The sequence below is a fragment of the Shewanella decolorationis genome, assembly GCF_004354305.1.
In the GTDB taxonomy this organism is placed as follows: Bacteria; Pseudomonadota; Gammaproteobacteria; order Enterobacterales; family Shewanellaceae; genus Shewanella; species Shewanella decolorationis.
On sequence record NZ_CP037898.1, the window covers coordinates 115,343 to 173,013 of the forward strand.

Annotated in this window: 49 protein-coding genes (2 of these 49 running past the window's edge); 29 read left to right on the forward strand and 20 right to left on the reverse strand. The window is 47.1% G+C overall.

Going from position 1 to position 57,671, the window contains the following annotated elements; translation table 11 throughout:
- Window positions 1–170 carry the start of a hypothetical protein gene (locus EYR25_RS00535; RefSeq protein WP_023265486.1) on the reverse strand. The gene continues 178 nt to the left of window position 1, outside the view, so 170 of the gene's 348 nt are visible here — the first part of the coding sequence; the start codon lies at window positions 168–170; its stop codon lies beyond the left edge, outside the window.
- A gap of 193 nt (window positions 171–363) precedes the next feature.
- Window positions 364–1,398: a Glu/Leu/Phe/Val dehydrogenase dimerization domain-containing protein gene (locus EYR25_RS00540; protein ID WP_133178162.1), complete on the reverse strand. Its 1,035-nt coding sequence runs from the start codon at window positions 1,396–1,398 to the stop codon at window positions 364–366.
- A gap of 279 nt (window positions 1,399–1,677) precedes the next feature.
- Between EYR25_RS00540 and EYR25_RS00545 the strand changes: the two genes are divergently transcribed.
- Complete coding sequence (locus tag EYR25_RS00545) at window positions 1,678–2,136, forward strand: DUF4826 family protein (protein WP_133178163.1); 459 nt, start codon at window positions 1,678–1,680, stop codon at window positions 2,134–2,136.
- A 97-nt stretch (window positions 2,137–2,233) separates the two neighbouring features.
- Here EYR25_RS00545 and EYR25_RS00550 read toward each other — a convergent pair whose 3' ends face one another.
- The 6 genes from EYR25_RS00550 to EYR25_RS00575 all read right to left on the reverse strand — a co-directional run bounded on the left by EYR25_RS00550 (window position 2,234) and on the right by EYR25_RS00575 (window position 8,218).
- Window positions 2,234–3,373 (reverse strand): ribosomal protein uL16 3-hydroxylase, encoded by a 1,140-nt coding sequence (locus EYR25_RS00550; protein ID WP_133178164.1) that lies wholly within the window; start codon window positions 3,371–3,373, stop codon window positions 2,234–2,236.
- Window positions 3,374–3,499: 126 nt separating this feature from the next.
- A complete protein-coding gene (gene purB / locus EYR25_RS00555) occupies window positions 3,500–4,870 on the reverse strand; it encodes an adenylosuccinate lyase (RefSeq protein ID WP_133178165.1) in 1,371 nt (456 codons plus the stop codon).
- A 29-nt stretch (window positions 4,871–4,899) separates the two neighbouring features.
- Window positions 4,900–5,517 (reverse strand): high frequency lysogenization protein HflD, encoded by a 618-nt coding sequence (hflD, locus tag EYR25_RS00560; protein ID WP_039977067.1) that lies wholly within the window; start codon window positions 5,515–5,517, stop codon window positions 4,900–4,902.
- Between the two features lie 3 nt (window positions 5,518–5,520).
- Window positions 5,521–6,639 (reverse strand): tRNA 2-thiouridine(34) synthase MnmA, encoded by a 1,119-nt coding sequence (mnmA, locus tag EYR25_RS00565; RefSeq protein WP_133178166.1) that lies wholly within the window; start codon window positions 6,637–6,639, stop codon window positions 5,521–5,523.
- A 220-nt stretch (window positions 6,640–6,859) separates the two neighbouring features.
- The gene (locus tag EYR25_RS00570) at window positions 6,860–7,351 is read right to left on the reverse strand and encodes an NUDIX hydrolase (protein WP_039977063.1); all 492 of its coding nucleotides are present in this window, start codon (window positions 7,349–7,351) and stop codon (window positions 6,860–6,862) included.
- A 69-nt stretch (window positions 7,352–7,420) separates the two neighbouring features.
- Entirely contained in the window at window positions 7,421–8,218 is a 798-nt protein-coding gene (locus EYR25_RS00575) for an rRNA large subunit pseudouridine synthase E (RefSeq protein WP_165953444.1), read from the reverse strand.
- A 350-nt stretch (window positions 8,219–8,568) separates the two neighbouring features.
- Between EYR25_RS00575 and EYR25_RS00580 the strand changes: the two genes are divergently transcribed.
- Window positions 8,569–10,794, forward strand: coding sequence for an NADP-dependent isocitrate dehydrogenase (locus EYR25_RS00580; protein ID WP_133178167.1), 2,226 nt, complete (start codon window positions 8,569–8,571; stop codon window positions 10,792–10,794).
- A 148-nt stretch (window positions 10,795–10,942) separates the two neighbouring features.
- Here EYR25_RS00580 and cspD read toward each other — a convergent pair whose 3' ends face one another.
- Window positions 10,943–11,149 (reverse strand): cold shock domain-containing protein CspD, encoded by a 207-nt coding sequence (gene cspD / locus EYR25_RS00585; protein ID WP_011072576.1) that lies wholly within the window; start codon window positions 11,147–11,149, stop codon window positions 10,943–10,945.
- Window positions 11,150–11,342: 193 nt separating this feature from the next.
- Between cspD and clpS the strand changes: the two genes are divergently transcribed.
- Both clpS and clpA read left to right on the forward strand, forming a co-directional pair.
- Window positions 11,343–11,651 carry an ATP-dependent Clp protease adapter ClpS gene (gene clpS / locus EYR25_RS00590; RefSeq protein WP_133178168.1) on the forward strand — a complete coding sequence of 103 codons (309 nt, stop codon included), beginning with the start codon at window positions 11,343–11,345 and terminating at the stop codon, window positions 11,649–11,651.
- 42 nt (window positions 11,652–11,693) lie between these two features.
- The gene (clpA, locus tag EYR25_RS00595; protein ID WP_133178169.1) at window positions 11,694–13,961 is read left to right on the forward strand and encodes an ATP-dependent Clp protease ATP-binding subunit ClpA; all 2,268 of its coding nucleotides are present in this window, start codon (window positions 11,694–11,696) and stop codon (window positions 13,959–13,961) included.
- A 100-nt stretch (window positions 13,962–14,061) separates the two neighbouring features.
- Here clpA and infA read toward each other — a convergent pair whose 3' ends face one another.
- The 3 genes from infA to aat all read right to left on the reverse strand — a co-directional run bounded on the left by infA (window position 14,062) and on the right by aat (window position 15,779).
- Entirely contained in the window at window positions 14,062–14,280 is a 219-nt protein-coding gene (gene infA / locus EYR25_RS00600; RefSeq protein ID WP_006081934.1) for a translation initiation factor IF-1, read from the reverse strand.
- A gap of 82 nt (window positions 14,281–14,362) precedes the next feature.
- Window positions 14,363–15,079 carry an arginyltransferase gene (locus EYR25_RS00605; RefSeq protein WP_023267350.1) on the reverse strand — a complete coding sequence of 239 codons (717 nt, stop codon included), beginning with the start codon at window positions 15,077–15,079 and terminating at the stop codon, window positions 14,363–14,365.
- A complete protein-coding gene (gene aat / locus EYR25_RS00610) occupies window positions 15,069–15,779 on the reverse strand; it encodes a leucyl/phenylalanyl-tRNA--protein transferase (RefSeq protein WP_023267349.1) in 711 nt (236 codons plus the stop codon). Before aat ends, EYR25_RS00605 begins: the two co-directional genes overlap by 11 nt.
- A gap of 54 nt (window positions 15,780–15,833) precedes the next feature.
- Between aat and EYR25_RS00615 the strand changes: the two genes are divergently transcribed.
- Complete coding sequence (locus EYR25_RS00615) at window positions 15,834–16,304, forward strand: outer membrane lipoprotein (RefSeq protein ID WP_069455124.1); 471 nt, start codon at window positions 15,834–15,836, stop codon at window positions 16,302–16,304.
- Between the two features lie 75 nt (window positions 16,305–16,379).
- The gene (locus tag EYR25_RS00620; RefSeq protein ID WP_133178170.1) at window positions 16,380–17,132 is read left to right on the forward strand and encodes a Nif3-like dinuclear metal center hexameric protein; all 753 of its coding nucleotides are present in this window, start codon (window positions 16,380–16,382) and stop codon (window positions 17,130–17,132) included.
- Between the two features lie 109 nt (window positions 17,133–17,241).
- On the opposite strand, the gene EYR25_RS00625 is transcribed toward EYR25_RS00620, so the two are convergent.
- Both EYR25_RS00625 and metG read right to left on the reverse strand, forming a co-directional pair.
- Window positions 17,242–18,198 (reverse strand): AEC family transporter, encoded by a 957-nt coding sequence (locus tag EYR25_RS00625; RefSeq protein WP_133178171.1) that lies wholly within the window; start codon window positions 18,196–18,198, stop codon window positions 17,242–17,244.
- A gap of 384 nt (window positions 18,199–18,582) precedes the next feature.
- Window positions 18,583–20,613, reverse strand: coding sequence for a methionine--tRNA ligase (gene metG, locus EYR25_RS00630; protein WP_133178172.1), 2,031 nt, complete (start codon window positions 20,611–20,613; stop codon window positions 18,583–18,585).
- Between the two features lie 160 nt (window positions 20,614–20,773).
- Here metG and apbC point away from each other — a divergent pair, with 160 nt between their 5' ends.
- The 9 genes from apbC to EYR25_RS00675 all read left to right on the forward strand — a co-directional run bounded on the left by apbC (window position 20,774) and on the right by EYR25_RS00675 (window position 28,035).
- On the forward strand, window positions 20,774–21,889 hold the full coding sequence (gene apbC, locus EYR25_RS00635; RefSeq protein ID WP_133178173.1) for an iron-sulfur cluster carrier protein ApbC: 1,116 nt from the start codon (window positions 20,774–20,776) through the stop codon (window positions 21,887–21,889).
- A gap of 11 nt (window positions 21,890–21,900) precedes the next feature.
- A complete protein-coding gene (gene udk, locus EYR25_RS00640; protein WP_011072566.1) occupies window positions 21,901–22,539 on the forward strand; it encodes a uridine kinase in 639 nt (212 codons plus the stop codon).
- Between the two features lie 29 nt (window positions 22,540–22,568).
- Complete coding sequence (gene dcd, locus EYR25_RS00645; RefSeq protein WP_011622434.1) at window positions 22,569–23,150, forward strand: dCTP deaminase; 582 nt, start codon at window positions 22,569–22,571, stop codon at window positions 23,148–23,150.
- Between the two features lie 5 nt (window positions 23,151–23,155).
- Window positions 23,156–23,965 (forward strand): aminodeoxychorismate lyase, encoded by an 810-nt coding sequence (gene pabC / locus EYR25_RS00650; RefSeq protein WP_133178174.1) that lies wholly within the window; start codon window positions 23,156–23,158, stop codon window positions 23,963–23,965.
- Complete coding sequence (gene mltG / locus EYR25_RS00655) at window positions 23,962–24,972, forward strand: endolytic transglycosylase MltG (RefSeq protein WP_133178175.1); 1,011 nt, start codon at window positions 23,962–23,964, stop codon at window positions 24,970–24,972. The genes pabC and mltG overlap by 4 nt, the downstream gene beginning before the upstream one ends.
- On the forward strand, window positions 24,969–25,598 hold the full coding sequence (tmk, locus tag EYR25_RS00660; RefSeq protein WP_011716779.1) for a dTMP kinase: 630 nt from the start codon (window positions 24,969–24,971) through the stop codon (window positions 25,596–25,598). The genes mltG and tmk overlap by 4 nt, the downstream gene beginning before the upstream one ends.
- Window positions 25,592–26,548, forward strand: coding sequence for a DNA polymerase III subunit delta' (holB, locus tag EYR25_RS00665; protein ID WP_133178176.1), 957 nt, complete (start codon window positions 25,592–25,594; stop codon window positions 26,546–26,548). Before tmk ends, holB begins: the two co-directional genes overlap by 7 nt.
- 6 nt (window positions 26,549–26,554) lie before the next feature.
- Entirely contained in the window at window positions 26,555–26,881 is a 327-nt protein-coding gene (locus EYR25_RS00670; protein WP_011622439.1) for a PilZ domain-containing protein, read from the forward strand.
- 365 nt (window positions 26,882–27,246) lie between these two features.
- Window positions 27,247–28,035 (forward strand): TatD family hydrolase, encoded by a 789-nt coding sequence (locus EYR25_RS00675; RefSeq protein ID WP_133178177.1) that lies wholly within the window; start codon window positions 27,247–27,249, stop codon window positions 28,033–28,035.
- Window positions 28,036–28,360: 325 nt separating this feature from the next.
- Here the strand turns inward: EYR25_RS00675 and rsmF are convergent, their stop codons facing one another.
- Window positions 28,361–29,809, reverse strand: coding sequence for a 16S rRNA (cytosine(1407)-C(5))-methyltransferase RsmF (gene rsmF, locus EYR25_RS00680; protein WP_133182691.1), 1,449 nt, complete (start codon window positions 29,807–29,809; stop codon window positions 28,361–28,363).
- A 146-nt stretch (window positions 29,810–29,955) separates the two neighbouring features.
- Here rsmF and EYR25_RS00685 point away from each other — a divergent pair, with 146 nt between their 5' ends.
- Window positions 29,956–31,182, forward strand: a complete 1,227-nt coding sequence (locus EYR25_RS00685; RefSeq protein ID WP_133178178.1) for a nucleoside recognition domain-containing protein — start codon at window positions 29,956–29,958, stop codon at window positions 31,180–31,182.
- 161 nt (window positions 31,183–31,343) lie between these two features.
- Here EYR25_RS00685 and EYR25_RS00690 read toward each other — a convergent pair whose 3' ends face one another.
- Genes EYR25_RS00690 through EYR25_RS00700 form a run of 3 tightly spaced genes read right to left on the reverse strand, consistent with a single transcriptional unit; the run spans window position 31,344 to window position 35,221 of the window.
- Window positions 31,344–33,980, reverse strand: coding sequence for a PqiB family protein (locus tag EYR25_RS00690; protein ID WP_133178179.1), 2,637 nt, complete (start codon window positions 33,978–33,980; stop codon window positions 31,344–31,346).
- Window positions 33,967–34,584: a paraquat-inducible protein A gene (locus EYR25_RS00695; RefSeq protein WP_023267335.1), complete on the reverse strand. Its 618-nt coding sequence runs from the start codon at window positions 34,582–34,584 to the stop codon at window positions 33,967–33,969. The genes EYR25_RS00690 and EYR25_RS00695 overlap by 14 nt, the downstream gene beginning before the upstream one ends.
- A 1-nt stretch (window position 34,585) precedes the next feature.
- Window positions 34,586–35,221: a paraquat-inducible protein A gene (locus EYR25_RS00700; protein ID WP_133178180.1), complete on the reverse strand. Its 636-nt coding sequence runs from the start codon at window positions 35,219–35,221 to the stop codon at window positions 34,586–34,588.
- Window positions 35,222–35,426: 205 nt separating this feature from the next.
- Here EYR25_RS00700 and EYR25_RS00705 point away from each other — a divergent pair, with 205 nt between their 5' ends.
- The 13 genes from EYR25_RS00705 (at window position 35,427) to EYR25_RS00765 (ending at window position 56,652) form a co-directional block, all read left to right on the forward strand.
- Window positions 35,427–35,726, forward strand: coding sequence for a YebG family protein (locus tag EYR25_RS00705; protein ID WP_023267333.1), 300 nt, complete (start codon window positions 35,427–35,429; stop codon window positions 35,724–35,726).
- Between the two features lie 15 nt (window positions 35,727–35,741).
- Window positions 35,742–36,200 carry a GAF domain-containing protein gene (locus tag EYR25_RS00710; RefSeq protein ID WP_133178181.1) on the forward strand — a complete coding sequence of 153 codons (459 nt, stop codon included), beginning with the start codon at window positions 35,742–35,744 and terminating at the stop codon, window positions 36,198–36,200.
- A gap of 278 nt (window positions 36,201–36,478) precedes the next feature.
- Window positions 36,479–37,126, forward strand: coding sequence for an RNA chaperone ProQ (gene proQ / locus EYR25_RS00715; RefSeq protein WP_133178182.1), 648 nt, complete (start codon window positions 36,479–36,481; stop codon window positions 37,124–37,126).
- A 28-nt stretch (window positions 37,127–37,154) separates the two neighbouring features.
- On the forward strand, window positions 37,155–39,206 hold the full coding sequence (gene prc / locus EYR25_RS00720) for a carboxy terminal-processing peptidase (protein ID WP_165953446.1): 2,052 nt from the start codon (window positions 37,155–37,157) through the stop codon (window positions 39,204–39,206).
- 83 nt (window positions 39,207–39,289) lie between these two features.
- Window positions 39,290–41,839 (forward strand): aminopeptidase N, encoded by a 2,550-nt coding sequence (pepN, locus tag EYR25_RS00725; RefSeq protein WP_133178184.1) that lies wholly within the window; start codon window positions 39,290–39,292, stop codon window positions 41,837–41,839.
- A gap of 513 nt (window positions 41,840–42,352) precedes the next feature.
- On the forward strand, window positions 42,353–42,568 hold the full coding sequence (locus EYR25_RS00730; protein ID WP_133178185.1) for a DUF2835 domain-containing protein: 216 nt from the start codon (window positions 42,353–42,355) through the stop codon (window positions 42,566–42,568).
- 338 nt (window positions 42,569–42,906) lie between these two features.
- The gene (locus tag EYR25_RS00735) at window positions 42,907–44,949 is read left to right on the forward strand and encodes a DUF1302 domain-containing protein (protein WP_133178186.1); all 2,043 of its coding nucleotides are present in this window, start codon (window positions 42,907–42,909) and stop codon (window positions 44,947–44,949) included.
- A gap of 12 nt (window positions 44,950–44,961) precedes the next feature.
- Window positions 44,962–46,326 carry a DUF1329 domain-containing protein gene (locus EYR25_RS00740; RefSeq protein WP_133178187.1) on the forward strand — a complete coding sequence of 455 codons (1,365 nt, stop codon included), beginning with the start codon at window positions 44,962–44,964 and terminating at the stop codon, window positions 46,324–46,326.
- A gap of 54 nt (window positions 46,327–46,380) precedes the next feature.
- Window positions 46,381–47,391 (forward strand): YCF48-related protein, encoded by a 1,011-nt coding sequence (locus EYR25_RS00745; protein WP_133178188.1) that lies wholly within the window; start codon window positions 46,381–46,383, stop codon window positions 47,389–47,391.
- A 31-nt stretch (window positions 47,392–47,422) separates the two neighbouring features.
- Window positions 47,423–49,738 (forward strand): efflux RND transporter permease subunit, encoded by a 2,316-nt coding sequence (locus EYR25_RS00750; RefSeq protein ID WP_133178189.1) that lies wholly within the window; start codon window positions 47,423–47,425, stop codon window positions 49,736–49,738.
- 264 nt (window positions 49,739–50,002) lie between these two features.
- On the forward strand, window positions 50,003–54,847 hold the full coding sequence (locus EYR25_RS00755; RefSeq protein ID WP_023267323.1) for an NAD-glutamate dehydrogenase: 4,845 nt from the start codon (window positions 50,003–50,005) through the stop codon (window positions 54,845–54,847).
- Window positions 54,848–54,909: 62 nt separating this feature from the next.
- Window positions 54,910–55,929 carry a quinone-dependent dihydroorotate dehydrogenase gene (pyrD, locus tag EYR25_RS00760; RefSeq protein WP_023267322.1) on the forward strand — a complete coding sequence of 340 codons (1,020 nt, stop codon included), beginning with the start codon at window positions 54,910–54,912 and terminating at the stop codon, window positions 55,927–55,929.
- A 189-nt stretch (window positions 55,930–56,118) separates the two neighbouring features.
- Window positions 56,119–56,652, forward strand: a complete 534-nt coding sequence (locus EYR25_RS00765; RefSeq protein ID WP_133178190.1) for a cell division protein ZapC — start codon at window positions 56,119–56,121, stop codon at window positions 56,650–56,652.
- 543 nt (window positions 56,653–57,195) lie between these two features.
- Here EYR25_RS00765 and EYR25_RS00770 read toward each other — a convergent pair.
- Both EYR25_RS00770 and EYR25_RS00775 read right to left on the reverse strand, forming a co-directional pair.
- Window positions 57,196–57,546, reverse strand: a complete 351-nt coding sequence (locus EYR25_RS00770; protein ID WP_011626323.1) for a YdbL family probable chaperone protein — start codon at window positions 57,544–57,546, stop codon at window positions 57,196–57,198.
- Between the two features lie 24 nt (window positions 57,547–57,570).
- Window positions 57,571–57,671: the 3' portion of a YnbE family lipoprotein gene (locus tag EYR25_RS00775; protein ID WP_011622561.1), read on the reverse strand. Its footprint extends 100 nt past the window's final position; 101 of the gene's 201 nt are visible here — the last part of the coding sequence; its start codon lies off the right edge, out of view — the gene reads right to left on this strand; its stop codon occupies window positions 57,571–57,573.

Consider the following 57,671-nt stretch of genomic DNA (forward strand, 5'->3'; position numbering starts at 1 on the left):
AATAGGCATAATCCACCGTCTTTAAGTTTTACTTGATGCTCGCTTTGGTGTCCAAAATTAAGTTTGCGTGACACTATTTCGCCGTTGATATAGACACGCTCTAAACCAGACCAATCACTGGCCTGCAATTCAATAGAGTCTCTTCCCAGTTCATACTTGAAACTGACCATAGTGGTGCCTTTCTGTGAGTGACTTCCAATTAATTCAAGCAGAGGCACATAGGCTTTTCCACTACAGAAAAGTGAATTTTACGTGGCGTTTCGATATCTGATTGGTATTGAGGGAAATTATTTTTTAGGAGCTTTGTGGAAAGGACAATAAAGAAAAAGGCGGACAACTGGCTGTTGTCCGCCGAAAGCAGTGTTAAGCTTTTGCCGCTTGATAAATGGCACGGGCCATTTCGTCAGCAACCGCCGCAGTGGTGCGGTTTTCAGCATCGGCTTTAGTGAAAATCTTCAGCAAAGTGTTGTAGATTTCTCTGACCTTAGCTTCTGATTTTGCTGCGTCATAGTCTTTTTCAAATGACACGTTGATGATGCCGCCAGCGTTAATTACATAGTCTGGCGCATACAGAATGCCCATTTCTTTTAACTGCTCGCCATGGCGGACTTCGGCTAATTGGTTGTTGGCGCAACCTGCAACAATCTTAGCTTTGAGTTGTGTCAGGGTAACATCGTTCAAAGTGGCGCCTAATGCACATGGTGCATAGACATCAACGTCTTGGGCATAGATATCCTGTGGGGCAACGACAATTGCACCAAATTCGGTAGCCACTTTGTCGAGTGAAGCTTGGTGAATGTCGGTGACGATAAGCTCAGCACCTTCTTCATGTAGGTGTTTACACAGGTAGTAACCCACGTGGCCTACACCTTGAACGGCAATTTTAAGGCCTTTTAAGCTGTCTAAACCGAGTTTGTGTTTAACGGCAGCTTTGATCCCTAAATAGGTTCCTAATGCTGTAAATGGCGATGGATCGCCGCTCTTGCCTTCAAGGCCGGCCATGTATGGGGTTTCTTGATGAGCGATCATGATATCCGCTGTTGTGGTACCTACGTCTTCTGCAGAATAGTAACGTCCACCCAGGCTATTGATAAAACGGCCAAAAGCACGGAAGAGGGCCTCACGGTCAGGGCGCTTAGGATCGGCAATAATCACTGACTTACCACCGCCCATGGTTAAACCTGCGAGGGCATTTTTGTACGTCATACCGCGGGAGAGGCGTAATACGTCTGTCAGGGCTTCATCGTCGGATTGGTAGTTCCACATCCGGCAGCCACCCACAGCAGGACCTAAATTGGTGTTATGGATGGCAACGATGGCTTTTAAGCCACTCTCTTTATCATGACAGAATACGACCTGTTCATGCTCATCAAAGGATACATGATTAAATACAGCCACGTGAAGTTCTCCGCTATACACAATAAAACGTCGATGGAATGACTTCCCATCGACAGCTCGTTATATTTATTGCAGAACCATAGCATTTAGCGATACTCTCAACCATGCATAATGACCGAATAAATAGATTATTTGTGGCAATCTAGCTTTCCACTTTACGTAAACGTAAGGGTTTTAGTGTGAAACCAGTTTTTACTGGGATAATCTCAGACATTAGAATGATTCGCGTGCTGTCCCAAGAATGAGAGCCGCGTAATAACAATAAGATAGGACGGAAGTATGACTGAACAAGCTGTCGATCAGGCTCAACCAACAATCTCTCCAGAAGAAATGGAGAAACTGCGCCAAGAGTGGGTCAGAACTCAATTCCAAAAAGCGAACCGTTTTTTAGCAGAAAAAGGGATTATTCCAAGTAAAGTGTTAGCCGACGAAAGCCGTTATCTGGCGCCTTATTTAGCGATTTGGAAAATGGAATCTAAGCGTCCTTCGGCTAAAACCTATTGGGTCATGTCTGGCGATTTACCGTCGGATTTCGTCGATGTTAAAGTGGCGAAAACGGCGCGTGATGCGATTCGTCACTTCTCTATGATGTGGCAGATGCAGGCCGAAAACCTGATCCGCTCAGGCGCGGTTCAACGCGATGCGACGCAGGCAAAATTTGCGCAATTATTAGTTTCACGTGCTGAGAGCTTGTATCGGATGCACAATGACGAAAAGCTTTGGAATACCAACGCTTAACCTTGTGTTAGCGCAAAAACTATAGGCACTCAGTTGAGTGCCTTTATTGTTTTGGGTGACGCTAATCTGTCGACCTAACGCAATAGTGCGCTAAGGCTTAAGCTTCATCATCACTTAAATAATACAAGCCTTGATTGATAAGCTGGAGCAGCAGCGCTTGCACTTCGGCATGCTCACACAGTGCCATGGCGCTGTCGCAATCAAAGCTAACATGGTCGCTTAACTGGGTTAATATGGCTTCTGGCGTATTGGGCAGCTCATAAATTTCGCCGTTGATGAATAAGCGTGATTGCGTGTCGTTTTCTAAGCGCAGCACTTTTAAGCCACCTATACGATTAACGCCTGCGCCTTGTTCGAAGGCATCCTGCAGATCTTCGGCGTTATAGGCTTCTTCACCCTCGCAGATATCCAGTTCAAAACGGTTTTGACTCAACAGTTTACCCAGCACCACTTGGTAGCTTGTTGGATCTTGGGCGAGCTGGCTTAACAGCGACATGATCCCGAGCTGATGATCTTGACTGATCACGCCAGGATTTGCAGGCTCAGTCGCCGAGGTAAAACGCTGCTGACCTAAGTTATTGTCGAGCAAGTAATCGGCAACTTCGCTGGCGAGCTCCTGTTGGCTCGGCGCGCGGTAACCAATTGAATAGCTTAAGGCCAAAGTTAAGGTCTCACCGCAGTGTGGGTAGCCCGGCGGAATATAAAGCACATCGCCTTTTTCTAATACCACGTCGATAATAGGCTCAAAGTCTTCCACCAGTGGCGAGTTGGGATTACCGCCACGGCGTTGCTGCGGCGTATTAGCACCCACAGTCCAACGACGTTCACCTTCACCTTGGATGATAAACACATCGTAGTTATCAACGTGTGGGCCGACACCGCCGCTTGGGGTGGCAAATGACACCATCAAATCATCGAATCGCCAGTCGGGCAGAAAACGAAACGCTTCCACTAATGGCTGAGAGTCCGGATACCAATGGTTGACGGCTTGCACCAGTAATTGCCAGTGGGTCTCGCCGTAACTGTCGTAATCCTCGAACGGACCTTGGATCACTTCCCAGTTGTCTTTTTGAGTGACCACGATGCGCGAGGTGATTTCTTCTTCACAGGCAAGGCCTGCAAGCTCATCGGCGCTGATCGGATCTTCAAAGTCAGGGAAGGCTTCCTTGATGACTACAGGTTTTTGTTGCCAGTGTTCCTTGAGGAACTGGGCGATATCGAGATTGAGTGTATACATAGTGTCAAAAAAGGCGACTACATCGAATGTAACCGCCTTAATCCTTATTTGTGGCTGATAAACAATATCAGCTCGCGAATGTTTGCTCTTGCTACTTTGTGAGCGAACTCCGCTGAGCTAAAAATATTAGTTAAGCTCGTCGACGAAGGCTTCAGCACGGCCAATGTAGTTGGCTGGCGTCATCTTCTTCAGCTCTGCTTTCACTTCTTCAGGCAGGGCTAAACCGTCGATGAATACTGCTAATTGCTGGGCATCGATACGCTTGCCTCGAGTCAGTTCTTTTAACTTCTCGTAGGGTTTTTCAATACCATAGCGACGCATAACGGTTTGTACTGGCTCGGCTAAGACTTCCCAGTTTTGGTCAAGTTCGGCACGTAAATGATCTTCGTTCACTTGTAACTTGCTGATGCCTTTTAAGGTGGCTTGGTAGGCGATCAGCGAGTGGGCAATACCTACACCTAAGTTACGCAGTACGGTTGAGTCGGTCAGATCACGTTGCCATCTTGATACTGGCAGCTTAGACGCTAAGTGTTGCATCAGAGCGTTAGCAATCCCGAGGTTACCCTCTGAGTTTTCAAAGTCGATTGGGTTGACTTTGTGTGGCATGGTGGATGAACCAATTTCACCAGCAACGGTACGTTGCTTGAAGTGGCCAAGGGCAATGTAACCCCAAACGTCGCGGTCGAAGTCAATCAGAATAGTGTTGAAACGCGCGATAGCATCGAACAGTTCGGCGATGTAATCGTGTGGCTCGATTTGCGTGGTGTAAGCGTTCCAGTGCAGGCCTAAGCTGGTGACAAAACGCTCAGACAGTGCATGCCAGTTGACTTCTGGGTAAGCAGATAAGTGGGCGTTGTAGTTACCCACGGCGCCGTTAATTTTACCCATGACTTCAACAGCTGCGATCTGCTTGATTTGACGCTCTAAACGCACAGCAACGTTGGCCATTTCTTTACCTAAAGTCGAAGGCGAAGCGGGTTGACCGTGGGTGCGTGACATCAATGGCACTGAGCGGTATTCAACGGCCAGTTTTTTGATGGAGCTGAGCAGTTCATTGCAGTATGGCAGAACCACTTGCTCACGGGCTTCGGTCAACATTAAGCCATGGCTTAGGTTGTTGATGTCTTCTGAGGTACAGGCGAAGTGAACAAATTCACCCACAGCGGCGAGTTCGGCGTGGTCTGCGATTTTTTCTTTGATGAAGTATTCAACCGCTTTTACGTCGTGGTTGGTGGTGCTTTCAATGGCTTTCACGCGTAGCGCATCTTGCTCGCTGAAATTGTCTTTAATTGCATCTAACACTGCGATAGCAGACTCGCTCAGTGGTGGCACTTCGGTGATTTCTGGACAATCGGCGAGTAATTTTAACCAGTTGATTTCAACTTGAACACGGTACTTAGTAAGACCGAACTCGCTGAAAATCCCTCGCAATGACGCTGTTTTACTACCGTAACGGCCGTCTACCGGAGAGATAGCAGTTAGTGCGGAAAGATCCATGTGAAGCTCCTTGATGAAAACTTATTTTATTATAGGGTAAGACTTTTCTTGGCTGTGTCTATGATGGCTTTGCGGGCGAAGACTAAGTGTCGACGTTTACCGCCCAGTTGTCGCCATAACACGGCGCTGCGCATGGCTGCGAGCAGCAGGGCGCGAATTTTGTGTTGTACCAGTGGACGTTGCAGGCACAGTGGGTTGCCTGAGATCTGAATCTTAGGTCCAAGATTACTGATAATGTCGCTATAAATGCTTGCCAGATTGGCAATGACTTGCTCGTCGGTGATCGCAAAATGATGTAGCTGGCGATTCACTTGATTGATGCGCTCGGCAAGCATGGCTAACCCGCTGTTCGAACGGGTTAATTTACGTTCAAGCGCCAAAATGCCGACCAGATAGCGAGTGATTTCCACATCCTTTTGACTGCTGTCGCCCAGTTGGTTTAACACCAACTGATAACCTTTGCGCAGGGCGGCCTTATCTTGATAGACATCGGCGGCGCTTTCAGGGTCGGTCACTAAAATAGTGTTTAAACTGGCCGCCAGCTCATCCGTGTCACTCTCACCATGACGGGCTAAATACTGAACTTGCGCAATGGCCTGCAGTATTCCTGCAAAGGCCATAGTGCGATTATGGAGCTGCTCGTTCACGGCTTATCCTCGGATCAGTTGATCGATAATCCCGCCACCTAGGCACACTTCGCCATCGTAGAATACCGCTGATTGGCCAGGGGTCACGGCGGCAACAGGCTGGTCAAACACCACCTTGAGGGTATTGTCATCAAGATAGGTGAGGGTGCAGGGGATATCCTGTTGGCGGTAACGGGTTTTCACCACAATCTGGCTGCCATCCGCCGGACCTTTGCGGTCGACCCAATGCAATTGATTGACGAGCATGCCGTTGGACATCAAACGCGGGTGATGCCCGCCTTGGCCAACAACAAGCACGTTACGTTTGAGATCTTTATCCACTACGTACCAAGGATCGTCATTGCTGTTTTTCATGCCGCCAATGCCTAGACCTTTACGTTGGCCTAAGGTGTGGTACATCAAGCCTTGGTGCTTGCCAATGACTTCGCCTTCAGCGGTTTCGATATTGCCAGGTTGTGCTGGTAAGTAATTACCTAAGAATTCAGTGAATTTACGTTCACCGATAAAGCAAATGCCGGTGCTGTCCTTCTTATCATGGGTAATTAAGCCCATTTTTTTAGCAATTTCACGCACTTCGTGCTTTTCGAGTTCACCAACGGGGAATAGGCTACGCGCCACTTGTTCATGGCTTAAGGTATACAGGAAGTAGCTCTGATCCTTGTTGTTATCGACACCGCGTAGCATTTGCGTGGTGCCATCGGCATTATCGCGGCGGCGCACATAGTGACCCATGGCGATATAGTCGGCATCGAGGATATCGTCGGCAAAGTCTAAAAAGGCTTTAAATTTGATTTCTTTGTTGCACATGATATCGGGGTTAGGGGTACGACCCGCCTTGTATTCGGCGAGGAAATACTCGAACACATTGTCCCAATATTCGGCGGCAAAGTTGACCGTGTGCAGTTTGATCCCAAGCTTGTCGCACACGGCTTGAGCATCCTTTAAATCTTCGGCGGCCGCACAATACTCGTCGTTGTCATCTTCTTCCCAGTTCTTCATGAAAAGGCCTTCAACCTGATAGCCTTGCTGCATAAGCAAATAGGCTGAAACAGATGAATCAACACCGCCGGACATGCCGACAATGACTTTTTTTCCTGTATGAGTGGGTTCGATTGATGTCATAGATCCTAAAAACCATTGAGTATATGTATTGGTTAGCCGTGAGAATGACTCACCTTGGTTGGCCACTCTCACGTTAAAATCTGCGTATTGCTTAGACTGTGTTTGATGGCAGACAAGCGGGCGATTCATCGAGCGAGTGTTTGCTAAAACAGCGCTTAAATGCCGTGTTGAATCGCGAATTTACGCGGGGGCGTATTCTATCACGCCTTGTCGCTTGGGGCTATCTTTGACATCCCGTCAGACGCTGACTATTGAGTAATTCGAGGGAATAGGTTTGCCCCTGTTGCTGCTGATGGCGGTAATCCTTAAGGCAATCGAGCACTAATGGGCTGCGAAGCTGTTGCGTTTTGGCCTCGATTTGCTCAAAGCTCAGCCAATGGGCGGCATCAATATCCGCATCCTGTGGCTGAGGGGGGAGCAGTGCATCGACTTGTACGAAAAAGGTAAAGCGCACAAAAGCGAGTGCTTCACTGGCACTAAACTGATAAATCCCCACTAAACCTTGGGGATCAAGAGTAAGGCCGGTTTCTTCAAGCACTTCACGTTTACAGGCTTGGATCAGACTCTCATTAGCCTCTAAATGTCCGGCGGGCTGGTTAAAGCGCTGCTCGCCATCAATCCACTCTTCCACTAACAGATACTTATCTTCGGTAGGTGCGTGGATAATACAGGCCACAGTCACATTGGGTTTGTATCTGAGTTTTTCTGCCACGCTAATCACCTTTTATCTGTTGGTTGAGCACAATGACATCTTGTTTATTGCATTTGCAGTGTTGTTAAATCATTCAGCCTTTTGGGTCACTTGGATGCATTTATGCTCACCTGTGGCTAAATCATCTAGACTCCATTGACCTATTTTATAACGAATGAGTCTTAAGGTCGGAAAACCAATATGGGCCGTCATCCGCCGAACTTGGCGATTACGCCCTTCATGGATTTGAATTTCCAGCCAAGTGGTAGGTATGTTTTTTCGCTCACGGATCGGCGGATTACGCGGCCACACATTCGGCGTCGCCATGATGCAGACCTTAGCGGGGAGTGTCATACCATCTTTTAATTCAACCCCTTGGCGCAGTTTTGCTAAATCTGCTTCCGTGGGTTCTCCCTCGACTTGCACCCAATAGGTTTTAAAGGTTTTCTTTTTCGGCTCAGTGAGTTTGGCCTGAAGTTGACCATCGTTGGTGAGGAGTAACAGGCCTTCACTATCACGATCTAATCGCCCTGCGGCGTACACACCCGGAATAGGGATGTAATCCTTTAAGGTTTTACGGCCTTGCTCATCGGTAAATTGGCATAGGACATCGAACGGCTTATTAAATAAGACGATCATCGGCTCGCCTTGGGGTTTTGTGCGTGCAGCCGTTGAGCGCTGTTGCGGGCGAGGCTTGGCGCCGCTGCGCTCAGCATTGTTTCGCTTGGCGTTTGCCCCTTGCTGTAAACTTGGCTTGTCATTCTTGGCGAAGGTATGGGGTTTCTTGGCGCTATTGCGGTTATCCGCCGGATTGGTGCGCCCTATAGATGTACGTTTCCCGCTGGCGCGTGGGCTGGATGCGGTTGCTGGCGTGCTGTTTTTGTTCATGCTGTGGCTAATAGTCGCTGTAAGCTGACGACCGAACTTAAAAGTTTGAGGACGTGTATCAATAATCTGTACACAGTGTACTTGGCATTCGCCGTTAGTGGAATTTGAATATTACTGCGAATGCTCTATGATGTCGGCCTGAAAATGTGATCTACGCCTAAATGTTTGTTAGGTATTAATGAGTCGATTTACCCACGTTGGCGAACGCAAAGAGGATGTTGCCGCGGGTTTTGAGGTAGCAGAGGCGTTCACGATTGCCTCGATAGAGAATTCCGCCGTGCCAATGTTTGTTCGTCATGATATAAAATTATTATAAAAATATTAAATTTTACAATAATGTAGGATGTAACATGAAAGATAACTCACCAACAATTATTTATACCGAAACCGATGAAGCACCAGCGCTAGCAACGCTTTCTCTGTTACCTATCATCAAAACCTTTACCGATGCGGCGGGTGTTGCGGTTGAAACCCGTGATATTTCTTTATCGGGCCGTGTGATTGCTAATTTCCCTGAAAAACTGACTGACGCGCAAAAGATTGGCGATCACTTAGCTGAGCTGGGTGAATTAGCGAACCAACCTGAAGCTAACATCATCAAACTGCCAAACATCAGTGCCTCAATCCCGCAGTTAAAAGCTTGTATTTTAGAGCTGCAACAGAAAGGCTACGACATTCCAAATTATCCTGACGAGCCAAAGACTGACGAAGAAAAGTCTATCAAAGCCCGTTACGACAAGATCAAAGGCAGTGCGGTAAACCCAGTACTGCGTGAAGGTAACTCTGATCGCCGCGCGCCGCTGTCAGTGAAAAACTTCGCTAAGAAAAACCCACACTCAATGGGTAAGTGGACCAAAGAGTCTCAATCACACGTTGCTCACATGAGCGAAGGTGACTTCTACGGTAGCGAGCAGTCAGTGACGCTGGCTAACGCAGACACTGTTAACATCGTACTGTCGCAAAAAGACGGTCAAGAAGTGGTATTGAAATCTGGCCTGAAACTGCTAGCTGGTGAGATCATCGACGCGTCAGTGATGAGCAAAAAAGCCTTAGTGAGCTTCTTTGAGCGTGAAATCGCCAATGCCAAGGCCGAAAACGTGTTGTTATCACTGCACCTTAAAGCCACCATGATGAAAGTGTCCGATCCCATCATGTTCGGTCACGCAGTAAAAGTGTTCTTCAAACCTGTGTTTGATAAACATGCGTCATTATTTGCTGAGTTAGGCGTTGATGTGAACAACGGCTTTGGCGATGTATATGCCAAAATCGCTAGTTTACCTGCCGATGTCCGTGCACAAATTGAAGCGGATATCGCCGCCGTTTATGCTGAGCGCCCAGCGCTGGCGATGGTGGATTCTGACAAAGGCATCACCAACTTACACGTACCAAGCGACATCATTATCGATGCTTCTATGCCTGCGGCCATTCGTTCATCTGGCCAAATGTGGGGCCCTGATGGCAAGTTGCACGATACTAAAGCGCTGATCCCAGACCGTTGCTACGCGGGGGTGTATCAAGAAACCATCGCGTTCTGTAAAGAACACGGTGCCTTCGATCCAAGCACTATGGGTAGCGTGCCAAACGTGGGTCTGATGGCGCAAAAAGCCGAAGAATACGGTAGCCACGATAAAACCTTCGAAATCCCAGCGGATGGCGTGGTTAACGTGATTGATGCCAGTGGCAAAGTGTTAATGAGCCACAACGTTGAAGCGGGCGATATTTGGAGAATGTGCCAAGTTAAAGACGCACCTATTCGCGATTGGGTGAAATTGGCCGTACGCCGTGCACGCTTAAGCAATACTCCTGCGGTATTCTGGTTAGATGCCAATCGTGCCCACGATGCGCAGCTGATTGCTAAAGTGAAGCAATATCTGCCTGAGCATGATACTAACGGTTTAGACATCAGCATCATGTCACCAGAAGAAGCGACTCGTTTCTCATTAGTGCGCATTAAAGAAGGTAAAGATACAATTTCTGTTACCGGTAACGTACTGCGTGACTACCTGACTGACTTGTTCCCAATTCTCGAACTGGGTACCAGTGCTAAGATGCTGTCTATCGTGCCATTAATGAATGGTGGCGGCCTGTTCGAAACGGGTGCGGGCGGTAGTGCGCCTAAACACGTACAACAGGTTGAAAAAGAAGGTCACTTACGTTGGGACTCATTAGGTGAGTTCTTGGCTTTAGCGGCTTCTTTAGAGCATTTAAGCCAAACTGTGGGTAATCCTAAGGCACAAGTACTGGCAGATACCTTAGATCAAGCCATCGGTCAGTTTTTAGATAGCAACAAGTCGCCATCAAGACGCGTTGGTGAGCTGGATAACCGTGGTAGCCATTTCTATCTGGCGATGTACTGGGCACAAGCGTTAGCCGCTCAAACCAAAGACGAGCAGTTACAAGCTCACTTTATTCCATTAGCGCACGCGTTAAGCGCAAATGAGCAAGTGATTGTTGCTGAGCTAAATAACGCGCAAGGTGCGCCTGTGGATTTAGGCGGTTACTACCGTTTAGACGCTGCAAAAGCCGAAAAAGCCATGCGTCCAAGCGAGACACTGAACAAGCTATTAATTGCTTAACGATTTATCGTTAACTTAGCATTAATACTGAAAAGGCCTGCATCGCAGGCCTTTTTTATCAGACTCAATCTTCAAGAAAGTTGTCAATCGCCTAATAAAAAGGCAGGGATAAAATCCCTGCCTTTTAGATCATTGGCCTCACCAAACGTTATTTTGTTGGTGAAATGGCTGAAGCGTGCATTCCTTTTGGACCCTGTTCTACTTCAAATTGAACTGGTTGGCCTGCTTTTAGAGTTCTATAGCCTTCCATTTCAATGGTAGAATAGTGTGCAAAAACGTCCTCGCCACCTTGATCAGGGCAAATAAACCCGAATCCTTTGGCGTTGTTGAACCATTTAACAGTTCCGCTTGCCATACTTCCACTTCCTTCTGTTGTCTACTTACCAGTAAGATAGTAAAACCTGTATAGACGGGATTGTTTCACCGTCTGAGCTACAGAATGTAAGGAGTAAAAGCGGAAGTCAAGCTAAAATTAACAAAGAGGTAACAACTGATTAATTTGAAGATAGCAATTGGAAGAGGACAACACGAGAGGCTAGTATTAAAAAATGGGTAAGACAGGAAACATAGAACACGTTGAAGAGCGTGTGGAATCTGAGTTAATGCCACCTTCGATGTATAAGGTGATCCTCAATAATGACGATTACACTCCAATGGATTTTGTGATCGAAGTGCTGCAAATCTTCTTTCGCAAGAATGAGCAGGAAGCCACAGATATCATGTTGACTATTCATCACCAGGGAAAGGGTGTCTGCGGGATTTTTCCCTACGGCATTGCAGAAACTAAGGTGATACAAGTAAATCAATTTGCAAGACAAAACCAACATCCGTTACTGTGTTCGTTAGAGAAGGCTTAACAGCGCTTACTCTGTTGTCAGTTGTTAATTTTGGGGGTGCTTATGCTGAACAAAGATCTGGAAGTCACCTTAAATCTGGCATTTCAGCAAGCCAGAGAGGCTCGTCACGAGTATATGACGGTTGAACATCTGTTATTAGCTCTGATAGACAACCCTGCGGCTCAAGAAGCGCTAATCGCCTGTGGAGCGAATTTAGATAAACTCAGAGATGAAGTAGCAAGCTTTATCCAACAAACCACCCCAATCATTGCGGATATGGACGATGATAAAGAAACCCAGCCGACGCTCGGGTTTCAGCGGGTGCTGCAACGCGCCGTTTTCCATGTGCAGTCCTCGGGCCGCAATGAAGTCACAGGTGCCAATGTGCTGGTGGCCATTTTTAGTGAGCAGGAATCCCAAGCCGTGTATCTGCTGCGTCGCAGCGACATCAGCCGTTTAGATGTGGTGAATTATATTTCCCATGGTTTTTCAAAAAATGAGGACAGCGACGCCCATCAAGATCACGAACGCATCGAAGATCAAACCGAAGCGGGTGAAGAGCGCAGCATGTTGTCGCAGTTTGCAAGCAATCTAAACCAGCTTGCAAAACAAGGGATTATCGACCCACTCATCGGCCGCGATCAAGAAATTGAACGGGCAATTCAAACCCTATGCCGTCGCCGTAAAAATAATCCGCTATTAGTGGGTGAGGCCGGTGTGGGTAAAACCGCGATTGCTGAAGGCTTGGCTTATCGAATCGTTAATAATCAAGTGCCAGAGGTGATGTCACAGGCAACGGTTTATTCCCTCGATTTAGGCTCCTTGCTTGCTGGCACTAAGTATCGTGGCGATTTTGAAAAACGTTTCAAGAGTCTGCTTAAGGAGCTTAGCGCCGATAAGCACGCCATTTTATTTATCGATGAAATTCACACCATCATTGGTGCGGGCGCCGCATCGGGTGGGGTGATGGATGCGTCGAACCTGCTTAAGCCGTTATTATCGAGCGGCAACTTGCGTTGCATGGGCTCAACCACCTTCCAAGAATATCAAAGCATTTTTGAGAAGGACCGCGCATTGGCGCGTCGTTTCCAAAAGGTTGATATCAATGAGCCTTCAGTGGCCGAAACCACGAAAATTCTGATGGGGCTCAAGGCCAAGTACGAAGAGTACCATGGCGTGCGTTATACCCAAGCGGCGATTAACAGCGCGGCTGAGCTGTCGGCAAAACACATCAACGACCGGCATTTACCCGATAAAGCCATCGATGTGATCGATGAGGCGGGTGCGCGCATGGCCATGTTGCCACAGAGCAAGCGTAAGAAAACCATAGGTCAGGCCGAGATTGAAACCATAGTGGCGAAGATTGCTCGGATCCCAGAAAAGTCTGTCTCTGCCACCGACAAAGACTTACTGCGTAATCTTGAGCGCAATCTCAAGATGGTGGTCTTTGGTCAAGACAAGGCGATTGAGTCCTTAAGCTCGGCGATTCGCTTATCACGCAGTGGGTTAGGGACCGATAAAAAGCCTGTGGGCAGCTTCTTATTTGCAGGCCCAACCGGGGTGGGTAAGACAGAAGTTACCAATCAGTTAGCCAGTTGCCTTGGCATGAAGCTGGTGCGCTTTGATATGTCTGAGTACATGGAAAGCCATACGGTTTCTCGCTTAATTGGTGCGCCTCCAGGTTATGTGGGGTACGACCAAGGTGGCTTACTGACCGATGCTGTGATTAAGAATCCTCATTGCGTGGTGCTGCTTGATGAAATTGAGAAGGCTCACCCCGATGTCTATAACCTATTGCTGCAAGTCATGGATCACGGCACCTTGACCGATAACAACGGTCGCAAGGCTGACTTTAGACATGTCACCTTAGTGATGACAACAAACGCTGGGGTTCAGGAAACGATCCGTAAGTCTATCGGCTTTACTCAGCAGGATCATACTCAAGATGCCCTGTCGGAAATCAACCGAGTCTTTTCACCAGAGTTCCGTAACCGTTTAGATTCCATAATATGGTTCAACCATTTAGACATGACTATCATCGCCAAAGTGGTCGATAAATTCTTGGTGGAATTGCAGGCGCAATTGGATGCGAAACATGTCGTGCTTGAAGTCAGCGATGAAGCTAGAACCTTACTCGCCGAGAAAGGCTATGATAAGAGTATGGGCGCGCGGCCAATGGCCCGTGTGGTGACAGAGCTTATCAAACGTCCGTTGGCGGATGAAATCCTCTTCGGTGAGCTTGAGCATGGCGGTATCGCCCATGTCGATGCGAAGGATGGCGAAATCGTCATCCGCTGTGAACGGCATGAGAAGAGTACCAGCAAAGTGTAAGAGCTCGAAAAATAAAAATGGCTGCAATTGCAGCCATTTTTCTTATCTTTCGCCAACAAAAAAACCCGGCCTCGCCGGGTTCTTAAACTAAAGGAGAATATTAGCGTGCGCGGAAGACAATACGACCTTTTGTCAGATCATAAGGAGTCAACTGGACTGTTACTTTGTCACCAGTCAGGATGCGGATGTAGTTTTTGCGCATTTTGCCAGAAATGTGGGCTATCACCACATGACCATTTTCAAGCTCTACGCGGAACATTGTGTTTGGCAAGGTTTCAAGGATAGTGCCTTGCATTTCAATGTTGTCTTCTTTCGCCATTAATTAGTTATCCCATTAGCCTTCGAATATAAAAAACCGGCGTATCATGCCGCAAATTCACTTGGCTGTAAAGGGGAAGTGCCTAGCAAACTTGGGAATACTCCCAGCCTTGGGGGGTTAAAATCTGGTAAGGACGGTATAAACGCTTGTAGGACATTTTTCGATTGGCATCAATTTGATATCCAAGATACAGAAATTCTTTGTCCTGTAATTTTGCTAAGCGGCACTGGAGTAAAATCAGCAGTGAGCCAAGGGAGCGGCGTTCTTCGTCGGGGTCAAAATAACTATAAATAGCCGACAAACTATTGGGGAGTGTATCTGTCACTGCAACCGCTAAAAGTCGATTACTATCATAGACTTCGATAAAGGTTGGCGGTAGCCAATGGCAAAATAAAAACTGCTCATATTGCGACTTACTCGGGGGGAACATGGGGCCATCGAAGTGGCGCTCACGGATATATTTTTCATACAGGGCATATTGGGCCTCGGTATGTTCAGAGGTAATACGCCAAGTTAAATCACGGTTATGGGCTAAGGTGCGTTTTTGCCGTTTAGAAGGCATAAACTCATTAATAGGTAATCGAATCGGCTGGCAGGCACTGCAACGAGGACAGCGAGGTTTATAGATGGCGCTGCCACTGCGGCGAAAACCTATGGCTAATAGGCGATCAAATAAAATCGGGTCGAGTGTTTCCTCTTGGATCACCAACAGCTGTTCTTGCTGTCCATCCAGATAGCTGCAGGGAAAGATTTGGCTGATCCCAATGGCGATGGGCGTGTTACTCGCGTTAGAGTTCAAGTGTGACCTCACTCGGTATCCAAGCCGCAGGATTGACTGGCTTATCCCTAAACTGAGTTAAGAGTTGAATAAAATCAGCGCGCTTCACCGGTTTGGCCCCTAAGCTCTCAAGGTGGGGATTCATCACCTGAGCGTCAATCAATTTAAAATTCATTTTGATAAGATGCTGTTGCAACACCGCCATGGCCGCCTTGGATGCGTTGGTTTCGCGATGGAACATAGATTCCCCACAAAAGACTTGGCCGATGGCGAGACCATAAAGCCCACCGATTAATCGTTCGCCGTGCCAAACTTCGATTGAGTGGGCATGGCCATTATGGTGTAGCTCACGGTAGGCCATTTGAATTTCATGGGTTATCCAAGTGCCTGCTTGTTTACGCCGAGGTTGAGCACAACCTGCCATGACATCGGTAAAGGCATGGTTGATGGTGAAACGCCAAGGCTGTTTTTTTAAATATTTACGTAAACTGGTGCTGATATTCACTTGGCTAGGAATAAAAATGGCGCGGGGATCCGGTGACCACCACAAAATGGGATCGTCGGCGTTAAACCAAGGGAAAATGCCATGATAATAGGCGGTCAATAAACGTTCAGGGCGAAGATCGCCGCCTATCGCCAATAAACCGTTTGGATCGGTTAGGGCGAGTTCGGGCGAAGGAAAAGCTTCAAATTCGTGATTCAGAAAAGACAGTGAGTTCACAATTGCGTATGATTCAGTAATAGACCCTTATATTAAGTTAGCGGAAATTCGGATATGTGGAAACCTACACTAGCGAGCTTTATGTTTATTTGTGCTTTAGTGATTTCTCCCGTGCAAGCAGGCTACGATCGTAATCAAGCAGTGCCGGTCGAAAAAGTTCTCTATGGCGATATCAACTCGGTACGCAATATCACCGAAACCCAATTGATTGAAGACAGAAATCAAGGTTGGAAAACCTTTGGTGGCGCCTTAGCGGGCGGGGTGATTGGTCATCAATTTGGTGGTGGCTCAGGCCAAGATATCGCGACAGTATTAGGCGCCTTAATTGGTGCAGGGGTTGGCAATCGTTATGGCAGTGGCACAACGGTGCAATCGCTCAAGCTCGTGGAGCTGATGATCACTCAGGAAGACGGCACGCAAGTCATGGTGATCCAAGATTATGATCCTGGCATGGTGTTCAATGCGGGGGATAGGGTACGTGTGGTGTACCTGCAAGGTGGGGTTCGTGTTGATTTAGCCATGTAACTAAGCCATGCAACTAACGCTAGGAAATTAAGCCTAACAGCCAAAAATTAATAAAGAACGTTAAACGGTGATGGAATGACAAGGACAGAACTAACCCAATATTTAGCCGATTTTTTGCGGATATCGGCCTTTAAAGATTACGCCCCCAATGGTTTGCAGGTTGAAGGTAAAGCAGATATCCGCACCATAGTGACAGGTGTGACGGCGTGCCAAGCGTTAATCGATGAAGCGATTCGTCTCAAAGCCGATGCGATTTTGGTTCACCATGGCTTTTTCTGGAAGAGTGAACCAGAGGTGATCACCGGCATGAAGCAGCGCCGGATCAAAGCCTTACTCGCCCATGATATCAACCTGTTTGGCTATCACTTGCCCTTAGATGCTCATCCTATGCTGGGTAACAATGCTAAGCTCGGCCGCAAACTTGGGATCCTCGATGCTGAAGCGGTTGAGGATGTTGCGCAGGGGCTCGTATGGCGTGGCAAACTGGATTTACCCGTGAGTGCCAGTGAATTTGCCGCGACCTTAGGTGAGATGCTCGGTAGAACGCCACTGCATATTGGTGAAAGTTCGGATGAAATCCAGCACTTAGCTTGGTGTACCGGTGGCGCTCAGGATTATATTGATATTGCCGCAAGCCTTGGGGTCGATGCGTTTATCAGTGGCGAAGTGTCCGAGCGGACATTCCACAGTGCGGTGGAGCAGGGTATCCACTATTATGCTGCGGGTCACCATGCCACCGAGCGTTTTGGTATTGAGGCGCTGGGACGTCATCTCGCCCGTGAATTTAATTTAGTGCACCATTTTGTGGATATCGCTAACCCAGTCTAATGGCGTTGCCTTATCGACATAGAGTAAATGAAAGGCGAGCCATGCTCGCCTTTGTTTTATGTAAATTACCCCTAATTTTAAATCAGCCTCAGTTTAAATAAGCCTCAGTTTAAATCAGCCCTAGGGTCGACAGGATAAAAATGCCTAAGGTGCAGGTGAGCAGTGAGCAAACTGTGGTGAGGGCGATAATATTGGCCGCTAAGGTGGCATTTCCCCCCATGGCCCGCGCCATCACATAGCTTGCGGCGGCCGTGGGCGCGGCGCTCATCAAAAACACTAAGGCCAGTTCCACACCGCGATAGCCAAGCATCAAGGCTCCTAGGGTGATGAATAGTGGAGCAAAGATCAGTTTTAACGCGGTCGAGAACCAAGTGGAATATTTTTCATGTCTGAGCGAGCCAATATCCAGTGAGCCGCCAGTGCACAGCAGTGCTAAGGGCAGCGTCATATTGGCAAAGTATTGTCCGGCATCGAGGACCATTTTAGGAACGGGGATCGCCAGCAGATAAAACAGCATGCCGAGCATAATGGCAATGATCAGCGGGTTTTTAGTGATGGTTTTAATGATCACTGCAAAGGCGCGGCGGCTCGATTCCTCTCCCCGTGGGCTTAAACAAATTACGGCTTGAATATTGTAGAGCAGCGTCATGGACGCCACATAAACGGCCGCTAAGGCAACGCCTGATTCGCCGTAGGCATTAGAGACATATGCTAAGCCGATAATGGCGGTATTGGCTCTAAATCCCCCTTGAATGATGACGCCTTGATCCTTCGGCTCGGGGAAAAATCGTTTCGTCACGTAGGTCGAGAGAATAAAAAACAGTAAGTTGGCTAATAAGCCATAACCGATTAACGGCGCACTGTCGGCAAGATCGTGATGCGAGCTAATGATGCTGAGAAACAACAGCGCGGGCAGGGTGACATTAAAAACCAGCTTCGAGGCGATATCAATAAAGTGCTCATCAATCACTTGGGTGCGTTTAAGCATGACGCCTAAGGCTAACATTAAACAGATGGGACCGGTTATTGAAGCAGAAAACAACAACTGCTCAATGATATTGCCCATAACTTCTCCTCGAAAATTCCATAGTGCGTTGCCGTTGGAAACCGTGCGGCTTAACGATTACAAAAGTGATTACAACAGCGATTACAACTCAGCAATGACTACTTAGTGATTGCGGTCTATTCTCGCTTAGCTATTACCGTTAACTTATTGCTGGCTAGGTAGAGTGGCTTTTGACACAGTCATTTAGATAAATTTAGCTAAAGTCACTTAACTACAGTCACTTAGCCACAGTCGCGATAGTGTCGCACTGTGAGTCGCTTGTCGAGAGCACATCAACTTATGTTTCCAGAAAAGCGTAACCGGATGTTTTTACCAACAAATAAGGCCGCATTAAATGCGGCCTTATGTCGATTTAGCTGTAGCTTGACTCGTGTTTAGCCTAGCTTACTTCACACGCATGCCAGGTTGTGCGCCTTCGTGGGGTTCTAAAATCCACAAATCACTGCCACCAGGGCCAGCAGCCAATACCATGCCTTCTGACATGCCAAAGCGCATCTTGCGAGGAGCCAAGTTCGCAACCATCACGGTCAGCTTACCTTCGAGATCCTCAGGCGAGTAGGCCGATTTAATGCCTGCAAATACCTGACGAGTTTCGCCGCCAATATCCAATTGCAGTTTTAACAGTTTGTCGGCTTCGGCCACATGCTCGGCTTTGACGATACGCGCAATACGCAGATCGATTTTAGCGAAATCTTCAAAGTTGATGGTGTCGCTAATCGGATCGCTCGCCAATGGGCCCTTAGGTGCTTCAGGCTCGCTCGTGGCTTGCAGGTTTTCTTTAGAGTCGGCAACCATAGCGTTAACCTTGTCTAATTCAACACGTTGCATCATGGCTTTGAACGGTGCAATTTCGTGTCCCGCCATATCTTGGCCCAAGCTATCCCAAGTTAAGGTCTGTTGGAAGAAGGCTTCAACATCCAACGCTAAACGTGGTAACACAGGTTTTAAATAAGTGACCAGAATACGGAACAGGTTCAGGGCATTCGAGCACACTTGATGCGCCGCTTCCTGTTGGTCGTCTTGCTTCACTAACTGCCAAGGCGCTGCGTCAGCGACAAAACTGTTGGCGATATCGGCCAATGCCATGATTTCGCGCATCGCTTTACCGTATTCGCGGGTTTCATAGAACTCGGCGATTTGTTCTTGCTTAGCTAAAAACGCATCCGTTAGCGTAGTGTCGGCAATCCTGGCCAACTTGCCATCGAAACGCTTAGTGATAAAGCCAGCGGTACGAGACGCGAGATTCACCAACTTACCCACTAAGTCTGAGTTTACGCGTTGTACGAAGTCTTCTAAATTCAGATCGAGATCGTCGATACGGCTGCTCAGTTTGGCGGCGTAGTAGTAGCGTAAGTATTCAGGATCTAAGTGGTCTAAATAGGTACGCGCCTTAATAAAGGTGCCCTTAGATTTAGACATCTTAGCGCCGTTTACTGTTACATAACCGTGGGCGTAGACGCTGTTAGGTTGACGGTAGCCCGAGCCATAGAGCATGGCTGGCCAGAACAGGCTGTGGAAGTAAACGATATCTTTACCGATAAAATGGTAAACTTCGGCCTTAGAATCCTTCGCCCAAAATTCGTCAAAACTCAGCTCTGGACGTTTGTCACAGAGGTTTTTGAACGAGCCCATGTAGCCGATAGGCGCATCTAACCAAACGTAGAAGTATTTGCCCGGTGCATCTGGGATCTCAAAGCCAAAGTAAGGCGCATCGCGGGTGATGTCCCATTGCTGCAGACCCTGTTCGAACCATTCGTCGAGTTTGTTGGCCATTTCGGTTTGCAGTGCACCCGAGCGAGTCCACTCTTTAAGCATGTCTTCGAAGGCGGGTAAGTCGAAGAAAAAGTGCTCAGTGTCCTTCATCACAGGCGTCGCACCAGAGACGGCTGACTTAGGGTTAATCAGCTCAGTTGGGCTGTAAGTTGCGCCGCAAGCATCACAGTTGTCGCCGTATTGATCCGGTGATTTACACTTAGGGCAGGTGCCTTTTACGAAGCGGTCTGGCAGGAACATCGACTTTTCAGGGTCAAATAACTGCGAAATGCTCTTGCCCTTGATATAGCCATTAGCGCGCAGTTTTAAGTAAATATCGCTCGCCAGCACGCGGTTTTCGTCACTGTGGGTGCTGTGATAATTATCGAAGGCGATATTAAAATCGGCGAAATCCTGCTGATGCTCTTTGTTGACTTGAGCGATCATTTCTTCAGGCGCCATGCCTAATTGCTGCGCCTTGAGCATAATCGGTGTGCCGTGGGCGTCATCGGCACAAATATAGTGGCACTCATGTCCACGAAGCTTTTGATAACGCGACCAGATATCCGTCTGGATGTATTCCAGCATGTGACCTAAATGAATCGGTCCGTTCGCGTAGGGAAGTGCGCTGGTCACGAGAATTTTACGTTGTGAAGTTGCCATCTTGTCTCAAATATCGTGGTGGGCCAAAAATAATGGTAGAGATACTAACCGATTACAGGATGATTTTCATCAAAACCTGAGTCGATTGGGTTAAAACTGCGCTAATGTTTTTGTCATTATCTGGTACACTTGGGCAAATTTATTGGTGGGGGTAATTCTTTTGTCTTCAACTCAAACTGATTATCGTTTAAGTGACGATCTTCTCGGGCCCGTTCTGGCCATTCTCGATGCATATATCGACCCGTATTTAGCGAAGGGGTTAGTGAGCGCAGGATGCGTGAATAAATTGGCGATTGAAGGTAAGCGTTTGCAGCTTGGCTTAGTCTATCCATACCCTTGCATGACCCAATACCGTGATACTGTCATGGCTCTCACCAACAAGCTCGCGGTGCTGGATGCCATCGACGAAGTTGAGTGCGAAATCGATTTCCAACCAAAAGTGTATTCGGCGATTGCCTCTATCGCACCGATTGCCAATGTGAAGCAAGTGATTGCGGTCGCATCAGGCAAAGGCGGTGTGGGTAAATCGACCACAGCGGTTAACCTTGCCTTAGCACTGGCAGCAGAAGGTGCCCAGGTAGGTATTTTAGATGCCGATATTTATGGTCCTTCCGTCCCATTAATGCTCGGGATCCCTAACTTCAGACCCGTTTCTCTCGATGGTAAACATATGACCGCGGCCAGTGCCCATGGCATTGCTGCTCAATCGATAGGGTTTATGTTAAGTGGTGATGAAGCGGCTGTGTGGCGTGGTCCTATGGCGGCGGGCGCACTTGCGCAGCTGCTCAATGAGACCCAGTGGCCTGAATTGGATTATTTAGTGGTCGACATGCCGCCGGGGACTGGTGACATTCAATTGACCTTGTCACAAAAAGTGCCAGTAAGTGGCGCTGTGATTGTGACCACCCCTCAGGACATCGCGCTGGCCGATGCCAAGAAAGGCATCACCATGTTCCAGAAGGTGAACATTCCCGTCCTTGGGATTGTTGAGAATATGAGTTTCCATTTATGCCCCGAGTGTGGTCATAAAGAACACCCATTTGGTACGCACGGTGGCAGTAAAATGGCCGAGCGTTATCAAGTTCCATTGTTAGGCGCTTTACCGCTGCACATCAATATCCGTGAAGCCATGGATGTGGGGGCGCCGACGGTTGTGGCCGAGCCTGACAGTGAAGTGGCGGCACTTTATCGGGAAATTGCCCGTAAAGTGGGCGCCGAATTGGCTCTCAAACAGAGTCAAAAAACAGTTTCTATTAGCGTATCAGATGACGAGTAAGGTTTAAGGGTATGAATTCTCAGCAGTGTGTCATTATTGCAATTGCTGGCGCGTCAGCATCGGGCAAGAGTTTAATTGCCAAGACGATTTTTGACGAACTTCGCCGCGATTTAGGCACAGATCAGATTGGGGTAATTAACGAAGACGCGTACTACCGCGATCAGAGTCATTTATCCATGGATGAACGTGTGTTAACCAACTACGACCATCCCAAGGCGTTAGACCATCAGCTGCTATGCACGCACTTGCAGTTGCTAAAGTCTGGCGAAGCTGTTGATATTCCTTGCTATAGCTATACCGAACATACGCGTATGGCTGAAACCGTGAAAATGACACCGAAAAAAGTGATCATTTTAGAAGGCATCCTGCTGTTAACAGACCCTAAATTGCGTGAATTGATGGATGCGAGTGTATTTATGGATACGCCGCTGGACATTTGTTTCCTACGCCGTTTAACCCGCGACGTGGCCGAGCGTGGCCGTACGATGGAATCGGTGATTTCACAGTACAAGAAGACAGTGCGTCCTATGTTCCTGCAATTTATTGAACCTTCAAAACAATACGCTGATATTATCGTGCCTCGCGGCGGTAAAAACCGTATCGCGACCGATATTTTAAAGACTCGTATTCAACATCTACTGGCAAAATAACGACTAAAACTCAGGGAGTAAAAGGCAAGATGCGCTTAACCGATATCGAAATTGAACAGGCCCTTGATAACGGCTCGATTGTGATTGAACCTCGCCCAAGCAACGATGCGATTTCTGGTGTGAGTGTCGATGTGCGATTAGGGGGGCAATTTCGCGTCTTTAAAGATCATACCGCGCCTTTTATCGACCTGAGTGGTCCGAGTACGGAAGTGCAGGCGGCGCTTGATCGGGTGATGAGTGAAATCATCGAAATCCCTGACGGCGAAGCCTTCTTCCTGCATCCCGGTGAATTGGCGCTCGCCGTAACCTATGAGAGCGTGACGCTGCCTGCTGATATTGTCGGTTGGCTCGATGGCCGCTCTTCACTGGCGCGTTTAGGCCTGATGGTGCACGTCACTGCGCACCGGATTGATCCGGGTTGGCAGGGCAAAATTGTGCTTGAGTTTTATAACAGTGGTAAGTTGCCTTTAGCGCTGCGTCCACGGATGACCATTGGCGCGTTAAACTTTGAACGTTTAAGCGGCCCAGTGGCGCGTCCTTATAACAAGCGTAAAAACGCGAAATATAAAGATCAGCAAGATGCGGTCGCCAGCCGTATCAGTCAGGACTAATACCCTTGATTTGGGTTAATGGGGTATCACAGGCAAGCATTGCTCCCATGGACAGAGGGCTTGCCTATGGTGATGGCCTATTTGCCACGATGCGAACCGATGCGCATGGCATTTTGTTTTTTGAGCAGCACCAAGCCCGTCTTATGGCAGGCGCTGCGCGGCTAGGGTTTGACTGGCAAATGAGTCAAGCCCTAAGCCAACAACTCGATACTCTCGCTAAGCGATACCCACAGCACTGTATTAAATTGATGCTCACGCGGGGCGTGGGTGGCCGTGGTTATGCACCGCCAGAGCAGGTTCAAGTCACTGAAGTCGTCTCTGTTCATCCAATTCCTGCCCAATATGCTTTGTGGCAGCAACAGGGCATTCGCCTTGCGACGTCAGCGATCCAATTAGGCCATCAACCTTTATTGGCGGGAATAAAGCACCTTAATCGCCTCGAACAAGTGTTGATCAAATCCCAGCCCTTACCACAAGGTTTTGATGATTGGTTGGTGTTGGATTGCACTGGACAGGTGATAGAGTCTTCGATGGCCAATATCTTTTTTGTCAAAGGCAATCAAGTGACTACCCCATCGTTGGAACGTTGCGGCGTCGCGGGTGTGATGCGCGAGCAAGTTATGTTAGCCTTACTTGCACAGAAGATGAATATCGATTGTTTGCCGTTTGGCGCCGAGCGTTTAGTGGAGTTTGACTCGGCATTTATCACTAACAGCGTCTTAGGCGTAGTGGATGTGCTGGCGATTGACTCGCACACTTTTACTCCTTCTCCTTTGACAGCAGATCTTAGACAAACACTTTCACTCTCACTATGAAGAAAATCATTCTGATCGCAAGTTCTACTTTGTTGACCTTGCTGACCTTAGCTTGTTTGGTTGGTTATTGGGGCTATCGAACGATTATTGATTACAGCCAAACCCCCTTAGTGTTAACCGAAGCCAAAGAATTAACCATTGCCCGTGGTACCAGTGTGCACCAATTAGCGCAGCAGTTAGAAACCGATGGTGTTATCCAAGACAAATGGAAACTCAAATGGTTACTGAGATTGCGCCCAGAACTGGCGAAAATCCGTACTGGTCTTTATGAGATGTCTCCTTCGCAGTCGATTGCCGACTTACTCAATGACTTAGTGAATGGTAAGGTGAAAACCTTCAGCCTGACCTTAGTCGAAGGCAAAACCATTGCCGAGTGGGAGCAACAACTCGCGAGTGCGCCGCACTTACAGTTGTCTCCTGAAGTCTTTAGTGTGGTATTGATGGAGCAGGGCGACGATTCGGCGCTGCCCGAAGGTAAATTCTTCCCCGATACTTACCATTACACCGCCGATAGCGATGCTAAGACGCTACTGACCCAAAGTTATAAGATGATGGAGCAGGAGCTGGCCAAAGCATGGGCGGAGCGTGTGCCCGGTTTACCACTTAAATCGCCCTACCAGATGCTGATCTTGGCATCGATTGTTGAGAAAGAAACTGGCCAAGCCTTCGAGCGCGATCAAATCGCCGGTGTCTTTATCAATCGACTCAATCTGGGGATGAAACTGCAAACCGATCCAACGGTGATTTACGGCATGGGAGACAGATTTAAAGGCAATATCACCCGTAAAGATCTCGTCGAAGAGACCCCTTTTAACACTTACCGGATTTTCGGTTTACCGCCAACACCGATTGCTGCGCCGAGTAAGGCCTCATTGCAGGCGGTGTCTAAACCTGCCAAGGTCAGTTATTTGTATTTTGTGTCGCGCAACGATGGCACCCATGTGTTTTCGACCACATTGGAAGAGCATAACCGCGCCGTCGATATTTATCAGAGAAAGAAAAAATGACCCAAGCATCCGCCAAATTCATTGTTGTTGAAGGACTGGAAGGCGCAGGCAAATCGAGTGCGATTGCCCTTATTCGCGATTTTATTGAAAAACATACCGGCCTCGCACCCGTGTGCACCCGCGAGCCAGGCGGTACGCCGCTGGCCGAGCGCATTCGTGACTTAGTGAAAATTGCCGACCCAAGCGATCCTCTTTGTGATGAGTCCGAATGTTTATTGATCTACGCCGCCAGAGCTCAGCTCGTCGCCAATGTGATCAAACCCGCGCTGGCAGAAGGTAAGTGGGTGTTAGGTGATAGACATAATCTTTCATCCTTAGCGTACCAAGGCGGTGGACGCGGCTTAATGCCCTTAGTGGAAGCCGTGAGTAACGCGACGCTCAAAGGCTTTAAACCCGATTTAACCCTCTATCTTGACCTTGATCCTAAGCTTGGGCTGCTGCGCGCAGCAAAGCGGGGTGAGCTAGATAGGATCGAGCAACAAGCCATCGACTTTTTTGAACGGGCGCGCGCAACTTATCTCAAGCTTGCTAGCGAAGATGAGCGGATTGTCGTTATCGATGCCAGCCAAACCATGGCTGAAGTGCATAAAGATATTCTGGCCGTGTTACAGGCGATGGCATGGTAACGCAAAGCGGATTTGATGTATTAACCCTGCCTTGGCTTGATACGCCAAGACAGGCGTTTTTGACCCAGTTACAAACCCAAAAAGTCCCCCATGCGCAACTAGTGGGTATCGATTCCGCCTATGGCGGTGAACTTTTGAGTGTGTTTATGGCGCGCGCCGCCATGTGTTCGCAACCTACTCCTGCGGGTGGATGCGGTTTTTGTAAGTCCTGCCAGTTATTTGATGCGGGTAATCACCCTGATTTTTACCAAATTGAGGCCGATGGCCATCAAATTAAAGTCGACCAAATCCGTGAGCTGTGTAACCGCCTGAGTGCAACCGCCCAGCAGAGTGGTCGGCGTGTCGCCATCATTCACCACAGCGAGCGCTTAAACTCAGCCTCCGCCAATGCGTTACTCAAGACGCTTGAAGAGCCGGGCAAAGACACCTTACTGCTATTACATTCCGATACGCCTGCGCGTTTAATGGCAACGATCAGCAGCCGTTGCCAGCGGCTTCCCTTTGTGGCGCCGTCTAAGATGTTGATCAAAAACTGGTTAATTCAGCACTGTCAGATCCAAGAGGATGTGACTTGGTGTTTGAGTGTGGTCGGCGGCCCATTAAAGTTGGCCGAAAGTTTGCAAACAGATGGAACACAACCGAGTCGCTATCAAACTTTGTTAGGTTTTCGCAAAGATTGGGCGCAAAGTTTGTCGTCAGGCCATCTGTGTGCTAGTTTGTTAACGATAAGTGAACAACAAATCATTGATGCTCTTAAGGTTTTATACTTACTCCTGAGACAAATTTTACTGAAATACGGCGACCAAGATGCGTTTGTGCAAGCGCAAATAGGGAACTTGGCGGCGAAAATCATGGGAATGTGTCATAGCTTAAGTGCAATGCCGAGTGTCAATTATTTAGGCTTGTGTCAAAGTTATGTCTTAGAATATAGAGAAATAACAAATAAGTAACACGCCATGGTCGATCTTGTCGTCAATTTTGATACCTTACATCAACTTTACCGCGCCTATATGCCGTTTATTAAACCGGCAGGGCTGTTTGTCGCCACCGGGGAAACCCATTACCTCGGTGAGACCTTAACCATTGCCTATCGTTTACCCGGCGCGACCACCTCAAACGAGTTTCGTGGCGTGGTTGTGTGGATTAATCCGCTGGGTGCATCGGGCGGCCGCCCCGTGGGGATTGGGATTAAAATCGTTTCAGATCCCGACAGCCATAAACACCATATCGAAAAACTGTTATCCCGAGAGCTCGCTTCGGGCGACTTAACCTGCACTATGTAACTGTTATCGTGGTCAGCTAGGGCATACACTGAGTATTTAACCTGAACTCGGGGTAACGAGTGTCGAAAAAATCTAAATTTAACAACCTAAATCAATGTCATAACTAATTTTTTTAAAAAAGAATAATCCTTTTTCTGACTGAATGAGCAGATTTTTGCGCATATCAAGGCGCTCTGTCGTACGCCATAGCGAGCTATGGTTAGACAGAGCAACGCAGAGAGGCCCGAAAAGATGCCTATTCAGCGGCTCTACTTATCCCGAGCTCAGGTTATTTAGTACTGAGTGAAGCCTTAGCGGAATTTGACCTCGATCCCATCGCTGAGTATCCTTGTGCTCCTTTTTTGTTTCTCTGTGTGGAAATTGCTGTGCTTATCGATTCACATTGCCATCTCGATCGCCTGAAAGCGGCGCCCGATCAACAAACCTTAGAACTCATCCTCGCCAACGCTAAGGCGCGCGGTGTCGACTATATGCTCTGTGTCAATGTGCGCCAGCAGGGATTCGAGTCGATGCGTGACAAGGTTGCTGCTTTCGAGCAAGTGTTTTTGTCTTCGGGAGTGCATCCGCTGGATGTGAAAGACGGCCTCGATGTTGAGCAAATTCGCTGTTTTGCGATGGAACCGAAAGTGGTGGCCATTGGTGAAACTGGCTTAGATTATTTTTATGCCGATGAAACCAAAGCCCTGCAACAACAGTGTTTTGAGCAACAAATTGCCTTGGCGGTTGAAGTCAATAAGCCGCTGATTGTGCACACCCGTGATGCCCGTGAAGACACTATCAATATGCTTAAAGCGGGGCAGGCGGACAAAGTCGGTGGCGTGTTACATTGCTTTACGGAAAACTGGGAAATGGCCAAGGCGGCGATTGACTTAGGTTTTTATATTTCCGTTTCAGGCATTGTGACCTTTAAAAATGCCGGTGAGTTAAGAACCGTGATCCGCAAAGTGCCGAAAGAGCGTTTATTGGTGGAAACCGATTCGCCTTATCTTGCGCCTATTCCACACCGTGGACAGGAGAATCAACCCGCCTATGTGCGTGATGTGGCTGAGTTTGTGGCAGAGCTGCGCGGAGAGCGTTACGAAGATCTTGCCGAGTATACCAGTGAGAACTTCTTTAACTTGTTTAAGGATGCAGCCCGTTTAATCGGCCGTTAATGTTTGCAATTCTTGCTTAAGTCCGCAAAGTCTAAACTTATACTTACCCCTTGTGAGTAAAATGGTCGTCGGTAAAGCTCGCTCCATAAAGCTAACACCTAAAAGCTTAATTTGATTAGGCGTAAGCCCATAAAAAAAGGCCCAAAACGATTCAAACTGTTTGGGCCTAGGGGAATGGCTCGTTGAAGAGCCGTGCGCTACAGATGAAAGCGACATGCAGTGCGCTTTACAATAGACTCAGTGTAGTTGAGTTTAGTGTGAGTGACACTTTCTCCGTCCCCTTTTTTAGGTTATTTCTCGCTAAAAAAATGCCGATTTATAACCATTATGTCTGCGGTGGTAGCAATAACACTTTATCTTTCACTAAGTCTCTGGGCAGGTTGTTTTTTAGTTTATTGCCTAAATGTTTAGCTATGCCTAAAGGCGCGCCGCCATAACAGACAATCACTTCGCCCTGAGCTTTGCTAGCGGTATCGAGGGGAATATCTCGTCCCATCAAATACTCTTTCGCCTGCTCATCGCTCACTTCGACGACTTTCGCGCCATTTTTTGCCCCGGCTTTAAGCGCTTTACCCGCAAGTGCGATAATGGCTTCATGGCGGACTTTAAAGCCATGCTTACTGTGGTCGGCAAGCTTCACACCTATCCGCTGAAAGCGCATTTTGCCAATAAAGTCTCTAAATTCATGGGGGAAGAGCCAAAACTCATCGTCGCGCACCATAATGAGATCATCGGGCAGTTCGATACCTAGATCATCGGCAAAATAGGCTTGAATGGCTTTGGCTTGTTTGGCATTCGCCTCCGTAAAGGGGAAATTCTTTTGTAATTTAGGCTCGGGTTGCAGGCGGGGCACGGAGCGGGTTTTAGTCAACTTAGCGACAAAAAAGCCTTCACTGTCGTAAATTTGCGGCCAAACGTGCAAAAAGCCTTCTGGCGTAGTGGCTTTTTCAGCGCCATCAAACAATTGGCTTAAGGATTCAAATTGCACCGCATCGCCATAGGTTTGCTGTAAATATTCGCACACGCCTTGGTTTTCGTGCCGATTAAGGGTGCAAGTGGAATACACCAAACTGCCACCCGGTTTTAAGGCCAAAAAGGCGGATTCGATTAACGCCTTTTGGGTTTCGCTAATTTCGATTACTTCATCAAGGGACCAAGATTTTAACGCGTCCGCATCTTTACGAACTGTGCCTTCACCGCCGCAGGGAGCATCAATTAATACCGCATCAAAACTTTCATACAGATACTCGCCAAATACCCGTCCATCAAAGTGGGTCAGGGCACAGTGACTGGCACCCATGCGTAGCACATTGGCATGGAGCACTTTGACGCGGCTGGCGGAATATTCATTGGCGACTAATAAGCCTTGATTATTCATCAATGCCGCCATTTGAGTGGTCTTAGAGCCGGGCGCTGAGGCTAAATCTAATACACATTGCCAATCCGCATTCGGGGTAAATAGCGCTGTGGGGGGCAACATGGAGCTGGCTTCTTGGATATAGAACAGTCCCTGAATATGCTCTAGGGCGTTACCGAGCTGCTCTTCTTCATCGTAGCTTATCCAGAAGCCATCCTCACACCAGGGAATGGGTGCAAAGGTCCATCCTTTGGGCTGCATTAAGCGCTTAAAGTCTTCACTGCTGATCTTTAAGGTGTTGACGCGAATCGAGCGACGTAGTGGTCTCGAACAGGCCGCAATAAAGTCATCCATTGAGAGATGGGCGGGCAGTTCTTGGGCAATAGTATTGATAAAATTTTGATTTAATTGAACCATAACGGGATTAGGCTGTGTATCAACTGCGGCAAGTATATCATAATCCCTTATCGGGCTGGGATTTTCTCCCTTGGCTTTTGCCATCCAAAACCAGTCATTAAAGCAACATAAAGACAAAGCATGAATAAAAATAAGGAAGGGGCTGAGTGCTAAATCGGGTGTGGTTAGTGTTTTTCCTCACGTCGCTGCTGGCGATGGCGGTACAGCTGTTTAATGGCCATATCGTGGTGCTTGCCAACGCGGTAGAGGCCCTGTTTGCCAGCGCTAAACTCGCCGCTGAAATCGCCTTAGGCTTAGTGGGCGTTTTATCCCTGTGGATGGGATTAATGCGAATTGGTGAAAAGGCAGGGGTTGTTGGGGCAATTGCTTTTGTGTTTGAGCCGCTGCTGCGCCGCTTAATGCCCGAAGTGCCCAAGGGACACCCCGCATTTGGCAGTATGACGATGAACTTAACGGCCAACGTATTTGGGCTAGATAATGCTGCAACGCCATTGGGATTAAAGGCAATGCAGGATTTGCAGAGTCTTAATCCGGTCAAAACCGTCGCGACCAATGCGCAAATTCTATTTTTAGTGCTCAATACCTCCTCGGTGACCTTAGTCCCTGTTACTGTGTTCTTGTACCGTGCTCAGCAGGGCGCAGCCGCACCTGCGGACATTTTTTTACCCATTCTGCTCGCCACATCAGCCTCAACCTTAGCGGGGCTTCTGATTGTTGCCTTTGTTCAGCGACTGTCACTGCTCAATGCCGTAGTACTCGGATATGGCGCAATACTGCTGTCGGCATTAGTTGCTAGTGGTTTCTATTTAATGACCTTAACGGCAGACGCGATTGGCACAGTATCGACCGCCTTGGGCAACGGGGTATTGCTACTGTTAGTCTTCAGTTTTGTGCTGGTGGCGGGCGTGAGAAAAGTAGCAATTTATGATGAGTTTATTGAAGGTGCCAAGGCGGGGTTTAACCAATCGATTCAACTTATTCCGTATCTGTTAGCCATGCTGCTGGCGATTGGTTTACTGAGGGCATCGGGCGCGTTGGATTATTTGCTGCAATTGATTGCCAGTGGGGTGAGTCTTTTCGGATTTGATACTCGCTTTGTCGATGCGATGCCAACCGCATTAATGAAACCTTTTAGCGGTTCGGGCGCGCGGGCCATGATGCTCGAAACCATGGCGCACCATGGTGTTGACTCCTTTGCGGGGCGCTTGGCGGCGATTTTCCAAGGGAGTACTGAAACGACTTTCTATGTGCTGGCCGTTTATTTTGGCTCCGTTGGGATCCGTCACGGGCGTCATGCGCTCGCCTGTGGTTTAACGGCCGACTTTGCAGGGATCTGCGCCGCGATTGCGGTTTGTTATTGGTTCTATGGCTAAGGATGCAATTGAGAAGAGCTGATTGACAGCAATAGTAGACCGTTACTTTAGCAGATAAAAATCCGGCGCATTAGAGTTTATCTAATGCGCCGGATTTTTAAGTGACATAGAATTCGCTAGGCTTATTATCAAGCTGGCCAAACTACAGATAAGGCTTGATTTTATTGGGCTGGAGCCCATTCCTGCCATTCGCTCTGGGCCTTATGTTGCAACTTAATCACAGCACCTTGGCTTAAGCGATTACCTGCTTGTGTCGTTTCCTTGGTGGCGACATTAATGCCGCCCGCCAATAGGGTTTCGAGCGAGCCAGCTTCAATTTGCGCACCAGAGAAAATCCCCACATCGACTTTGATGCCTGAAGCGTCCCAGAACTGACTGCTCTGATTCACTAAGTGACTGTACTGCGGCTCAATATGTGCTTGCATTAGCACGCTGTTGCCTTGAGACGACAGGCTATAACCATCGATTTGGCCGATTTTTATGCCACGGAAGAAGATAGGCGTGCCGACTTTCATCGAGCCAAGGTTGCTATCTTCTAAGGTAAACTTAAGCGCATCTTCGGAAACGTTGGCATAGCTGCTCTCAACCAATTTGACTTGGAAGTGGTTGGCTTTTGGGTTGTTCTTGCCCGGTAACACGCCAATATAAGGCCCAGTAATTAAGGTTTCTGGCGCTTTAATCCCCGCTAAGGAGATTTGCGCGTCAACCATATGGTATTCAGTATCACTGCGGCTGAAGTGCTCGGCATATTCACCATAGAGATAAGCCGTTGCCGTGAGGGTAGTTAAGTCGGCATTGAGCTTAACTTGCGTCACTTCACCGACCTGATGACCTTGGTAACGAATGGCAGCTTTGGCTGCCAATTTCGCCGAGGCGGGTAAGGTGAGTTTGATGGCTTGAGCCTGGGCTAAGGCGAGCTGTTTGCTTTCGTATAGTTTAAGTGCCGTATTAGGTTCAGTCGTTGATCTGTCCAACAAACCTAAGCTGATGCTGCCCTTTAACGCACCTTGGAGTGGCGCGACGGCGACATCAATACCCGCAAGACTGGCATTGACATCCACGGCACTGTTGCGCCAAAACACTTTAGGTTTTTGCACTAAGGGTTGGAACTGCTTATCGATAGCGATCTTAATCGCAAAGTCTTCGGTTTTACTCTGCCAGTTGACCGATTCCACGCTACCGATTTGCATTTTTTTATAATAAATCGGTGAGCCTTGGCTTACATCGGCGCCATCGACGCTGGTGAGGGTAAAGTACAGACGTTGCTGCCGAGCAAAAAACTGTTTTGCTTCATCTATTGAGCTAAAGAGTGACAGGCGAGTATTCGCCGCAAGTGGTGTGTCGCTCGTTCCTGGGATAAGACTTACAGCCCCTTTGGTGAGGGTAGCCATATCACGGGTTTTCACCGACACGCCATCGAGTGAGGCATCGATGCTCAGCGCCGACTCGGGGATAAAATAGCTATCACTGCGAACTAAGCTGGCAAACTCAGGTTGCAGCTCGAGTTGATATTCAACGGCTGACAGATCTTTAGTTAATTTAACCGCCAGCACCTCACCGATAGGCAGCTGCTTGTAACGCACTTCAGCACCTGCGGTGAGGCCCATATTTTCTGCTGAGGTGATAGTGAGCTGACGCTTCTTGGCCTTTAATAGATCGGGCGCCGACTCTTGCAGGGCAAAACTACTCGGCAGCGCCGTATTGGCATTGGTGCCGGGTAAAAAATTAATCACGCTGCCCGTGAGTAAGCGTTCGGGGTTTTTGATCCCAGAGAGCGAAATATCGGCGCCTTCAAGCCAAAACAGCCCGTCACTGGTTAACAGGTTAGCGTATTCAGGCTCAAATTTTGCCACTGCAGTCACGCCTGTTGCGGTGAGTTGTTTGCTCTGCAGGGTGCCAATGGTGATGCCGCGATACACAATGCGAGTGCCCTTATCAATCGCATTGCCATCGCTCATGGTCAGGCTGACTTCAATCCCGCCATGGGCGCTGGTTTCGGAATCATAGAGGGCAAAACTGTCACCATTTTGTGCCACAGGCGCTTTATCATCGGAGCTAAAGCTCACTCCACCCGCCAGAATCGAAGCAAGGCTTTCTGTGTTGACTTTAATACCCGCTAAACTGGCGTCGACTTTCACGCCGGATACGTTCCAAAAGTGCGAGTTTTTCTTCACTAAACGCGCATATTGCTCTTGGATAAAGGCGCTGATAATCACTCTGGCGTTGCCATCTAAACGGTAGCTGACCACGCTGCCGACAGGGATCTGACGAAAGAACACTGGCGAGCCTACGTCCAACGAGCCGAGTTTATCGGCCGTCAGTTCAATCATTACCCCTTCAGTACCGATTTGCATCGGTGGTGGTTGACGCTCAGCCTCGAAGAAAGTGGCGGCATTGCCTTTACCGGGCTGAATCGCGATATAGTTGCCCGAAAACAGCGCATCTAAGCCTTCAACACCCGTGATGCTGGCTTTTGGGGTGACTAACCAAAAGAGGGTCTCTTTATTTAAGAAAGGCTTAGCGCGATAGTCCATCATGACTTTGACGTTTACGCCCTTAAGATCCTCATCGATACCAATGTCTTTAACCTTACCCACGGTAAGACCTTGGTATTTGACTAAGGTTTTACCCACGTCGATCCCCGTGGCACTGGGGAAGTGGATCTGAATTTCAATGCCCGATTCTTTGATGCTCTTAATGCCCAGCCATGCGCCGAGTGCGAGCGCCACAATTGGGAGCAGCCAAATCGGCGAAAAGAGTTTTTTCTTCACAACTTTTGGCGATTCAATTTGTGTCATCTTGAGGTTCCAATCGATCCCAGAGTAAACGAGTGTCTAAAACTTTTGCGGCAAGTTGCGTCAGTAAAATCACCAATGCAAACGCCGTGGCCGCAGGTGCAGGCTTTGCATCGAGTAGTTGCCCCATATTTACGAGGGCAACAGTTAAGGAGATCACAAATAAATCAAGCATCGACCAACGGCCGATCCACTCGATGATATGAAATCCCACCATAAGTTTCTTCTTTGAAATCGGCAGATTGAAGCTGATGGCACACAGGTAAGTTGCCAAACCAATAATCTTCACCCAAGGGACTAGAATACTGGCAATAAACACAATAATCGCGATGGGTAGCATATCCGAATGCACTAAATGGATAATGCCTGAGAAAATGGTGTCGTGACGAACCTTTCCCTGATTAGTCAAAACGGTAATCGGGTAGAGATTGGCCGGAATCAATAAAATCGCCGCGGTTATTAGCAGTGCCCAACTTTTTTGTAAGCTACTGTAATCGCGAACCTGTAACTCGGCTTCACAGCGGCTGCAATGAGTGTTTTCACTGCTATTGAGCTGTCTGCACACTCGGCACAGACACAGGCCTAAATCTTTCCCCTGTTGCTTCATCTTAGCGGTGCCCCTGCATCAGTAGACTCCACATATGCTCAATATCGTATTCCCGCTGTAAGAACAGGGTGACTAAAAAAAGCATGGTGAAGCAAAAAGTGCCCATCCCGAAGTAAATGTCCGAAAAATCAGATAATTGAAATGAAGAAACTAGAAAGCTAATCACATAAATCTCAAGCATGGTGAGCTGAGATAGCAGCCCTTGCAGCTTTAATAACTGTTTGAGGCTATGGCGCCAAAAGGGGCTGCCAAGTCCCCATTTAACGATCAAAATCTGGCTGAGGATCGATAGGATCAACAAACCCGGTCCAATCACGGCTGCCGCGAGCACGGCTAACCCCACGACCCAATAACCTTGGTCGAACACCGCAAAGGCGCCCTGAAATACTGTGGTGGTGCGAATGCTGCCCAAAAAGTGGATTTCGAGTACCGGGAAAAAATTGGCGGGGAAGTAAAACACCAGTGCGGTAATACACAGTGCCAACATGCCGTTTACAGAGCAGTATGGTGTGTCATAAAGCGCAGTATTGCAGCGCGGACATAACGCCCTAACCCCCGTAGGTAAGGCGCGCTTTCGAATGGCTAAGTCGCAGGAACGACAAAGGGTTACAGAGTTTTCTGCTGTATTTTCATGCATATAAAGATATTAATTTAGCCCCAAAGCTATAAAGAGAGCAAATAGTCCGCAATAAAACCAAATTATAGGGTGAGACAGCACATTGCTTGACCCATCTCAATAATGCAAAACTCTCACATAATATCAGAATAATCAGAACACTTGCATCACTAGTTCACTTTATGTCATTCTGGTTACTGTATATAAAAACAGTGCGAGGACAGTCATGGCAGTTATTACACAGTTTGTCGTGGTAAGAGAAGGGGTGGAAAAGATGACATTCACATCGAAAAAGGAGGCTGATGCCTACGATAAGATGCTCGATATCGCTGACAACCTCATTCCATTTATTCAAAAAGCGCAGCTTGGGATTGATGAAACCGTGAGCGAACAGCTGGCATTCTATTTTGCTAACAATAAAGATGAGCTGACAAACTTGCTTAAAGGCGTCGTTCAAGTTAATAGTACGCCATCAAAACAAACTGCAGCGAAAAAAACGTCTAAAAAGGACGATGCTGTCGAATAACACGTTAGGAAGTTTATGAAACCGCAATTTTATGAGTCACTGAATAGTCAAGCATTGGCCTTACTCGAGGGTGAGGATGATTTAGTGGCTGCCATGGCTAACTTTTCTGCCTTGCTAAACGATAATTTGACCGAACTGAACTGGGTCGGTTTTTACGTAATGCGTGTTGAACAGCTGGTACTGGGTCCTTTCCAAGGTAAAGTTGCCTGTACCCGTATTCCAATGGGGAAGGGCGTGTGCGGTACCGCCGCGCAGACCAATCAGACACAACGCGTCGCCGATGTGCATCAATTCGATGGTCACATTGCCTGCGATTCGGCCAGTAATTCTGAAATTGTTATCCCAGTCCGGGCCGACGGTAAGGTTGTGGCCGTGCTGGATATCGATAGTCCTATTTTTGACCGCTTCGATGAAGAGGACCAAAAGGGCTTGGAATTATTGGTAAAAAGCTTCGAAAACTGCCTATTTGCTTAATTTGCGTACAATAACGCATAATTCATAGTCGCAATCGGTGGCGTGCGCCTTATAATAGCGCATGCACTGATAAGGCTTATGTTGAGCACAGCCAAAATAAGCCTTATAGGTTCTGCCGTAAAAAATTGTTAACTTATATTTTTTAACTTTAGTTAACTCGGCGAGAATGCTAATTTGTACTTTGGCTCGTAAGTGGGCTTAACCAAGATAAACGACTCGTAACAAGCTGATTTTTATCACCTCGGATTCGATGTCCCTTTTAAACTGTGGAAGTAATGATGGAATCAACAGATAAGTTGACCGACACCAACGCAATTTTGGCGTATTTGTATGAAACATTTCCTTTGTGCTTTATTGCTGAAGGTGAAACTAAGCCATTAAAAATCGGATTGTTTCAAGATTTGGCTGAAAGGTTGGCTGATGATTCTAAAGTCAGTAAAACTCAACTGCGAGTTGCCTTAAGACGTTACACCAGCAGCTGGCGCTACCTGAAATCGGTAAAAGCCGGTGCACAGCGTGTCGATCTTGATGGTCAGCCTTGTGGTGAGTTAGAGCAAGAGCATATTGATCATGCTCAAGCCATGTTGAAAGAAAGCCAAGAAAAAGCCAAAGCTAAGCGTGCTGCTCAAGCACCGAAAGCGGCACCTGCTGGCAAAGCGCCTGCGAAAAAAGCCCCTAAAAAAGTCGCTGTGCCAGCGCGTAAAACAGAACGTCCTGTCAAAGCTGCTCCTAAGATCGAGTCGGCTCCAACACTTAACTTGGTGCAAGCGCAATTGACTGACTTGGCGAAGAAGCAACGTGTCAATGTTAAGTTAGGTATGACGCCAGTAGCCGGCGTGATCACCGACATTAACAAAGAGGATATACACGTTCAGCTCGATAGCGGCTTAACTGTGAAAGTGAAAGCGGAACATATCCTGCTGTAACCATTTAATCAAACGGAGTAACTTGTTGATGCGAAAACTCACTTTGGCTACATCTATTGCCACTGTTTTTGTCGGATTCTCGGCTTGGGCTGTTTCCCCTACTATTCAAATCAGCGAGTTACCCACTCTCAAGCAGGAAGCGCAGCATAAAGTGGCCAGTAAGCGAGTGACGGATTTATACACTCGTTCCCACTATCATAGATTTGCATTAGATGATGCGTTTTCTGCTCAGATTTTTGACCGCTACCTGCAGCAACTCGACTACCGTCGTAATGTGCTGACGCAAGCCGATGTCGACAGCTTTAAACCTTATATCAATCAGTTTGACGACATGCTGAGCTCGGGTGAACTCGAGCCTGCTTATAAGATGTTTGATTTGGTTCAGAAACGTCGCTACGAAGGTTTTGTGTACGCACTCTCCCTACTCGACAAAGAGATGGATTTCACCGTGCCGGGTGATGCCTACGAATACGATAGGGAAGATGTTGCTTGGCCAAAAGATCAAGCCGAGATCAACGAATTATGGCGTCAACGTGTTAAATACGATGCGCTGAATCTGAAACTTACTGGCAAGAAATGGCCTGAAATCGTTGATATTCTGCAAAAGCGCTATAACAACGCCATCAAGCGTCTGACTCAGACCAATAGCGAAGATGTGTTCCAAGCGGTGATGAATGCGTTTTCTCGCAGTATCGAGCCACACACTAGCTATTTATCGCCCCGTAATGCTGAGCGTTTCCAAATGGAAATGAACTTAAGCCTCGAAGGGATTGGTGCGCAGTTACAGCTCGAGGACGATTACACTGTCATCAAGAGTTTGATTGCAGGTGGTCCTGCGGCCAGCAGTGAAAAACTATCACCAGAAGATAAGATCGTCGGTGTCGGCCAAGAAGGCGGTGAGATTGTTGATGTGATCGGCTGGCGATTAGACGATGTCGTCGATCTGATTAAAGGCCCTAAGGGCAGTAAAGTCGTATTACAGATTTTACCTAAGAAGGGCGGTTCTAACGCTAAGCCGTTTAATCTGACCTTAGTGCGCGACAAAATCCGTTTAGAAGACCGTGCCGCGACCTCAAAGATCATCGAGCCGAAAGACGGTGAATACGCCAACCGTAAAGTGGGTGTGATTCAAATTCCTGGTTTCTATATGAACTTATCCCAGGACGTCGAAAAAGAATTGGTGAAGTTAAACGAAGCCAAGGTTGAAGGTGTCGTTATCGACTTACGTGGTAACGGCGGCGGTGCGTTAACCGAAGCCGTGTTACTGACGGGACTCTTTATCGATATGGGCCCTGTTGTGCAAGTGCGTGATGCCGATGGTCGAGTGTCTGCCCACCGTGATAACGATGGCAAGACGACCTACGCAGGCCCGTTAACCATTATGGTTGACCGCTACAGTGCATCAGCCTCTGAGATTTTTGCCGCTGCCTTGCAAGATTACGACCGTGCGCTGATTGTCGGTGAGTCAAGCTTTGGTAAAGGCACTGTGCAGCAGCATAAGAGCCTAGGTCGTATCTACGATATGTACGAGAAGCCGATTGGTCACGTACAGTACACGATCCAAAAGTTCTACCGTATCAACGGTGGCAGCACTCAGCTCAAGGGCGTAACTCCGAACATTGCTTACCCAAGTGCCTTAGAGCCGGGTGAATACGGTGAAGCGGAAGAGAAGAATGCTCTACCTTGGGACAAAGTGCCGATGGCGCAATACGGTACTCTCAACGATATCACTCCTGAGTTAGTGGCGAGTTTAGAGAAAAAACACCTTGCCCGTATTCAGAACGATGTTGAGTTTAACTATATCAATCAAGATATTGCCGACTTTAAAAAGCATCATAAAGAGAAAACTGTCTCCTTAGTTGAAAGTGAGCGTATTGCCTCACGTGAAGCCGATGAGAAGAAAGTCCTCGATAGAACCAACGAGCGTCGTGTTGCCCATGGTTTAGCCGCGGTTAAATCGATGGAAGACATTAAAGACAAAGATGACGTTGAAGCACCAGATGCCTTCTTAGACGAAACGGCCTATATCACTTTAGATATGGCGGATGCAAAAAAGCTGGCTAACGCTGGCACTAAATAGGCGGTTATCACGCCTGTTTACCTTATCTTAAAACGCGCTTATGGCGCGTTTTTCTTATTTAGAACAGTGTTAAAGGGAACGACATGACACAAGCTCAAGCAAAATACCTTAAAGATTATCAAGCTCCCCAGTTCACAATTGAAACTATTGATTTAGATTTTAATCTCGATGGTAAAAACACCCTGGTTAAAGCCATTAGCAAAGTTAAACGCACATCTTCCCATACCAACCCCTTAGTGCTCGATGGTGAAAGTTTGACCTTATTGAGTGTGGCCATTGATGGACAAGCGGCGACGTATCGCGAGAGTGAAGGGCAGTTGTTAATCGAGACAAGCCTGAATGAATTTGAGTTGACCATCATCACTCAACTGGATCCCGAGGCCAACTCAAGCCTCGAAGGGCTTTATATGTCCGATGGCGCCTACTGTACTCAGTGCGAAGCCGAAGGCTTTAGACATATCACTTATTTTCTCGACCGCCCCGATGTATTAGCTAAATACACAGTGCGAATCGAGGCCGATAAGCTGGCGTTTCCTTTTCTGCTGAGCAACGGTAACTTGATTGAAAAAGGGGAACTCGATGGGGGGCGCCATTATGTGCGCTGGCAAGATCCCTTCCCAAAACCCGCTTATCTGTTTGCCTTAGTCGCTGGCGATTTCGATCTGCTGCAGGATGAGTTTATCACTCGCAGTCATCGTAAAGTTGTACTGCAGGTGTTTGTCGATAAAGGTAATTTACACAAAGCGCACCATGCGATGGCGTCCCTGAAAAAGTCGATGGCTTGGGATGAATCTCGTTTTGATTTAGAATACGACTTAGATATCTACATGATAGTCGCGGTCGACTTTTTCAATATGGGGGCGATGGAAAACAAAGGCTTAAACATCTTCAATACCAAGTATGTGTTGGCCGATACCTTGACCGCAACTGACGAGGATTACCACGGCATTGAATCTGTGGTCGGCCATGAGTACTTCCACAACTGGACGGGTAACCGCGTGACTTGCCGTGACTGGTTCCAATTAAGCCTCAAGGAAGGCCTAACAGTGTTCCGCGATCAGGAATTTAGTTCGGATCTAGGCTCACGTGCAGTGAACCGAATTCACGCAATTAAAGTCATCAAAAACCAGCAGTTTGCTGAAGACTCAGGCCCAATGGCGCATCCTATCCGCCCCGAGTCTGTGATTGAGATGAATAACTTTTATACCGTCACTGTGTATAACAAGGGCGCCGAAGTTATTCGGATGATGCACACCCTGTTGGGTGAAGCCCATTTCCAAGCGGGGATGAAGTTATACTTCAAGCGTCACGATGGACAAGCCGTGACCTGCGATGATTTTGTTGCGGCGATGGAAGATGCCAGTGGAATCGATCTAACTCAATTCCGTCTCTGGTATAGCCAAGCGGGCACGCCAATTGTTACCGCAAGCGACAGCTTTAATGCTGACACAGGGACTTATCAGTTAACACTCAAGCAAACCTTAGCTGGCTGTGCTTCACCCTTGCATATTCCCTTTAGCCTAGAGCTGTTAGATGAGAAAGGGCAATCACTGGTAAATCAAGTGCTTGATTTTACTCAAGCAGAGCAAGTGTTTAGCTTTGAAGGATTAAGCCATAAACCCGTTGCCTCCTTACTACAGGATTTTTCTGCACCAGTTAAATTGCATTATCCCTTTGAAATCGACCAACTGGTGCATTTGATGCGCTTTGCCTCGAGTGAAGTCGCGCGTTGGGAGGCATCGGTGGCGCTCGTGAGCCAAGCGATTTGGCAAAATGTGGCGCATTTACAGCAACATCACACCATGATCTTAGATGAGCGAGTGAAAGATAGTTTCAAAGGCGCCTTACTCGATGAGCAGTTAGATCAGGCGCTGATGGCGGAAATGTTAGCCATACCATCGGCCTCAGCCTTGATTGAGCAAACCGACACGGTCGATTTAGATGCCTTAGCCTTAGCCCGTGAATTTGTGCTCATAGAGCTTGCCGCCTATTGTGAAGATGAGTTAACGGCGCTGTATCGCTCATTGGTAAACCGTGATTGCACTAAAGCGCGCGCGTTAAAGAATCAATGCCTTAACTGGTTGAGCCGAGTTAGTAGTGATGCCGAAAGCTTTGTGGTTGAGCAGTTTGAAAAGGCTGCCAATATGACCGACTCACTCGGTGCATTAAGTGCGGCAAATGTTGGCTCGTTACCTTGCCGTGCACATTTGATGGCAATGTTTGAAGCACGCTGGCGCGATACGCCGCTGGTCATGGACAAATGGTTTATGCTGCAGGCGACCCATGACGAGGAAGGGGTGATTGATAGCTTGCGTCAATTACAGCAACACGCGAGCTTTAGCATGAGCAATCCTAACCGCGTGCGTTCACTGATTGGCAGCTTTGCTGCCGGGAATATTTATCAGTTCCACCGCGCCGATGGTAAAGGTTACGAGTTTTTAACTGAATGCCTTATCAGCTTAAATAAACTCAACCCGCAGGTTGCAGCGCGTATGGTGACGCCACTCATCCAATTCAGTAAGTTTGATGAGGAGCGTCAAGCCAAGAGCAAGGCTTGTTTAACACGATTACTGGCGTTACCAGAGCTTTCAAAGGACTTATTCGAGAAAGTATCTAAAGCCTTGGCGCAATAAGAGTTGGGCTAGGGCAGCGTTTTGCTGCCCTTATCCGTTAAGATGTTTTCCGCGAAAATTTGCAAACTGCTGGATATTTTGTGGCTTGATGTCGTGCATCTTAAAGTGAGAGTCTTTGATTTAGATGCTAAACACATAGAGGTTTTGAACGTTGAGTTCTAGGCAAAATGCCTTAGAAGTAAGGGGCTACCAATGCGTACTCTATGTGTTAGTCCCTTGGAATAAGCACCTTTACTCCTTTTTAAACCCTGGGAAAATTGCGCTCTTTTGGATGAATGCACGGTAAGTGGCATACCTTAGTCATACTCTTTTGCTCGTTAAGTTAAACCTAAGGAAAGCCGCGTTATACTGGGGAGTCTAAGGTTTTGCAGTGATACAGCGCTGTAGCAGTTAGATTATGAGTTACTGTAAGTCCTTATAGTTTATTCACTTTTTGGCGAGTCGAATAACGTCACGCATTTTCGCCATAAAGCCTGCTTGGTTCAGCAGGCGCAGATTATTTTGAGTATCAATATGGAATTGTATTTTAAGTTAACGCTAAGTTATCAAGATTTTTTGCCTTATTATCAAGGTCTTGCTGATAAAGTCGAAGTGCGTGAGCGTCATGGGCGAATACTCTGGATTAATGGTCGACATTTTAGGCGTTTTTTGACCGAAAATGGTATCCATGGTCAGTTTAAACTTGTGCTCGATGACAAAGGACAGTTTGTGTCCCTTGAGCAGTTATAGTAACAAATTGTTGATTTTTGGTTAGAGCAATTACTTTAAACGGTCGACTAATTACAAACATGAAAATATGATATTTTCTTTGTGATTATGTTAATGAAATATATGGTTTTTTATTTTATTCCCCGCCTGCATTCCTATCTACTACTTTGCTAATTTAAATCCGATCTTTACTCAAGATGACATAAATGTGTCTACGTGCTTAATTCTTCGGAAAATTTTCTCTAACTGTGCCTTGCTCATAGGGATTAATTGCTGTAACAATGATGTTACCTGTGAGCTAACAAGATGTTGGTTGTAATTCCAAGAACAAAGAATCCAGCAGGGTACGGAGAGCTAAAATGAAAATTGTTAAAAAAAGTTTTAACAAGTCGGCGCTTGCTTTGGGGGTGGCGTCGGCATTGAGTTTATTGATGGTGTCGAATGTTAATGCGGTTGCGTTCGATTGGGGAGACGTTCAAGGTACTTTTGACTCCACTTGGACCGCGGGTGCCAGTTGGCGTGTCGGGGAGCGCGATTGGGACGGACAAATTGGTAAGGTAAACCAGCCGCAGTTTGATTGGTCAAATTACTCCGCATTTGGCAATACCAAGTACACTTCTGCTGAGATTTGGGCACAACCTGGTTCTTACTCTAGCAACAACGATTTGAGTAATTTACTTTATTCTCAAGGTGATACTACATCCGAAATCGTTAAAGGATTGCACGAGTTATCCTTAAAGTATGAGAATTATGGTTTATTCGTTCGTGGTATGTATTTTTACGATCGTAAGCTAAACGATGGCAACTTTGACTACAATGACCCGTTGACTGGAAAAGAGTTCGATCCTTGTGAAGATAATCGTGCTTCAGAGGTGCAATGTAAGGATATCCGTTTGTTGGATGCCTTTGTCTATGCGAACTTTGATTTAAACGACGGTGCAAATCCTCTTTCTATCCGTTTAGGTAACCAAGTGGTTTCTTGGGGTGAAAGTACGCTGATCGCCCATGGTATTGGTGAGATTAACCCTGTTGATTTGAACATCCTGAATGCGCCTGGCGCAGAACTCAAAGAAGCTTTTAGACCTCAGGGCATGGTGTGGGCTTCATTGGGGATCACCGAAAACTTATCGGTAGAAGCTTTCTATCAATATGATTGGGAACCTATTTGGGTGCCAACACCCGGTTCAATTTTTGCCACTAACGATTTTGCCGGCTTTGGTGGTTACAATCAAAACGCACAGTTAGGTTTTAACGCCAACCCAGACATCAATTTAGACTTTGTGATGCAGGAATATCAGAAGCTCGCTGGCATGATCGCCAGTGGTCAAACGATTCCTACACAGCAATTGGTGGCGATGGCACTGGCTTATCCAACGAAAGTGACGTTAGTGCAAGATGAGCAAGCCCCAAGCAACGGTGGCCAGTATGGTATCAAGCTAGGTTATTATGCGCCTGAATTGGGCGATACCGAGTTTGGTTTCTACTTTATGAACTACCACAGCCGCCGTCCGCTGATCAGCGGTACCGCCGCCGATTTTAGCACTGGCGCACTGTTGTCAGACCTTGCAGTTCTCGGTCAAAACGCGGGTGATATTAACCGCGAATTGCTGCTCAGCTTAAAGAGCTTCTCTAAGGCGCAAATTGTTTATCCTGAAGACATCAAGCTTTATGGTTTCAGTTTTAACACTTCATTGGGCGATACCTCAGTCGGGGCTGAAATTGCTCACCGTCAAGACGAACCGCTGCAAATCGATGACGTTGAACTGCTATTTGCGGGTATGCCACAACAGTTAGCCAATGCGGGTATTCGCCCCGATTTCGATGGCATTTCACAGATTGATGGTGTACAGCCTGGCGAAACCGTTGACGGTTTTATCCGCCTCGATACCACTCAAGCGCAAGTCACCTTCACGCATTTATTCGGTCCTACCTTGGGATTAGATAACTTGACGATGTTGGCTGAAGTCGGCGGGGTATGGATCCACGATATGCCAGGTTTTGATGAACTACGTCTTAATGGCCCAGGTACCGCACGTTCTGGCGGTAATCCCGATATGCCTGGCATCATCCAAGCCCTGCACAATGGTCCAGAAACTAACCCATTCCCAACAGATTTCGCGTGGGGATACCGTCTGGTGGCGAAAGCAGAGTTTAACAACTTGTTTGCGGGCGTGAACATGTCACCACGGTTGATTTTCTCACACGATGTTGACGGTATTACGCCAGATCCAATGTTCCTCTTTACCGAAGGACGTAAGTCAGTGGCCTTAGGTCTGAATTTTGAATACCAAAACCGTTGGGGTGCGGACTTATCCTACAACAACTTCTTTGGCGGAGTGGGAACAACCAACGCGATGTCAGATCGTGATTATATTTCTTTCAATATCAAGTATTCGATCTAAAGGACTATAACAATGAAGAAACTGTCGATATTGGCAAGCGCTGTCGTAATGGCGCTTGTAGCACCAGCAGCGATGGCAAAAGTCTCCGAAGCAGAAGCAGCCAAGCTGGGTAACGAATTGACGCCATTAGGCGCAGAAAAGGCTGGCAATGCTGATGGCTCTATTCCGGCTTGGGATGGCGGTATTACTAAGCCTGTCGCTGGTTATACTAAGGGTATGCATCACCCTGATCCTTTCCCAGAGGATAAAATTGAATTTACCATTACCAATGCTAACAAAGCCCAATACAAGGATTTTTTGACTCCTGGTCAAATGAAATTGTTCGAGCTTTACCCAGATACTTACAAGATGAATGTGTATAAAACGCGCCGCAGCGCGTCAGTACCGCAATTTGTCTATGATGCGACCAAAGCCAACGCCACTCGCGCTGAACTGGTTGCACAGGGTAACGGTATTTCGGGCGCATCGATTGGTATTCCATTCCCGATCCCTGCCAATGGTTTAGAAGCGATTTGGAACCATATTCTGCGCTTCCGTGGTGTGGATGTGGAAACTTCACGTAGCCAAGCGGCACCAACGGCCGATGGCAGCTACACCTTAGTGGAAACCGCTGAGGAAATTCGCTTCGAATATTCCCGCCCTGAAATCACCCTTGATCAATTAAAGGCCAGCAACACGCTGTTCTACTTTAAGCAAGTGGTGACTCAGCCCGCTCGTTTAGCAGGTACGGCACTGTTAGTGAAAGAAACCATGGACCAAGAGGCGCTGCCGCGCCAAGCATGGACTTATAACACGGGTCAACGCCGCGTGCGTAAGGCACCCAACGTTGCGTTTGATACACCGGGTACCGTATCCGATGGTCTGCGCACAACAGATGATTTCGACATGTTTAACGGCTCTCCCGTGCGCTATAACTGGGAGCTTGTGGGCAAGAAAGAAATCTATATTCCTTACAACGACTACAAATTGCACTCAGACAAGTTGAAATATGATCAGATTTTAAAACCCGGTCATATTAATCCTGAGTATATCCGCTGGGAAAAACACCGCGTATGGGAAGTAAAGGCGACACTGAAAGACGGTATGCGCCACATCTACAAAACCCGTGTGATGTATCTTGACGAAGATTCATGGCAAGTGTCGATTGCTGATCTGTATGACAACCGTGATGAACTCTACCGCGTGGCGGTTGCCCACGGCTTGAACTACTACGAAGTCCCAACACAGTGGGATACCTTAGAAGTGTTCCACGATCTGCAGTCCCGTCGTTATTTGGCCATGGGGTTAGACAACCAAAGTGGAATGTATAACTTCGATGCCAAACTGAGTGAAGCGAACTTCACGCCTGATGCACTGCGTCGTGAAGGTATTCGTTAATCAGCCACGGTATAAGGGGCGCTAAGCGCCCCTCATTAGTTTAAGGAAGTTTGTATGTCGTTTCGCATCCTTCAATGCGCCGCTGCAGTCAGTGTTGGTTGTTTCTTTTCTTCCCCTTCATTTTCAGCCGTGTCTGAGACTTTCTCGCAAATTCAGCCCTTAGCGGCATCTTCGCTCGTGTTAGATATTGCCCATGCGGGACAGCGTTTAGTTGCCGTGGGTGAGCGTGGCCATGTGCTCGTGCTGAAAGACACTTGGCAACAAGTGCCGACACCAACCTCGGCGCAGCTGACAAAAGTGTTCTTTTTAAATGAAAAACTCGGCTGGGCTGTCGGGCACGATGCTACTATTTTGCACACTCAAGATGGCGGCCAGACATGGTCGTTACAAATGCAGTCAACTGAAATTGAAAAACCCTTCCTCGATGTGCTGTTTCTCAATGAGCAGGACGGCATGGCCATTGGGGCTTATGGATTGTTTTATCGAACCCATGATGGTGGCAAGACTTGGGCAGAAGAATTCCACGAAGAGTTGCTGGCCGAAGAAGACGTGTCCTATTTGGCTGAGTTAAAGAATAGCGACCAAGCCGCTTATCTGACCGAGCGCGCTTCGTTACTGCCACATTTTAATCGGATGATCGTGCTTAATGATGGTCGTTTGTTACTGGTGGGAGAGTTGGGGCTTGTGGCTGTATCGGCCGACAGGGGCCAAACCTTTACCCGTACTGGGTTTGATTACGACGGCTCTATGTTCAATGCCATTCAATTGCAGGATGCTGTCTACGTGATGGGATTGAGGGGACACGTATTTAAGGCAGATTTGAGCCTTGGCCAATGGGACGAGATTGAAATACCCGTGCAGTCATCCATCAATGGCGCCTTGGTGAACTCAGATACTAGCTTGTATCTTGTGGGGAATGCTGGCGTCGTTATTCTGCTAAATCAGGATGATAGTGCGAGAATTGTCACGCGTCGCCAGGGGGAAAACTTAGTTTCGATTGCCAAAGATAACCAAGGGAATGTGTGGTTATCGGGTAGCCAAGGGCTACTCACTCTAAAGCCATAAATGATAAAACAACAATAACAGGGCCGATAAGATGTTAGAAAAACTGGTCAACGGATTTGAGTCATTTTTATTCCGCAACCGTGCTTGGGTGGTGAGCATTTTTATTTTGCTGACGGTTTTTTTGGGATACCAAGCTAGTCAATTAAAAATGGATGCGGCATTCATTAAAAATATTCCGCTTAATCATAGCTATATGCAAACTTACCTCAAACATCAAAAAGATTTTGGGGGCGCGAATAGCATTATGGTGGCGGTGGAAGACACCAGCGGTAATATTTTTAACCCTAACTTTTTCGACACCCTTAAAAACGTTCACGATCAGCTGTTTTTTATTCCCGGTGTTGACCGATCACAGGTGAAATCCTTATTTTCACCTTCGACCCGTTTTACTGAAGTGGTGGAAGATGGTTTCGCGGGCGGCCCTGTGATCCCCGCCGATTTTACGACCACCGAAGCGGGCTTGAATACGGTACGCGATAACATTGAAAAAGCAGGCATTGTGGGGCGCTTGATCGCCAACGATTATAGTGCCGCCATGGTGTCGGCCCAGTTGATGGACTTTGATCCACAAACGGGTAAGCCCTTAGATACTATCGCCTTTGCCGCTCAGCTGGAGAAGGAACTTCGGGGCAAGTATGAAACCGATAAGGTGAAAATCCATATTATCGGTTTTGCCAAGATGGCGGGTGATGTGGCCGATGGCGCCAAAGGCGTATTACTGTTCTTCGTGATTGCCATTTTGATCACGGCCGTAATGGTTTATCTGTTTTCCAAGTCACTCATCCTGACACTCTTACCGTTAGTCTGTAGCTTAACGGCGGTGATCTGGCAGCTCGGTTTACTTACGGTGATTGGTTTTGGTTTAGATCCTATGTCAATTCTGGTGCCATTCCTCGTCTTTGCCATCGGGGTGAGTCACGGGGTGCAGATGATCAACGCGGTCAGACGCCGAGTCATTGATGGACAAACCACCAAGGCGGCTTCAGCTTCTGCATTTCGTAGCTTATTGGTGCCTGGTGGGGTAGCGCTGCTCTCTGATACGGTCGGTTTTATCACGCTTTTATCCATTGATATCGGAATCATTCGTGAGCTGGCGATTTCGGCTTCCCTCGGGGTGGGCGTGATTATTTTCACTAACCTGATCCTGTTGCCCTTAGTGATTTCCTTCACTGAGCTTAACGTGTCGTCAAAGTGCGAGCCGACGGCAGATGAAGTGCGTGCCGAGGCGGTTTGGCGTTATCTTGCTAAATTTGCCACGCCTAAATACGCGGTAGTGGTGATTGTGGCAACCATTGCCTTGTATTTTGCGGGTTTGCAACAGGCTAATCAGATGAAAATTGGCGATCTACAGGGCGGTGCGCCAGCTCTGCACCAGGATTCTCGCTATAACTTGGATACTTTCTTCATCACAGATCATTTCTCAATCACCACCGATGTGATGACAGTGATTGTGGAAGCTAGCCCTGAGGCCTGTACTTACCACGATGTATTAAGCCAAATCGACGAGTTTGAATGGTTAGTGCGTAATACCCCAGGGGTTGAATCAACCGTCAGCTTGGCTTCTGTAGCCAAAAAAGTGAATGCGGGCTTTAACGAAGGTAACCCAAGATGGGAAGTGCTGCCCCGTACTACCGCCAGTTTAGTGCAAGCGATTGGCCAGATCCCAACGACATCGGGCTTGTTAAATGGTGATTGCTCTGTGATGCCTGTGTATCTATTTATGCAGGATCACAAGGCAGAAACTATTGAGACAGTGGTTGCCAAGGTGAAAGCGGTCGCGGCCAAAATGGACAATGATAAGCTGCAATTTAAGCTGGCATCAGGCCCTGTTGGGGTGATGGCGGCGACCAATGAAGCCGTGGCTGAAGCGCAATTACCTATGATGATTTATGTGTATGGCGCGGTATTTGTGCTTTGTCTTATCAGCTTTAAATCATTTAAGGCGACTGTGGCGGTAATTATTCCACTCTACGTGGTCTCTACGTTGGCGCAGGCGCTGATGACACAGCTCAATATTGGCTTAGCCGTCAGTACCTTACCCGTAATTGCGCTGGGTGTGGGGATTGGGGTTGACTATGGTATTTATATTCTGTCGACCATGTCGTCCAAGTTGTCGAATGGGATGCCAGTACAGCAAGCCTACTATGAAGCGTTAGTCGAGCGGGGCAGTGCGGTGATATTCACAGGCCTGACATTAGCGATTGGGGTGAGCACTTGGTTTTTCTCGGCGCTTAAGTTCCAAATGGACATGGGGATCCTGCTTACCTTCATGTTTGTGGTAAATATGTTGGGCGCCATAATTATCCTACCCGCATTAGCGGCTGTATTCTGGCGCCAACCTAAGTAGGTAATACGCATGGGGAGTTTAGACTCCCCATTGTGTTTGAATATAAACGCTGTTTTTTTGATTTTTTGCTCAACTGTTGTGCCATCTTTACGCCAATACTGGATTTACAGAGGATGTACCACTAAAATTTTCCTCGAAATACAGAGGATTTAGTAATAAACTTCGCGCGACGATCTGGATCACACTAATTTTCTAAGATCGTTAAGCCGAAGCATCCAAATAATGAAAAAAAGCGCTGCCATAGACGCTTAAGGAAACAGCAACATGGCCTTGAAAGATGCAATGCCTTCAGTACTACTTGAAAATGTAGTCAGTTTAATTCACGCTAAAGTCCCTAATTCACAAGCCAAGCAAGTTGAACAGTTCGCGACCTGCCTTTATGCCCACATGTCGAAAGACGACCTTAATGCGCGTAACGACAGCGATCTGTACGGTGCGGTTCTAAGTTTATGGAATGCACTAAACAAAACTCCTAAGGGGGAAACTCACCTCAGAGTCTTCAACCCAAGTCAGTCTAAACACGGCTGGCAATCAACCCATTCCATCATTGAAGTCATCCAGCCTGACATGCCATTCTTGGTAGACTCAGTTGGTATGGCCTTGAATCGCATGGGTATTACGGCTCATATGATGTTACACACTCCGCTGGCAATTGAGCGTTCAGCGCAAGAAGTGACTAAAGTAACCTACTTGAAGCAAAGCCCTGATAGCACTGAGCAGGTGGCGGTTTTCCTGATTGAAATCGATCGTCAAAACAGCAGCGCGGATATCAAAGCCCTAGAGCGTGAAATCCAATCAGTACTTGCTGATGTTGCCGCATCAGTAAACGACTGGGAAGCCATGTCAGCTAAGCTGAGTGAAACCATTAAAGATCTGCCTAAGCGTCCTTTCCCCGGTGAGAAGCAAGAGTTAGAAGAGGCGATTAACTTCCTAACTTATCTTAATAATCATCACTTTACCTTACTGGGTTACCGTCAATACGATTTAAAACGCGTTGAAGGCGACGTCGAGCTAGTGCCGAATATGGCCTCTAGCTTAGGTTTAATGAATAAGCAGCATAAGACACAACCTGAGCAAGGTTTGTTATTATCAAGCTTCTCTGACAGCGCCCGTAAAGAAGCCTTAGACCACAGTTTACTGATCCTCACCAAGAGTAGCGCTAAGAGCCGCGTGCACCGTCCAGCCTATGTCGACTATATCGGTATCAAACGCTTCGACAAGAAAGGCAATGTGGTCGGTGAAGACAGATTCATCGGCTTGTACGCTTCAAACGTGTATAACCGCAGCCCACGTGAGATCCCGCTGCTGAACGAAAAAGTCCAGCGCGTATTAGACCGTTCAGGTTTAACACCACGTTCTCACGACTATAAAGCCCTGCTGAATATCCTCGAAAACCTGCCGCGCGATGAGCTAATCCAAGCCAATGTGGATGATTTAGCACACACGGCGCACGGTGTGCTCGAGATGCAAGACAGGGATAAACTGAAACTCTTTGTTCGCAAAGATGGTTTCGGTCGTTTCTTATCCTGTTTAGTGTACGTTTCAAAAGATCGTTATAACACTAAACTTCGCCAAGATACCCAGCGTATTCTGGCTCAGCATTTCAACAGCAAAGAAGATGTAGAGTTTACGACGTATTTCTCCGAGTCAACCCTGGCCCGTACTCACTACATTGTCAAAGTTGATAACAATAATATGGATGTAGATGTGGCTGCCATTGAAAACAATTTAATTGAAGCGGCACGCTCGTGGGAAGATAAGTTAAATACTGCGCTAAACACTGCCTTAGGTGAAGAAGCCGGTACTCATCTGATGAAGCGTTACGCTAACGCCTTCGAACAAAGCTATAAAGAAGACGTATTACCAAGCTCGGCTGTTGTGGATATGCAACAACTTGAAGCGCTGGATGACGAACACAAGTTAGGCATGTTGTTCTATCAACCGCAGGAAACTGCACTGAACGACAATAAAGTGCGTTTAAAACTGTTCCATAAAGATGAACCAATCCATCTTTCTGACGTACTGCCAATGCTCGAAAACTTTGGTCTGCGCGTGATTAACGAGCGCCCTTATGAAGTGACGACCTCAGACGGTTCTACCTTCTGGATCTTAGACTTCTTAATGACAGTTAAAGTCGCCAATACCGACAACATCGCTGACAGCCAAGACAGATTCCAAACTGCACTTTCTCAAGTGTGGCAAAAGAAATTAGAAGATGACGGCTTTAACCGTATCATTCTGGCGTCAGGCTTAACGGGCCGTGAAGTCTCTGTACTGCGTGCTTACGCTAAATACATGCGTCAAATCGATGCGACATTCAGCCAAGCCTACATCGAAGAAACCTTCGGCCGTTATCCACAAATCGCTGATTTGTTAGTAAAAATGTTTATCCGTAAGTTCAATCCAAAACTCAAGACCCGTACATTGGGTAAGTTTATGGAGCAGATCAACCTACGTTTAGACGAAGTATCGAGCTTAGATGATGACCGTATTATCCGTCGTTACCTCGATCTGATTAACGCTACGCTGCGGACAAACTTCTATCAATTAGATGCTAAGGGTGAACCGAAGAGCTATATCTCCTTCAAGTTCATGCCTTCAATGATCCCTGAAATGCCGCGTCCGCTGCCGAAATTCGAAATCTTCGTTTATTCGCCACGGGTTGAAGGTGTGCATTTACGCGGCGGTAAAGTGGCTCGTGGTGGTCTGCGTTGGTCTGATCGTCGTGAAGACTTCCGTACTGAAGTGCTTGGCTTAGTAAAAGCACAACAAGTGAAGAACACCGTAATCGTACCTGTGGGTGCGAAAGGTGGTTTCGTTTGTAAACAACTGCCAACTGAAGGTGGTCGTGAAGCCTTCTTCACCGAAGGTCAAGAATGTTACCGCATCTTTATCCGTGCGCTGCTCGATATCACAGATAACATCGTTAACGGCGAAATCGTTCACCCAGTGGATGTAGTCCGTCACGATGAAGACGATCCGTATTTAGTGGTCGCGGCGGATAAAGGCACCGCAACCTTCTCGGATATCGCTAACGCGATTTCTCTCGAATATGGCTTCTGGTTAGGTGATGCCTTCGCCTCGGGCGGTAGTAACGGTTACGACCATAAGAAAATGGGTATCACGGCCAGAGGTGGTTGGGAATCTGTTAAGCGTCACTTCCGCGAAGTGGGTATCGATTGTCAAACTACCGACTTTACCTGTTTAGGTATTGGTGACATGGCGGGTGACGTATTCGGTAACGGTATGTTGTTGTCTAAGCACACAAAACTTGTGGCTGCATTCAACCATATGCATATCTTTATCGATCCTAATCCTGATGCTGCGGCCAGTTATGAAGAGCGTGCCCGTTTGTTCGCGCTGCCACGTTCAAGCTGGGAAGACTACAATAGCAAGCTGATCTCTAAAGGTGGCGGTATCTTCCTGCGTTCATCTAAGTCAATTCCATTGTCTGCTGAAATGAAGCAAATGCTGGAAACGGAAAAGGCCTCGATGACACCAACTGAACTGATGAAAGAGCTGCTGAAAATGCCAGTGGATCTGATTTGGAACGGTGGTATCGGTACTTATGTTAAGTCATCACGCGAAACGAATGCTGAAGTGGGCGACCGCGCGAACGATGCACTGCGCGTCAATGGTCGTGAACTACGCGCCAAGATCGTGGGTGAGGGTGGTAACTTAGGTTGTACTCAGTTAGGTCGTATCGAATACGCGGCTAACGGCGGCCGTATCAACACTGACTTCGTGGATAACGTGGGTGGTGTGGACTGTTCAGACAACGAAGTTAACATCAAGATCCTATTAAACGCGTTAGTCGCTGAGGGTGAACTGACACTCAAGCAACGTAACCGTTTATTGGAAGAGATGACCGAAGAAGTTGGCCAAATCGTACTTCAGGATTGTAAAGATCAAACCCGTACTATTTCGGTGACTCAAGTTCGTGGTGCCGAGCAGTTAAAAGAGCAAATTCGCTTTATCCAATATCTGGAAAAAGAAGGCAAGCTAGACCGCGCCTTGGAATTCTTACCATCGGAAGAAGAGCTGGCCGAACGTCTAGCCAATGGTCGTGCATTAACACGTCCTGAGCTATCAGTGCTAGTGGCTTACGCTAAGATGGTACTGAAAGAACAACTGTTAACACCTGAAATTACCGAAGACACGCTATTGAGTCAGTTGCTCATTGCCTACTTCCCGAAAAAACTTCAGGAACTGTACAGCCACAGAATGGTAACGCATCCACTACGTGGTGAAATTATCGCGACGTCATTGGCCAACGAATTGGTTAATGACATGGGGCTGAACTTCGTTCAACGTATGCAAGATGAGACTGGAGCCTCAGTTGCCGACGCTGCGATTTGCTACACTATGGCTCGCGAAGTATTTGGTTTAGCTGAACTAACTAAATCGATCACTGACTTAAACGGTATTGTACCTGCTGTGGTCCAGGGCGAAATGTTGCACCAGTTACGCCGCAATATGCGTCGTGCATGCCGCTGGTTCCTACGTCATCGCAATCGTAGCTGGAGCATTGAGCAAACTGTTGCCTTCTTCAAACCTGTGTTTGAACAACTGAAAGCCAATGTTCATGCCTACTTAGCAGAAGATGAAGCTGCAGGTATCCAAGCTGAGATCAACGCTCTTGTGAAAGAGAATGTTCCTCAGGATGTTGCGACTACCGTTGCAAATATGAGCACTCTTTTCTCTACACTCGATATCGCGCAAATTGCGCAGGCAGAAGAGAAGACTGTGGCACTTGTTGCTGAGACTTATTTCAAACTCGGTGCTCGTGTTGAGCTACACTGGTTCCTTGAACAGATCAGTGCACAACCCGTGGCCAACCATTGGCAAGCGCTTGCTCGTGCAGCCTTTAGGGAAGAGTTAGATTGGCAACAACGTGCGTTGACGTCAGTGGTCTTAAGAACGTGCACTGCAACCTGTGACGCTCAGAGCGTTATTTCCCAGTGGATTGATACTAATCAAGCCCTGCTGGAAAGATGGTTCCATATGCTAGCTGACTTCAAAACATCGCAAAGTCATGAGTTTGCTAAGTTCTCTGTCGCCCTTCGTGAACTGAACCTTCTGATCCTTCATTGTGAAGGCCAAAAGTAAACTTTTATAACAATCAGAAGCCCTGGCGATCGCCGGGGCTTTTTTTAGGTCGAGGAAAGTACATGTTTTATAAAATCGCACAGAAAGTCATGTTTCAGATGGATCCTGAGCGAGCGCATAATTTGGCCATAGGCAGCTTGAGAATGACCGGCAATAGCCCACTCAATGCATTTTATGCTCAGAATATCGCACCAGCGCCCGTCAGCTTTATGGGACTGACTTTTCCAAACCCAGTGGGATTAGCCGCGGGTATGGATAAAGATGGTGAATCTATCGATGCCTTTCATGCGATGGGATTTGGTCATGTGGAAGTCGGAACAGTGACTCCAAGACCACAACCCGGTAATGATTTACCCCGTTTGTTTAGATTAAAACCCGCAAAAGCGATCATTAATCGCATGGGTTTTAATAACAAAGGTGTCGATAATCTGGTCAAAAATTTGATCGCTAAGAAAACCGATATTATGGTCGGGGTCAATATTGGTAAAAATAAAGACACGCCAGTAGAGCAGGGCAAAGATGATTATTTGATCTGCATGGACAAAGTTTATCCTTATGCAGCCTATATTGCAGTGAACATTTCATCACCGAATACCCCTGGATTACGATCGCTGCAATATGGCGATCTATTAGATGAATTATTAAGCGCATTAAAAACAAAGCAACTTGAGTTGGCCGAAAAGCATAAAAAGTATGTGCCAATTGCCCTTAAAATTGCGCCAGATTTAACCACGGAAGAAATCGAGAATATTGCGCAATCCTTGATTAAAAACAAGTTTGATGGTGCGATTGCGACTAACACAACGTTAACTCGCGACGGTGTAAGTGGCCTTGCCAATGCCAATGAAAGTGGGGGGTTAAGTGGTAAGCCATTAACTGAGCTCTCGACAAAAGTGATCAAACAATTATCGATTTATTTAAATGGACAGATCCCGATCATTGGTGTGGGCGGTATTAACAGTGCCGAAGATGCGTTAGCTAAATTTGATGCGGGTGCAACTATGGTGCAGATTTACTCAGGTTTTATTTATCAAGGTCCGAAATTAATTAAAGAGATTGTTGAAGCTTACCGCTTAAAATAATGATCTATTGATCTAAGCTAAGATCTCTTTTAAAAGACTGCGATCTAAAATGATCGTTAGATCGCAGTATGGATCTTGAAATAGATCCAATAAGTAATTGTTAACTAAATTGTATTTTATTATTTTTATTTTGATATTGAATAAAATATCTACTATGATGTGCCAGTGTTCAAATAGTAGGTAAACGTTATGTTATTATTGCCACAAAAGGATTGGCACTGGAAATATAACGATTCGTATGGTGTCTTAGGCGTTTCGTTAGGTTCCGAGATAGAATTTCTGACGGCTTATAAAGCAAAATCATTAATTCCTGATGCCTTATCAAGCATGGAATTTAATATTGCGCACGCCAAATTCTATATGAGCTTACTCGATAAGTTGCCCAAAACCTTATCACTTACCGATGCTGCGATAGTGCAAATAGCGCTTAACGCTACTGCGGCCCATTTCATGTTAACGCCCCAAATGCCAAAATCATGGTTTTTTGATACTAGCGATGTGTGCGTATATAGCGATGTGGGTAAAGTATTCGAGCTTAAATGCCAAAAGCAACGTGCGTTAGTGCTAGTCGTTGAAAATACCCTGCAATCGGCTTTAGTGATGTTATTATCGCCAGAGTGTGTTTTATCCGGCGCAAAAACTATGGTGCAGTTTGAAACTATTAAAGTGATGCATAACCGCTTACACCCACTACGTGTACAGCGCCATGTTGTTGCAGCATAGTTTTGTTCTCATAGTCTTTTTATTTGATGTGAGCTGATTGCATTGGGTCGTCATTTATTGATAGTGATATCAATAGCGGTAGTATTGCTCAAATATGATGAATTTCTGTCCTATTAAAGTGCTTGGTTAAAGTACTATCAGTACTTGGATAGATTCTTTGAGTGTTTTTTCTTTATTTCTACATGTTGTTGCTTCAGTGGCGAGTGAGTCAGTCATGATTCATTATCAATGTTAATCCTAAAATTGCTTCCCTTAGCGTTATCATTTTGTAGTGTGCGGTAGCGACTTAGCATTATCACAGCTTCAATATATTGGCCTTAATTCATTTCAGTCTCAATTTTCCGTCGTAGTGTTATTCAGACCCGATTTAGTTTGGATCCACATAGATATTATACTGGCACAAGGGATAGAGGGAGAATGCAATGTATTTTGGCTTTTTTGTAAAGTACTAATCATGAACTTTGATAAAAACGCCTGCAAATGCAGGCGTTTTGTTTATATCTATCCGTTTTGTTTTTACGCGCTAGAGCCTTAGAAAGCGGATTACTTTTTAACCCATTTTCCTTGGGCGTTTTGCACATAGTTGCCTTTATCTGTGGCGGCGATGGCTTTTTCGCCGGCAAGTTTAGCGACATCGGCGGCGGAGATATTGTTCTTTTTCGCGATGGTTTCGTAATGGGCGCGGCGTTTGTTGTTCACATCGTCCATCACGGCTTTGGCCTCGCTATTATTTTGCACTAGGCCCAAATAGCCATTGAGCTGCTCACCTAAGTAACCTTGGGATTTGGCTTCCTGTAGTGACATTGCAAAGGCATTTAAGCTGAATAAACTCAGGCCGAGCAACAGCAGTAATGTTGGCTTTTGTAGCAGGGTTTTGAGTGGCATTGATTTCATTGTATATTCCTCAATTTTTAGTGATTAGAACAACTTATCATCTGATAGAAGCTGATCTAGCTCCTTATCCACTTTGATTTTTATCTCGTGTTCAATTTTCACATTGAGATTAATCACAATCGGTT

Excerpts from the sequence above, each read along its gene's own strand:
- EYR25_RS00545 (WP_133178163.1), top strand. The coding sequence starts at position 1,678 with ATGACTGAACAAGCTGTCGATCAGGCTCAACCAACAATCTCTCCAGAA.
- EYR25_RS00550 (WP_133178164.1), bottom strand. The coding sequence starts at position 3,373 with ATGTATACACTCAATCTCGATATCGCCCAGTTCCTCAAGGAACACTGG.
- purB (WP_133178165.1), bottom strand. The coding sequence starts at position 4,870 with ATGGATCTTTCCGCACTAACTGCTATCTCTCCGGTAGACGGCCGTTAC.
- mnmA (WP_133178166.1), bottom strand. The coding sequence starts at position 6,639 with ATGACATCAATCGAACCCACTCATACAGGAAAAAAAGTCATTGTCGGC.
- EYR25_RS00575 (WP_165953444.1), bottom strand. The coding sequence starts at position 8,218 with ATGAACAAAAACAGCACGCCAGCAACCGCATCCAGCCCACGCGCCAGC.
- EYR25_RS00580 (WP_133178167.1), top strand. The coding sequence starts at position 8,569 with ATGAAAGATAACTCACCAACAATTATTTATACCGAAACCGATGAAGCA.
- cspD (WP_011072576.1), bottom strand. The coding sequence starts at position 11,149 with ATGGCAAGCGGAACTGTTAAATGGTTCAACAACGCCAAAGGATTCGGG.
- clpS (WP_133178168.1), top strand. The coding sequence starts at position 11,343 with ATGGGTAAGACAGGAAACATAGAACACGTTGAAGAGCGTGTGGAATCT.
- clpA (WP_133178169.1), top strand. The coding sequence starts at position 11,694 with ATGCTGAACAAAGATCTGGAAGTCACCTTAAATCTGGCATTTCAGCAA.
- infA (WP_006081934.1), bottom strand. The coding sequence starts at position 14,280 with ATGGCGAAAGAAGACAACATTGAAATGCAAGGCACTATCCTTGAAACC.
- EYR25_RS00615 (WP_069455124.1), top strand. The coding sequence starts at position 15,834 with ATGTGGAAACCTACACTAGCGAGCTTTATGTTTATTTGTGCTTTAGTG.
- EYR25_RS00620 (WP_133178170.1), top strand. The coding sequence starts at position 16,380 with ATGACAAGGACAGAACTAACCCAATATTTAGCCGATTTTTTGCGGATA.
- EYR25_RS00625 (WP_133178171.1), bottom strand. The coding sequence starts at position 18,198 with ATGGGCAATATCATTGAGCAGTTGTTGTTTTCTGCTTCAATAACCGGT.
- metG (WP_133178172.1), bottom strand. The coding sequence starts at position 20,613 with ATGGCAACTTCACAACGTAAAATTCTCGTGACCAGCGCACTTCCCTAC.
- udk (WP_011072566.1), top strand. The coding sequence starts at position 21,901 with ATGAATTCTCAGCAGTGTGTCATTATTGCAATTGCTGGCGCGTCAGCA.
- dcd (WP_011622434.1), top strand. The coding sequence starts at position 22,569 with ATGCGCTTAACCGATATCGAAATTGAACAGGCCCTTGATAACGGCTCG.
- mltG (WP_133178175.1), top strand. The coding sequence starts at position 23,962 with ATGAAGAAAATCATTCTGATCGCAAGTTCTACTTTGTTGACCTTGCTG.
- tmk (WP_011716779.1), top strand. The coding sequence starts at position 24,969 with ATGACCCAAGCATCCGCCAAATTCATTGTTGTTGAAGGACTGGAAGGC.
- holB (WP_133178176.1), top strand. The coding sequence starts at position 25,592 with ATGGTAACGCAAAGCGGATTTGATGTATTAACCCTGCCTTGGCTTGAT.
- EYR25_RS00670 (WP_011622439.1), top strand. The coding sequence starts at position 26,555 with ATGGTCGATCTTGTCGTCAATTTTGATACCTTACATCAACTTTACCGC.
- rsmF (WP_133182691.1), bottom strand. The coding sequence starts at position 29,809 with ATGGTTCAATTAAATCAAAATTTTATCAATACTATTGCCCAAGAACTG.
- EYR25_RS00690 (WP_133178179.1), bottom strand. The coding sequence starts at position 33,980 with ATGACACAAATTGAATCGCCAAAAGTTGTGAAGAAAAAACTCTTTTCG.
- EYR25_RS00695 (WP_023267335.1), bottom strand. The coding sequence starts at position 34,584 with ATGAAGCAACAGGGGAAAGATTTAGGCCTGTGTCTGTGCCGAGTGTGC.
- EYR25_RS00700 (WP_133178180.1), bottom strand. The coding sequence starts at position 35,221 with ATGCATGAAAATACAGCAGAAAACTCTGTAACCCTTTGTCGTTCCTGC.
- EYR25_RS00705 (WP_023267333.1), top strand. The coding sequence starts at position 35,427 with ATGGCAGTTATTACACAGTTTGTCGTGGTAAGAGAAGGGGTGGAAAAG.
- EYR25_RS00710 (WP_133178181.1), top strand. The coding sequence starts at position 35,742 with ATGAAACCGCAATTTTATGAGTCACTGAATAGTCAAGCATTGGCCTTA.
- proQ (WP_133178182.1), top strand. The coding sequence starts at position 36,479 with ATGGAATCAACAGATAAGTTGACCGACACCAACGCAATTTTGGCGTAT.
- prc (WP_165953446.1), top strand. The coding sequence starts at position 37,155 with ATGCGAAAACTCACTTTGGCTACATCTATTGCCACTGTTTTTGTCGGA.
- pepN (WP_133178184.1), top strand. The coding sequence starts at position 39,290 with ATGACACAAGCTCAAGCAAAATACCTTAAAGATTATCAAGCTCCCCAG.
- EYR25_RS00730 (WP_133178185.1), top strand. The coding sequence starts at position 42,353 with ATGGAATTGTATTTTAAGTTAACGCTAAGTTATCAAGATTTTTTGCCT.
- EYR25_RS00735 (WP_133178186.1), top strand. The coding sequence starts at position 42,907 with ATGAAAATTGTTAAAAAAAGTTTTAACAAGTCGGCGCTTGCTTTGGGG.
- EYR25_RS00740 (WP_133178187.1), top strand. The coding sequence starts at position 44,962 with ATGAAGAAACTGTCGATATTGGCAAGCGCTGTCGTAATGGCGCTTGTA.
- EYR25_RS00745 (WP_133178188.1), top strand. The coding sequence starts at position 46,381 with ATGTCGTTTCGCATCCTTCAATGCGCCGCTGCAGTCAGTGTTGGTTGT.
- EYR25_RS00750 (WP_133178189.1), top strand. The coding sequence starts at position 47,423 with ATGTTAGAAAAACTGGTCAACGGATTTGAGTCATTTTTATTCCGCAAC.
- EYR25_RS00755 (WP_023267323.1), top strand. The coding sequence starts at position 50,003 with ATGGCCTTGAAAGATGCAATGCCTTCAGTACTACTTGAAAATGTAGTC.
- pyrD (WP_023267322.1), top strand. The coding sequence starts at position 54,910 with ATGTTTTATAAAATCGCACAGAAAGTCATGTTTCAGATGGATCCTGAG.
- EYR25_RS00765 (WP_133178190.1), top strand. The coding sequence starts at position 56,119 with ATGTTATTATTGCCACAAAAGGATTGGCACTGGAAATATAACGATTCG.
- EYR25_RS00770 (WP_011626323.1), bottom strand. The coding sequence starts at position 57,546 with ATGAAATCAATGCCACTCAAAACCCTGCTACAAAAGCCAACATTACTG.